This window comes from Paenibacillus sp. H1-7, assembly GCF_022354825.1.
GTDB lineage: Bacteria > Bacillota > Bacilli > Paenibacillales > NBRC-103111 > Paenibacillus_S.
In genome coordinates, this window is sequence record NZ_CP031168.1 from 4,955,566 (window position 1) to 5,013,236 (window position 57,671).

The 57,671-nt window shown below is 49.9% G+C and carries 40 protein-coding genes and 1 pseudogene (2 of these 41 only partly in view); 7 read left to right on the top strand and 34 right to left on the bottom strand.

What is annotated here, in order from left to right; translation table 11 throughout:
* Positions 1-130, top strand: the 3' portion of a protein-coding gene (locus DVH26_RS21910) for a pyridoxine/pyridoxamine 5'-phosphate oxidase (RefSeq protein WP_239625362.1). It extends 524 nt beyond the left edge of the window; 130 of the gene's 654 nt are visible here — the last part of the coding sequence; its start codon lies beyond the left edge, outside the window; the stop codon is at positions 128-130.
* A gap of 55 nt (positions 131-185) precedes the next feature.
* Here DVH26_RS21910 and DVH26_RS21915 read toward each other — a convergent pair whose 3' ends face one another.
* A complete protein-coding gene (locus DVH26_RS21915) occupies positions 186-8,525 on the bottom strand; it encodes an Ig-like domain-containing protein (protein ID WP_239625364.1) in 8,340 nt (2,779 codons plus the stop codon).
* A 648-nt stretch (positions 8,526-9,173) separates the two neighbouring features.
* A complete protein-coding gene (locus DVH26_RS21920; protein ID WP_239625366.1) occupies positions 9,174-9,458 on the bottom strand; it encodes a hypothetical protein in 285 nt (94 codons plus the stop codon).
* 628 nt (positions 9,459-10,086) lie between these two features.
* Here DVH26_RS21920 and DVH26_RS21925 point away from each other — a divergent pair.
* Positions 10,087-10,584, top strand: a complete 498-nt coding sequence (locus DVH26_RS21925; protein ID WP_239625368.1) for a hypothetical protein — start codon at positions 10,087-10,089, stop codon at positions 10,582-10,584.
* On the opposite strand, the gene DVH26_RS21930 is transcribed toward DVH26_RS21925, so the two are convergent.
* Positions 10,563-11,183 (bottom strand): SGNH/GDSL hydrolase family protein, encoded by a 621-nt coding sequence (locus DVH26_RS21930; protein WP_239625370.1) that lies wholly within the window; start codon positions 11,181-11,183, stop codon positions 10,563-10,565. The two genes, DVH26_RS21925 and DVH26_RS21930, sit on opposite strands and share 22 nt — an antisense overlap.
* Before the next feature lie 153 nt (positions 11,184-11,336).
* Between DVH26_RS21930 and DVH26_RS21935 the strand changes: the two genes are divergently transcribed.
* The gene (locus tag DVH26_RS21935; protein WP_239625372.1) at positions 11,337-12,155 is read left to right on the top strand and encodes an arylamine N-acetyltransferase family protein; all 819 of its coding nucleotides are present in this window, start codon (positions 11,337-11,339) and stop codon (positions 12,153-12,155) included.
* Positions 12,156-12,592: 437 nt separating this feature from the next.
* Here DVH26_RS21935 and DVH26_RS21940 read toward each other — a convergent pair whose 3' ends face one another.
* From DVH26_RS21940 to DVH26_RS22050, 24 genes and pseudogenes are all read right to left on the bottom strand, one after another.
* Positions 12,593-13,582 (bottom strand): aldose epimerase family protein, encoded by a 990-nt coding sequence (locus tag DVH26_RS21940; RefSeq protein WP_239625374.1) that lies wholly within the window; start codon positions 13,580-13,582, stop codon positions 12,593-12,595.
* A gap of 33 nt (positions 13,583-13,615) precedes the next feature.
* Positions 13,616-14,275: a D-sedoheptulose-7-phosphate isomerase gene (locus DVH26_RS21945; protein ID WP_239625377.1), complete on the bottom strand. Its 660-nt coding sequence runs from the start codon at positions 14,273-14,275 to the stop codon at positions 13,616-13,618.
* 23 nt (positions 14,276-14,298) lie between these two features.
* Positions 14,299-16,296 (bottom strand): GSU2086 family protein, encoded by a 1,998-nt coding sequence (locus DVH26_RS21950; protein WP_239625379.1) that lies wholly within the window; start codon positions 16,294-16,296, stop codon positions 14,299-14,301.
* A 75-nt stretch (positions 16,297-16,371) separates the two neighbouring features.
* Entirely contained in the window at positions 16,372-17,154 is a 783-nt protein-coding gene (locus tag DVH26_RS21955) for an HAD family hydrolase (RefSeq protein WP_239625381.1), read from the bottom strand.
* Positions 17,155-17,180: 26 nt separating this feature from the next.
* Positions 17,181-18,083: a dihydrodipicolinate synthase family protein gene (locus tag DVH26_RS21960; protein WP_239625384.1), complete on the bottom strand. Its 903-nt coding sequence runs from the start codon at positions 18,081-18,083 to the stop codon at positions 17,181-17,183.
* 5 nt (positions 18,084-18,088) lie between these two features.
* Positions 18,089-19,210 carry a bifunctional heptose 7-phosphate kinase/heptose 1-phosphate adenyltransferase gene (locus tag DVH26_RS21965; RefSeq protein ID WP_239625386.1) on the bottom strand — a complete coding sequence of 374 codons (1,122 nt, stop codon included), beginning with the start codon at positions 19,208-19,210 and terminating at the stop codon, positions 18,089-18,091.
* An 82-nt stretch (positions 19,211-19,292) separates the two neighbouring features.
* Positions 19,293-22,541 (bottom strand): alpha-mannosidase, encoded by a 3,249-nt coding sequence (locus tag DVH26_RS21970; protein ID WP_239625388.1) that lies wholly within the window; start codon positions 22,539-22,541, stop codon positions 19,293-19,295.
* A 76-nt stretch (positions 22,542-22,617) separates the two neighbouring features.
* Positions 22,618-25,131 carry an alpha-mannosidase gene (locus DVH26_RS21975; protein WP_239625390.1) on the bottom strand — a complete coding sequence of 838 codons (2,514 nt, stop codon included), beginning with the start codon at positions 25,129-25,131 and terminating at the stop codon, positions 22,618-22,620.
* A gap of 38 nt (positions 25,132-25,169) precedes the next feature.
* Positions 25,170-27,476 carry a helix-turn-helix domain-containing protein gene (locus tag DVH26_RS21980; RefSeq protein WP_239625392.1) on the bottom strand — a complete coding sequence of 769 codons (2,307 nt, stop codon included), beginning with the start codon at positions 27,474-27,476 and terminating at the stop codon, positions 25,170-25,172.
* 58 nt (positions 27,477-27,534) lie between these two features.
* Positions 27,535-28,581, bottom strand: coding sequence for an oligogalacturonate lyase family protein (locus DVH26_RS21985; protein ID WP_239625395.1), 1,047 nt, complete (start codon positions 28,579-28,581; stop codon positions 27,535-27,537).
* A gap of 30 nt (positions 28,582-28,611) precedes the next feature.
* Entirely contained in the window at positions 28,612-29,598 is a 987-nt protein-coding gene (locus DVH26_RS21990; RefSeq protein WP_239625397.1) for a Gfo/Idh/MocA family protein, read from the bottom strand.
* The gene (locus DVH26_RS21995; RefSeq protein ID WP_239625400.1) at positions 29,595-30,635 is read right to left on the bottom strand and encodes a Gfo/Idh/MocA family protein; all 1,041 of its coding nucleotides are present in this window, start codon (positions 30,633-30,635) and stop codon (positions 29,595-29,597) included. Before DVH26_RS21995 ends, DVH26_RS21990 begins: the two co-directional genes overlap by 4 nt.
* Positions 30,636-30,680: 45 nt before the next feature.
* Positions 30,681-31,757: an oligogalacturonate lyase family protein gene (locus tag DVH26_RS22000; protein WP_239625402.1), complete on the bottom strand. Its 1,077-nt coding sequence runs from the start codon at positions 31,755-31,757 to the stop codon at positions 30,681-30,683.
* A gap of 22 nt (positions 31,758-31,779) precedes the next feature.
* Positions 31,780-33,336, bottom strand: a complete 1,557-nt coding sequence (locus DVH26_RS22005) for an extracellular solute-binding protein (RefSeq protein WP_239625405.1) — start codon at positions 33,334-33,336, stop codon at positions 31,780-31,782.
* 32 nt (positions 33,337-33,368) lie between these two features.
* Positions 33,369-34,244 (bottom strand): carbohydrate ABC transporter permease, encoded by an 876-nt coding sequence (locus DVH26_RS22010; protein ID WP_239625407.1) that lies wholly within the window; start codon positions 34,242-34,244, stop codon positions 33,369-33,371.
* Between the two features lie 26 nt (positions 34,245-34,270).
* A complete protein-coding gene (locus DVH26_RS22015) occupies positions 34,271-35,128 on the bottom strand; it encodes an ABC transporter permease (protein ID WP_379455876.1) in 858 nt (285 codons plus the stop codon).
* A 285-nt stretch (positions 35,129-35,413) separates the two neighbouring features.
* Positions 35,414-36,391, bottom strand: coding sequence for an ROK family protein (locus tag DVH26_RS22020; protein ID WP_239625409.1), 978 nt, complete (start codon positions 36,389-36,391; stop codon positions 35,414-35,416).
* Between the two features lie 47 nt (positions 36,392-36,438).
* Entirely contained in the window at positions 36,439-38,829 is a 2,391-nt protein-coding gene (locus tag DVH26_RS22025) for an alpha-glucuronidase family glycosyl hydrolase (RefSeq protein ID WP_239625412.1), read from the bottom strand.
* Between the two features lie 102 nt (positions 38,830-38,931).
* A complete protein-coding gene (locus DVH26_RS22030; RefSeq protein WP_239625415.1) occupies positions 38,932-40,197 on the bottom strand; it encodes an ROK family protein in 1,266 nt (421 codons plus the stop codon).
* Between the two features lie 249 nt (positions 40,198-40,446).
* Positions 40,447-41,013 carry a dihydrofolate reductase family protein gene (locus tag DVH26_RS22035; RefSeq protein ID WP_239625418.1) on the bottom strand — a complete coding sequence of 189 codons (567 nt, stop codon included), beginning with the start codon at positions 41,011-41,013 and terminating at the stop codon, positions 40,447-40,449.
* 49 nt (positions 41,014-41,062) lie between these two features.
* Positions 41,063-41,404: a DUF1801 domain-containing protein gene (locus DVH26_RS22040; protein ID WP_239625421.1), complete on the bottom strand. Its 342-nt coding sequence runs from the start codon at positions 41,402-41,404 to the stop codon at positions 41,063-41,065.
* Between the two features lie 708 nt (positions 41,405-42,112).
* Positions 42,113-43,348 (bottom strand): annotated as a pseudogene (locus DVH26_RS22045) (GMC oxidoreductase).
* Positions 43,349-43,506: 158 nt separating this feature from the next.
* Positions 43,507-43,746 carry a gluconate 2-dehydrogenase subunit 3 family protein gene (locus DVH26_RS37370; protein WP_481857615.1) on the bottom strand — a complete coding sequence of 80 codons (240 nt, stop codon included), beginning with the start codon at positions 43,744-43,746 and terminating at the stop codon, positions 43,507-43,509.
* Complete coding sequence (locus DVH26_RS22050; RefSeq protein WP_239625423.1) at positions 43,655-43,975, bottom strand: hypothetical protein; 321 nt, start codon at positions 43,973-43,975, stop codon at positions 43,655-43,657. Before DVH26_RS22050 ends, DVH26_RS37370 begins: the two co-directional genes overlap by 92 nt.
* A gap of 135 nt (positions 43,976-44,110) precedes the next feature.
* Here DVH26_RS22050 and DVH26_RS22055 point away from each other — a divergent pair, with 135 nt between their 5' ends.
* The 4 genes from DVH26_RS22055 (at position 44,111) to DVH26_RS22070 (ending at position 48,905) form a co-directional block, all read left to right on the top strand.
* Positions 44,111-45,754, top strand: a complete 1,644-nt coding sequence (locus DVH26_RS22055; RefSeq protein WP_239625426.1) for a thiamine pyrophosphate-binding protein — start codon at positions 44,111-44,113, stop codon at positions 45,752-45,754.
* 63 nt (positions 45,755-45,817) lie between these two features.
* Entirely contained in the window at positions 45,818-46,675 is an 858-nt protein-coding gene (locus tag DVH26_RS22060) for an SDR family oxidoreductase (protein ID WP_239635454.1), read from the top strand.
* Between the two features lie 45 nt (positions 46,676-46,720).
* Complete coding sequence (locus tag DVH26_RS22065; protein ID WP_239625428.1) at positions 46,721-47,410, top strand: L,D-transpeptidase family protein; 690 nt, start codon at positions 46,721-46,723, stop codon at positions 47,408-47,410.
* 76 nt (positions 47,411-47,486) lie between these two features.
* On the top strand, positions 47,487-48,905 hold the full coding sequence (locus tag DVH26_RS22070) for a PQQ-dependent sugar dehydrogenase (RefSeq protein ID WP_239625430.1): 1,419 nt from the start codon (positions 47,487-47,489) through the stop codon (positions 48,903-48,905).
* A gap of 75 nt (positions 48,906-48,980) precedes the next feature.
* On the opposite strand, the gene DVH26_RS22075 is transcribed toward DVH26_RS22070, so the two are convergent.
* From DVH26_RS22075 to DVH26_RS22105, 7 genes are all read right to left on the bottom strand, one after another.
* Positions 48,981-49,979: a nucleotidyltransferase domain-containing protein gene (locus DVH26_RS22075; RefSeq protein ID WP_239625433.1), complete on the bottom strand. Its 999-nt coding sequence runs from the start codon at positions 49,977-49,979 to the stop codon at positions 48,981-48,983.
* 62 nt (positions 49,980-50,041) lie between these two features.
* The gene (locus DVH26_RS22080) at positions 50,042-51,379 is read right to left on the bottom strand and encodes an ABC transporter substrate-binding protein (RefSeq protein WP_239625436.1); all 1,338 of its coding nucleotides are present in this window, start codon (positions 51,377-51,379) and stop codon (positions 50,042-50,044) included.
* Between the two features lie 283 nt (positions 51,380-51,662).
* Complete coding sequence (locus tag DVH26_RS22085) at positions 51,663-52,841, bottom strand: benzoate/H(+) symporter BenE family transporter (protein WP_239625439.1); 1,179 nt, start codon at positions 52,839-52,841, stop codon at positions 51,663-51,665.
* Between the two features lie 122 nt (positions 52,842-52,963).
* Positions 52,964-53,221, bottom strand: a complete 258-nt coding sequence (locus DVH26_RS22090; RefSeq protein ID WP_239625441.1) for a hypothetical protein — start codon at positions 53,219-53,221, stop codon at positions 52,964-52,966.
* A gap of 343 nt (positions 53,222-53,564) precedes the next feature.
* The gene (locus DVH26_RS22095) at positions 53,565-53,918 is read right to left on the bottom strand and encodes a hypothetical protein (protein WP_239625444.1); all 354 of its coding nucleotides are present in this window, start codon (positions 53,916-53,918) and stop codon (positions 53,565-53,567) included.
* An 85-nt stretch (positions 53,919-54,003) separates the two neighbouring features.
* Positions 54,004-55,320, bottom strand: coding sequence for an ABC transporter substrate-binding protein (locus tag DVH26_RS22100; protein ID WP_239625447.1), 1,317 nt, complete (start codon positions 55,318-55,320; stop codon positions 54,004-54,006).
* Positions 55,321-55,847: 527 nt separating this feature from the next.
* Positions 55,848-57,671, bottom strand: the 3' portion of a protein-coding gene (locus DVH26_RS22105; protein WP_239625449.1) for an ATP-binding protein. 1,245 nt of this gene lie beyond the right edge of the window; only the last 1,824 of its 3,069 coding nucleotides appear in the window; its start codon lies off the right edge, out of view; the stop codon is at positions 55,848-55,850.

Below are 57,671 nucleotides of genomic sequence, written 5' to 3' on the forward strand. Positions count from 1 at the left end.
TTCCTGGACCTTATATCGAGTTGACGCTAGTGTTGTCGAGTTTTGGCAGGGTAACAAAGATCGCAAGCATGTTAGGCTAAGATATCAGCGGAATGGAAATAGATGGAACAAGGAATTGCTGTGGACATAAAAAGAAAAAAGCTGTCCCGCAGGTTAAAACCGCGGAACAGCCTCTTCAACATTTTTTAATTAATAAATTTCAGATACTGGAGCATACGCTTCAGCGTAGTTGCCGCTTGTGCGCGAGTAGCTTTGTCTTGTGGGGCAAACTCTTTGTCGGTCATTCCTTGAATCAAGCCGGCACTAAGAGCTTGTGCTGCCGCATCCTTCGACCATTCGCCGATGCTTGCGCGGTCTGCGAAGGAGTCTAGTACGGCTCTATCCAGCTTGACTTCTTTGCCGCCTACTTTCAGTGCTCTCACCAGCATCGTAACCATTTGCTCGCGAGTAATGTTGTCGTTAGGTCTGAAGGTACCGTCTTCATAACCTGTAATCAAGCCCGCTTTGTAAGCTGTGCCTACATCTGCTGCAAACCAGTCGCTCGATTGTACATCACGGAATCCATTCGTTTTGACTTCAGTCAACCCAAGCGAGCGAACCAGCAGGGCTGCGAATTCAGCGCGTGTAATGTCGGCGTCCGGAGCAAACAGCTGATCAGTTGTGCCGTTTACAATGAGTTTATTTGCCAGCAGCTCTACATCCGCTTTGGCCCAATGCTCTTTCATATCGGTAAATGATTTATCCGATTGAAGGACGGTGTAGATGCTGTTATGCGGCGAACGAATCGTAATGTCAGAGGAACCGTTATTCGTCGTGAGAACGGCAGGTACGAAATGCATACGGTTGTTCGAATCGAACCAGACTGCCGTTACTTTATTCGGATCTGCCGCAGCTCCTAAGCTAAAGGTACGATTGACGTAAACACCGCCGAAATCAGATAGTTCTTTCCCGTTTACGGTGATTGTAAACTCGATTGGATTAGCAATCACTTGTTTTGCGTTCATGCTTTTCACCACGGCACTGATTTCGTCTCCCGTTTTACCGGAAACCTTAGCAATGGTGACGGTGACCGTAGCATCCTTAGGAATATTGGTGAATAGACGCACAGGAAGCTCGTAAGTCACACCGTTTGCTTGAATTTGAATCACCGCATTGCTTTGCTTGCCTATTGCATTCAGAATGGCATTGCCCGGCAGCTCCACGTTCACTGCAGCTTCGCTATTCTTTATATCAATTGTAACAAGCGAATTAGACAAGGCTTTCTCTAGTTTATCCGCATCTACGGACACTTTCGTAACGGATTTGCCGTCTGCCGTTGTTTCTTTGGTAACTTTGGCGTCTTTGGCAAGATCGATAACACCTGCATTGCTGCCAGAATCCGTAGGAGTCGTAGTCGTGCCGGTGCCTGTAGATGATCCGCCGCCACCGCCGCTGCCAGGACGTGGCCGCGAGCTTTCTATAGCCGTCGTAAATGTAACCGTCGGACCATAGACACTGCGGTTTCCATCCGAATCTACTGCCTGGATTGCATAAGTATATCTAGTGTATGGCGTCAAGCCCGTCAAATCATAGCTTTGAACATTACCGAACGAAGCGATTTCCGTATAGGTAGCCCCTGTCACGCTGTATACCTTGTAGCCGCTTATTCCTCTGCTTGCTTCCGCTGCAGTCCATTTCAAAGTGGCCGTTCTTGGCATTACATTGGAAACAGTAAGACTAGAGCTAGCTGGCCATATCACATGGGTTACAGTAACGTTCGCCAACGCTTTATACGTGCTGCTCGTCACTGTACCCTCCACGGTAAAGCTGCCTGCCGTCGCATATTTCGACGGATCGATGCTATCCCACGCTACACCTAGCTGACGAGTTGTGCTGTCACTGTACACCGCCGTAACCATCGTTGGCAGTACGGGAGCCGTTCCCGCTTGGGTCGTCACGTTGACCGGCGTGATGCTTACGATCACCGCATTCGGTACATCTACCGCCGTTACAGTAACGTTCGCCAACGCTTTATACGTGCTGCTCGTCACTGTACCCTCCACGGTGAAGCTGCCTGCCGTCGCATATTTTGACGGATCGATGCTATCCCACGCTACACCTAGCTGACGAGTTGTGTTGTTGCTGTACACCGCCGTAACTACCGTTGGAAGCACGGGAGCTGTTCCCGCTTGGGTCGTCACGTTGACCGGAGTGATGCTTACGATCACCGCATTCGGTACATCTACCGCCGTTACAGTAACGTTCGCCAACGCTTTATACGTGCTGCTCGTCACTGTACCCTCCACGGTAAAGCTGCCTGCCGTCGCATATTTCGACGGATCGATGCTATCCCACGCTACACCTAACTGACGGGTTGTGTTGTTGCTGTACACCGCCGTAACTACCGTTGGAAGCACGGGAGCTGTTCCCGCTTGGGTCGTCACGTTGACCGGAGTGATGCTTACGATCGAGCTCGGAGCATCAACCGGAACTAGCTGAATAAAGGAGAACGTAGCGGTTTGACCACTGCTTGCCGCATTTTTACCCGTAACCGTGAACTTGAACTCATGGCTGTCGTCAGCTTTAATTGTAACCGTTCCAAGCTCCTGAATCGGATAGCTTTGCGTTGGCGCATACTCGTCTACCGGATTACCCAGGTTCTCCCCGTCGACGGACAACTGCAGTGTTGCACGGTTATTGTTTGTTTTATAACCAAACAAAACCTTGTATGTGCCTGCAGGGATATCCTTCAATGTAAAGGCCACGTAATCGTTAATTGCCGTGGTACCGTTTAACTGTACATAGCCTTTAACGCTGGAAGGCCAGTCTGCCCCGGTTCCTGCACCATTGGCACTGCTTAATGCAACGGACGATGTATTCTTATAAGCGCCCGAATTGAATAGATCTTGAAACGAATATGTTACCGGCTCACCTGAAGGTGAAACGAAAAATACCGTATACGTTGTTTTAAGATTCACATCGCTATTGCTCACTACTACAATAGTAACCGGATCTGTCTTAGCATTTTCCGGATACGTTATGGTAACCGTATTGCCTTCAGCTGCATCCGCAGTAATTGTTGGTAAGATTGCAGCAGACGGATCCAGGTAATATTTGTAGCTCGTCTCATCCGGAGAGAACCCAGGGATATCCTTACCATCTACCTTCAAGCTTGTCAATTTCGGTTTGTTATCCGGCTTGACTTCCGGATCTACCAGCAGAGCCGGTGCCGAGATCATAAACTTGCGGGAGTAGGTGTCAGTTCCCTTGGATCTTACAGCGATTTTGGACACATCTGTAATACTATCTGACAAAGTATAGCTTGTTGCGCCCGCAGGCAGGTCAGCAAGTATCGTTGTATCATCATAGACTGTAAAGCCTTCACTTGCAGGGTTCGCATCCCACTTCAGCACTTTGGCTGAGCCCGCATTATCCAGTATAAGATGCTGTGGAGGCGTTGGAGCATTAAACACTTGTACCTGTGTCAAGCGCGGAGGCCCTGTCAGATCCGTTCCTGCATTGCCGCCGGATGCGTTCTCCACTGTCACTTTGATATATCTGGAATGATACGTCTTGCCTAGGTCAATTCGATATGAGCTATCATCCGTATCCGTCCCGCCATTATTGCCAGTAGCGAACGTGTACCCTTGTGCCGTCTTGCGATCTACTTGCTTGAAGGTCATGGCATCAAATTCAGCAGCAGTTGTGCGGTTCGAGGTATCATCAGATACGTAAACCGTCGCGCCCTTTAACCGGGTCGATTTGGCGAACAATCGGAGCTGGCTGAAATCCATGGCTTGGCCAAGATCGATAACGAAGCTGCCTTTTCTGTCTCCATCCGTACCGAGCCATGAATAATTCCCAATTTGATCCAGGCTGGTTACATTGGTCACATTCCATTTGGTCGGATCCTGCAGGACACCGTTAGTGAGTTTATTGGCGTTGCCGAACTCGTTAGCCGCAGCAGATTGCGTCTGCAACGGGTTGCCGGTTACAGGGCCCACATTGTAAGCTTTTTTGTTCAACGCAAGGTTGACGGAAGAAATTCCTGACGCAACTTTGCTAATCGTAATATCCGCAACTTGTAGCTGAACGTCGAAGGCAGAGTTGTTGCCGCCATTGGAGCTGCGGTAAATCCCCCACTTCGGACGCAAATACTGGTCAAACGTTGCCGGATACTCCGTCTCGAAGCTGCCGCCTCTTTGAGGCCTTCTCCACAAATCCTTCACGCCATCGGTTGCGCCTGAATTCGTAAACACTTGGTACACATCCGGGCTGTCAAAAGTATACACTTTGCCGGTTACCGTATCTGTAATCTTAATCTTAAGCCATCCGCTGTCCGAAATCAGAGCGTCAAGCTCCACCTTGATCCAGTGGCTGCCGATTTCTTTTAACGGAATTCTCATCAGGTTTTTATCCCCGTCGTACCGGTTATGATTCACTATTAAATCTCTGCTGCTAGTTCCGGTTACCGACATTGCAAGGATATAAGCGCCGTTCTCATCGCTTGAGTTGCCGTTCGGCAATGTGTTGGTCGCTTGCGCATTCGTGGCCTTCAGCTGGAAAATATGGCGGAAGCCCGACTGGTTCCATTGATTGCCGTCCGGAATGTTCCACAGCCAGCTGTAGGAAACAAGGTCACCCTCATAAGCTGTAAAATCATGAGTTGAATCTTCGCTTGGACGGATTTCAACCCTCTGTCTGTCGTTGATAGCTGCACCGTCAACAACATAGCCTACACTCGGATCAAATACGCCTTTGTGAGCATACTCGCCGTCACGGACCTTATCTGCAAACTCGTTGTTTACGCCGCGACCGTATTCAAAAATGCGGAACACATTTTTCTTCAGCGCTTCGTCCCACACACTCTTGATATGATCGTCTGCCGCAGTAGCTCTAGGCTGGTCACCATAGAATGCATGGTAAGCGTCCCTGATTCTCTTGGTCACGCCTTCTACCGGTTCGTCGGTTCCCATTGCGCCTCCCAATACGTTGTAAGGAGACACGCCTTCGATCGCATTCATCTTGATTGTTTTGGCATTATCACCGTAACCGCGCGCCGTTACATCCAACGCAAATACGGATGGGGTGCCGTTGTTAAAACGAAGCTTAAATTCATTGGTGCCAAGAGGAAGCTTGGCAAGATAGGCAGCTGTGAATGTCACTGTATTCCCAGAAAGCGTATAGTCTGTATCCTTAACGAGCGCAGCACCGCCCTTGTTGATACTATCCAGCGTCTGTCCATTTGCAAAATTTATTGTTGTAGAGACTGGCGCAGTCTGATCCCATGTACTGTAGGTCCCCTTCTCGGGCACTAGAGACGTTACATTAGCAACAGCGTCTTTGCCGTAAATAGCCAAGGCGGAAAGCCCCATCATGGAATCGGAATCCGTAGTCTTGCTGCGGGAGCCGGCCAAGATCGTATTCACCATAACGTACCTGGCTGTAAACGGATAGAGGAACGTCTTCGTATCATAGCCCCAGCGCTGTCCGTTATACGTTACATAAGACCACAAGCCTTCCGTCTCCGTACCGCCGGCAAGAGTCCAGCCATTGGCCTTCCAATCGTAATTGTTCGCAGTATCCGAAGCCGTCGGCGCACTCGCCCAAGATGCAGGATCATTGGAATAGTACACCTCGAATCGGGTCGCATTGCTTTGGAGGTTCGGAATCGTGTTAGGAATCTCAAGATACAATTTATCAACCGTTTTGGGAGCACCCAGGTCAAGCGTCAAAGCCAAAGAGGATGGCGAATAATCGCTCTTATAGACGTTGGAGCTTGAATTACGCCAGAAGCCGCTGCCGCCCGATTTCAAAGCATCGGCACCGGGATGATCCGGAGTCTCCGAGCTTACTTTGAGATTCACCCCCGCTTGCGGCGTAAACCGTGCATTGTCCAAGAGGTTGACCGAGCTTGTTGCTGCCGGCTCCGCTACCGTCACGATGCAGGTTTGGGTTATGTCTCCAAAGCTTGCTGTTATCACGGCTGTACCTGTACCGACAGCGGTAACCAGACCGTTCGAATCAACCGTAGCCACATCTGATTTGTTAGAAGTCCATGTTATCGTCTGGTTCGGCGTATCCGCAGGCGATATGACAGCTTGAAGCGTCTCCGTTTTGCCCGGTTCAAGGCTAAAGCTGCTCTTGTTAAGAGTTAACGTAACAGAAGGCGTTTCTACGGATGGTTCGCCGAAAGCTCTGAACTTATTGCTTTTTATACCGCCGGCACCTGCTTTTAATTCAACGTCGGATACAAGCAGTAAATATCGAGCTGCAACCGGTACATCCAACGTCTTGTCAATCTTTCCGTTACTGTTCGGAGAAGGCTTATCCGTTTGCCCAACACCAGGGACTGGAGACCATGAAGCTCCATGTTCCGTTTCTAGCGGTTTTTTCGTCGCACCGGAAGATGCAGAGAGGGAAGTGCCTTCCTTGAGCTCTCCATATGCGTTAGCATCATTGGTATAGTACACTTGATAATTTTTCAATAAGTTGCTGTTACTGCCCCATTCAATTTGAATTTTGTCAACGTCTACTTTCTGCTTCAGATCTATGGCTGCCCAGAATTGGAACAAATCTGCAACGGTAGATCCCAGCGAGCTATGAGCCTGCCAAGGCTCGGTAGTATTATCGTTAATAAAGTTGTCTTTGCTGCCGCCGCTTTGAGCGACAACCTTGATGTCTGCGCCATGCGCCCAGTTTTTATAGCCGTTCGTAAGATTCACTTCAGCATAAGGCTGTATGTTCTTGGAATTCGTAATGCCTGTGCCGTTAAAAGTACCATAAATCTTACTTGTCCCCGTACCGTTAGGGTCATAGCCATCGGATTTCCACGTTACGTCTACCTTCTCAATCTTTCCTGTGCTCAAAGTAACGTCGAGCTGTGAAGGAAGTCCCAAATTCGGAAATGTTGTTCCAATGGTAGTGGTTATAGCTGCAGGCCTTGCCCACGCTACGATATCCTTAACTTGTTCCTTAGGATCCCAACCATCAGGGAACACATAGCTGCTAGTGTCCCTTTTCACCAAGTGCACATCGGCCAGATACATAGTTGCGGCTTGGAATTCATCTGCGTAAGCGGTATCTCCCGAACCATTGTACATTCCGCGGTAGAGCCCCCATTTAGAACGGTTCTGCTGACCCGCTACCATAGGCTGATCGCCTCTTTCCACTCTGCCGGTATCCGGATTCCTCTCTTCCGGGCGCCGCAAAGTTTCTGCTGTCATGCCGCCTGCAAACAGCACCTCATTGGATTCCAGATCAACAAGCTTGCCGTACACGTAGCCTTTATCTGCCGATAAAATAGTTACTTCAAAATCAAGCCAGCGGTCGGCAACCTTCTCGAAGGGGATCGTGAACAATGGCTTAATTCTGTCAGCTTGCGTGCCGTCCGGATTATTTCTGAATTCCAGCTGTCCTTTACCTCCGCTAGAAACAAGCGTAAGGGTTGTTATCGGCTGTCCGGCTTCGTCTCCGTTAATCGCTTTCAATTGAAAGATGTGCCAAAACCTGCGCGGAATAATAAAATCTCCCGCTTTATAATTGGTCACATCGTTCTGGAACTTTAAGGTTTCCGATGGAAGCATAAGTCTCCAATGGTGGGTCATTATGTCTCCGCCTACACTATTGGCATCGATATTGGAGGCTGCCGTGTTGCTTTTGATCTCGAGTCTCTGACGGTCACTGTCCACTGCCCCGCGGTCTCCGTCATCCCGACTCTTCCCATCTGGAGTAACAAAAGGTAAAAACTCGTGAAACCGTAAAATATCGGAGTTCAGCTTCTCGGTTCCCGGAATATTTTCAATCCCATATTTCGTAAGCGCATTCACATTATCTTTGTCAATCGTCTGCAAATACATGTTGTCACCCAGCCAAGAGTCCGGGACAGTGGAAGCAGCAGGATAATCACCCGTACGATCATAGAAGGAATCCTGCCAATTCTTACCACTATAAGAAGAAGCGGCGCCAGGACCTTCGATTGAGCCAGTAGTGCTGCCATTTCCGATCTTAGAAGCACCTAACACATCCCAAGAAGCTTCCCCTCCTTGAATATTGAGTGGCAAATACTTGTCGTTGGGTCCCATTGGGCCTGCGATGTCTGGAATGCTGCCGGCTACCGAGACCTTAATGGTGTATTCTTTGCTGTTGCTGCTGTTATTTTTATCGGTAACTACCAAATAATAAGTCGTTGGTCCGCTTGCTGAAAACTTATCCAGCTTGGCATCACCTATGTTAGTTCCGCTGGTTGCGAACGTAATAGATGTTGTACGATCACTTGTGTAAAGCGCTGCAGTTGCATCAGGATTCGTTGTAACATTCAGCATTTGGTATAAGGAACCATATGGCAATGAGATATCGATGGTTCCATCGCTCAGATTGACGGCAGCATTCACAGGCTTGTTCACTTTTACATCCAACAGGCCTAAGACATCATCCGCAGCATGCACCTTCGATGGTGGGATAAAAGATACATTGAATAGAGAGAATACTAGGGCAAATATCAGTATTAAGGTTAATACACGGTTCAGAGCGTGCTGCCTAAGCATCTTTAAAAGCCTCCTTTATAAGTCTGTAAAAAGATTGAATGAACCCCGTAAAAAATACAAATCCATAGTAAGGATTCACGATCGGATACGGCAGTTAAGGAAAAGGAGAATAAGAGTCGAGATTGTCATTTCTTTACAGAGACTTCAAGATAGCAGCAATTCGAGAGGTCTAGTGCATGTACAGCACATAGTTTAAGCGGAGAACAAACCTATCAATCCGAGTTACACCTGGATGCCTGGTAAAAGCAAATGAAGTATTCGTGGCGATACCGCCAGCGGGTTAACTCTACTAATCTCCCTGTCTGCTTCAAGCCCAAAAAAAGTGACAGGGTCGGGCTCTAGCATCATTGCGGTCTTGTCTTCCATTCTATCTCATATCCTCAACCCCCCCTGAATAACAAAATGATCTTGCTCCATCTTTTTTATTCTACTATTACAGTTTCTAAAGAAGATATGGATAAATCCCATTTGTATATGGAATATTGAAGGCAGTTTTGTAGCGCTTTCATTTATCTGTGGATGAAAGCCCTATGCAGGCAGGACTCTAGAAAGGGTAACAATACCCCGCTTCTCGCACATTTCGCCTCATAGGAATTAAGGTTTACTTCAGTCCGGTAAGAACAAAGCTAGGCTGCCGTCTCAGACAAGTCAGGTCGTAAAGCGGGACAAGGACTCCTCCAATTGCTTAGACACTTCCTCCAGCTGGCCAGAGAGAAGCACCAGCCTGTCGCTCACTTCCAGTTGTCCGACAACAGTGGAGGAAACCTCCATTGACGCGGCCAATGTTTCTTCCGATACCGTGCTAACTAGTCTTACTGTTTCTGACAGCTGCGCCTGCGATTGGTCCAGCTTCCCGATCGAATCGGTGACTGACTCGAGACGTTCGGCGAACAGCGTTATACCGACCAGGCGCCAATCGTTCTTTGCAAGCAAAGGCGCTTATTTTTTTTATTAAATTTAATGGACATCCGCTGTAGAGCAAAACGGCAAAAAGCCGCCCTATCGGACGGCAATGAACACGGCTCAATACATATTTTCCATAAATTTGTATCACACTAAACCCGACCATGAAAAAGGACGAGGGATATAATGTCAGTGTTTGTTTATAGTCTGATCGCTTGGATAGTCATATCGGTATTCGCCATCCTTCCTAAGAAATTGCCACTAACGGAAAACTTGTGTGTATACTTCTGCTGCGCCATCTTGATGACGTCCACTTTCACCACTCTCACTATGAACTTACAACTTTTGGTTAACAGTAACAGACTTGATTTTTATTTCTGCCGAGAAATCGGAAGATATATCATCTATCCGGTCTTGCTGCTTGTGTTTACGAACATTTTTTTTACAGTTAAATTGGCAGTCATGCGGTGGGGAGCCGCAATCTTAACCTTCGCAGCCTTATGCTCCGTCCATTTTTTGTTTAGATTTATTGGAGATCTTACTTTTATTCGATGGAATTCTTTGTTTAGCATGGTTATGTTCCTATTTTTCATGTGCGCTGCCTGGCTGTTCGAGAAAGCTTTCGCCTTTCGTTATCTAAAGGAGGAGGGGTAAGGGAATGATCATATATTACGACAATAAATGGAACACAAATGAATGGTTCGTGATCGGGTTGTTACTTATCGGGTTAACGCTTCTTGTAGCGCTGCCCAAACGATTTCCATTAAACTGGTCCACTGTATACACCCTATACGGGGTGTTTACCGGATTGTGCCTGGACCATACGCTAAGTGTAAATCCAGTGGATTTCTATGATGTGAATGATAACTCTAGCTATGAATTCATGGACTTTTTGACCTATGTCATGTACGGGCCATTTACCTATTTATTTGCCTACCTTCATGATACCTTGAAAGTAAAACCACCCATTGATCCCCTATTTGTGTTTGGTTGGAGCCTTTTGTCCGTGGTTGTGGAGTGGGTTGCCGTACAAGCGGGTGTTTTCCATTACAAGAATGGCTACACGATATTTTATTCGTTTCCGATCTATCTGAGCAGCTTGTATCTTCTTTTCCTTGCTAAAATGAACGGGTTTCAACGTAAGCTTTGCAAATAGCTTTCCAAGTATCCTGCAATATAAGCCGCCTGCAACCGTCGAACCTCCTCCGTAAAATGAACATGATCACAATATCCGCTTTCTCCGAAGGAACGTGTGAACGTGTACAAATCCAAAATTGGAATTCCGTGACTGGTCATGACTTCATCTGCAGCAGCGTTGTACGCTAATACATCCCGGTGAAAACGGAGAAACGACGTACTCCTGCTGTTATGTATGGCTTCCACAGCATCCGTCGTCCGGATCCAGAGGAACGATCGGGCGATATCCCGGACTGTAGTGACGATCTTTTCAAGATTATCCCGGTATTCGCTTAATGGTACTTGCTTCTCCCCCGTTACAGGATCCGTCTTTATATCGTGCAATCCGCAATTGATCAGAAGCAGGTCGTAGGTCATACCCTTACTTCGTTCCGTATTCAAATATTCCAGAACCATCCTGCTATCCCCGCCGTTAGCTCCTACAGGTTGATCCAAATCGGCCAATGCCTGCTCTTCTCCCCGCTTGCGGTCATAATGAAGCTTGCTTTCGACCATCTTTTTTAAATGGGGTCCATATTGGATCGAAATACTATCACCGACGATAAAAATACTTCTCATATTGGCTTCCTCCCTACATTATGAATAACTAAATAGAAAGCAGATTAGACAAGGAAATGCATGCATAACCTGCAGATTCCTGTTAGTATAATAATATATGATTGGAAATAAAGGGAATATAGCATAAAGTAACCAGTAAAGGAGCAATGAGCTATGGGTGAAGCGATTTCTTCATACGTAATGGCTTATCTCAACCGAATTAACTACACAGGAACGATAGACTTAAGCCAAGAAACACTTGCTAGATTACAAGAGCAGCATATTAAGTCCGTTCCTTATGAGAACTTGGATATATGGTGCGGTGTGCCTTTATCATTAGAAATAACGGATTTGTATAATAAAATTGTCATTAACCGCCGCGGAGGGTATTGTTTCGAACTCAATGCACTGTTTGGATGGCTGCTGCGGCAGCTTGGCTTTAAAGTAACGGATCTATTTGCCCGATTTTGGCGGGATGAAACCGTACTTCCCCCCAAACGCAGACACCACGTCTTACTTGTGGATATTTCCGGGAAACGCTTCTTATGCGATGTCGGGGTTGGTGGAGTAGTTCCGCTCAGGCCAATTCAAGTGATAGAACAGGTCGCGCAGCAGCAAAACGATGAGGCTTACCAGCTTAAGCGCGATGAAAACTATGGATGGATGCTAAACGAGCAGAAGGATGATTCGTGGCGTCTGATCTATTCGTTCACTGAAGAACCGCAGCTTTTAATTGATTATTACGCAGCCTCGTATTGGTGTGAATCTGCTCCCCATTCTCCATTCAAAGAATCTGCTATAGCAGCTATTCGAACCGAGGATGGCCGTCATACGCTAAAGGGAATTGAGTTTCGCACATTCACTTCCGAAGGTGTCTCCACGTACATACCGCAAACAGAGGATGAGTTTAACCATGCGTTAAAAACCTATTTTGGTATAAGTCTCAGCAGTTTACCTGCTTCGATCAAATTTGATGCTACGAAACCTTTCTAATTAGCCATTTGAGCCCCACCACCCGGTGGGGGTATCTTTTTTCGATTAATTCGATAGCTGCTTGCAGTAATCTATTCTTAATGTCCATCCCCTTAAAGGACCTTGAGAATATCATTTGTTATTTGTTCTGTTATCACCTCACGATTTTCTTCACTCATGTGATTTAGACTTATCCCGGACAGTTCTTTTATCTTGTCGATTTTCGCTTCCAACCTCTTCATCCTCCTTATACTTTTTCAGTGGCTGCTACCAACACTACACAATAATTCTCCGGAAAAGGATAAACACCTTTGAAAGATTGGGTTGGGTTGCAAATTACTTGGATCGAAGAAAATATTACTATTACATAGAGCATCTGGCGCGGACCCAAGCTATTGAAAGAGACCTTGAAAATACGAAAAAACCGCACAAGGCGGTTTATAAGTCTACTCAATTATTCAACTATCATGCGTGCATACTGTAAACTCTAACCAAGAAGATACACTTCCGAGCGGTGGCACAGCTAGAGCAAGCCCCCGCTGAACGGCTTCATCCAAGGTAAGCTTCGGCGGCACGTTGAACATCTCCAGCCCGATATTGTAGTCGCATCCGAAGAAGGGTGCTTCCGTGTCCGCCATGAAATTTTGCCAATACCAAAGGTAGGGCCAAACGGTACCGTCCCATCGAACCTCCAATGCGACGGAACGGATCGGGTTCGTTATTCGATATTTGTTGTCTTGCGTTAACAAATATAATAGCTCACGTTCCGTACCGGGAGCAGGCAGGCGTGACAAATCGACGATATCGCCGTTTTGCTCCATCAGAGGCCAACTCCAGGTCTCCCCGCTTTTCGGATTACAGATTAGGGTACCCGGGTCGAGGCTGATGAAGCATTTTCTATCAAGAAAAGGCGCCCCGTATGCCAGATGATGCCCCCAATTGGCTTCCAGCGTCACAGATGGTGATAAATTGGTTATGGTCTCCTCGATTCGAACGGTTTCGCTTCCGGAAGTTAGGGTTATTCGTTTGGAAGTTAGAAATGGAAGCGAGCGGATCCGGTTCGTAAGCAACACCTGAATTTCCTCCGGTTCATCCTTCACTATGTCATAGTCCCATGGCGTCATAGCCGATTCACCACGAAACACTGTGGCACCGCGGTAGGAAGAGTTGTAGCTGACTTCCGGAAACATCTCCTGCCAGCCTCCCAGATAACTCATTTCATAGTCCGTATATAAAGGATGACTAGGGAAAAAGCCTTTTTGTGAAAGCCAGATGAAGTCGGTATCCGATGGTTTATGAAGCCAACGGATCGGCTCGCCTCCTTTGTCCAGCAGCAAATGAATGAGCAGCTTCTCATTCTCAAGTAGCAGCGAACGGCAATCTTTAAAATCTACGTCGTCTATAATCCGGCAGCCCGAATTACGCAGCGGGCGGTACAAGTGTCTCATTGCAGGCTCTCTCCCCTCACCCTCACACTCAAGTTATACTCCGAAAAATTGTTCTTCCAATGCAATACAAATGGCATGATATATGGGAAGATGCCTCTCCTGAATGTCCTGAGTTGATTGATACGGCACGCAGATGGTGACATCGCTCAACTCCGCAAGCTTGCCGCCGGTCTGGCCCGTCAAGCCGATTGTGCTGACACCTAGAGCACGGGCAACTTGAACAGCCCGGAGGACGTTAGCGGAGTGGCCGGATGTGCTTATACCGAGAAGCACATCCCCTGGTTTAGCATAACCATAGACTTGCTGGGCAAAAGCCATATCCGGCGCTACATCATTGGCATAGGCGGAGAGAAATGCCGATTGACTGACTAGCGAGATAGCCGGTAAAGCCCCCTGCAAATGGTCGGCCAAGTAACTCCCCTCTGCGGGAAAAGCGGTAAGGAAGCCCTCCCGCTGCTCTCCGGATAGAGGTCTTTTGGACATAAAGCCCTTCATCAATTCCCCAACTATATGCTCGCTGTCCGAGGCGCTCCCTCCATTGCCGCATACAAGCAGCTTGCCTCCCTGCCGAAAGCTGTCAGCTATCAATTCGACCGCTTTTTCGATCTGCTGCCGGCAGCCTGCAACATCCGGGTACTTGACAATAAGCTGGTGCAGCACGGTACGGGTCGCTTCCGGGTTGTACATGCTCATGCGGGTGATCATTCCTTTCGTCACTAGTTTCTTTTACCATGAATCAGAGCCTGCCATAATGCAGGAATCGTTTGCTGATGCAGCCCTTCAAAATGATAGCCCACCCCACCGAGGCTTGTGGGCCGATGAATGATATTTTTGCGGGGACGATAATAATAGTCCCAATCCTCATAGCCCACTTTGCTATTGTAATCACCAAGTTTTACAATATCGAAATTAGCTGTCGTTATTCGGCTTACGTCGTAGCCTAAGTTGCGAGCAATGGACAACGCTTTGAGGAACACCTCCGGTCCGGTCACCGTAGAACCGAAGTTGGCGAATACGCCTCCGTCCAATCGGGATACCGTGCGGGCATATATTTGGAAGTCTCTTCCGCTCGCCCCGCCTTGCACGGCAAAATCGGTTTCCGGGTGCTGCTGAACTGCGTCGGTTCCGATCGTAACATGAACGGTGCAAGGAATCCCCTTATCCGAGCAAGCTTGCAGCAGGCTCCATTCACGATATGGATACAGCTGTTCATGCCGGGTCATATGATGCATAAGACTTTCCCCGTAGCCGAGCCCCAGCGCATACCCTTCACTAAGAGCACCGTGCAGCAATGCTCCCGGTTCTTGCCACATGCCGAAGCTCCCGCGAGTCAGCGCCTGATTATCCTCTTCTTCGGTATGGCCGAAGGCGGCCAATTCGATATCCTGAAAAGCGCCGGCTCCACTCAATGCCAAATGCGTGATGTATCCGTCACGAATCAGCTCTACAAGCACCGGAGATACTCCGCTGCCAATGACGTTACCGCCAAGCGAGACCAGGACCTCCTTGTTCTGAGTTTTTGCAGTGCGAACGGCCTCCACAAACGCTTTAAAGCCAGGCGTATCTGCCGCCTCCCAGTGGTTCTCTTGGTCAATTTCACCGCCACCAATCTTCCTTGGCGCTTGCAGCGAATCCGCATGCAGCCTGCTTTTTCGTTCGGAAATGGGGTATAGAACGCGACTCTGTTTTGACAGTCGCTCTGTGCGCTTATACTCCGGAAACACGGCCCCAGTTTCCCGCTTGCGCTCCAGCACGCGCTTGTACAGCTGCGGGATTGTAGCTTGATGAAGACCGTGGAACAAATATCCCGTTCCGCCGATTTGCTCCAGACGATCCATGAAATTACGTCTTGGCCTATAATAAAACTCCGCTTCCTGCTCCGAAGGGCTCGCAGCATCACTGACAGGGACGATATCAAAGTTGGCCGCGGTAATAGGTGCCATGTGAAGGCCTTGATTGCGGCAAAGACTGAGAGCTTTTAGAAAAATCTCCGGTCCGGAAATGGCCGAGCCGAAATTCAGGAACACACCGCCCTCGGCCATCTCGGCTACCGATTGGCACATTGTTTCAAAATCTTGCCCGCTCGCCGCCCCAAGCGATTGAAAATCGGCAGAGGGATGCTGATGAATGATGTCGGTGCCGATGGAGATATGGCACGTATAGGGCACACCGGAGCGCTGGCACTGCACGAACACGCAGTCGTCATAATGCGGGAACCGCTCCGGGTACCGGTCCAGATACCGATACAGACTTTCGCCGTATCCCAGGTTAAGCGCCGCTCCCTGCCGGATCGCCTCGTTCATGTAATTGCCGGTTTCTTCCCACATGCCGAACGATCCGTCTTCGATGGCGCGCGCGACATCCTCCGAGGTCTCGCCCAGAAAGGCCAGCTCGAAGTCGTGGATGCTCGTAGCCCCGTTTCCCGACACATGTGTCAGGATGCCGCTGCGTACCATTTCGATGACATATCGGGACATGCCGTTTTTGATCACATGCGCGCCCATGGACCATATTACAGGCTTGCCTGCGGCTCTGGTCCGCACAATCAGATCGACCAACCTGTCAAAACGATCAACATCTCTATCTTTAAGAGGCCAATCTTCCACGACGTCAGCCATAGGTATGGCCATGTTGCGGATCGTAACCAGATTCGTGCGGCTGTACACGGAGTTTGTCTTGATTCCTTGGAAGGCTAATCTCTCGTGCCGTTTCATTGCACCAATTCCTCCTTCGTCTTGTTGAAAAGCGGGACTAAAGCCAGACAGAAACCTATTAGAAAGTTTGCATGCTTACAATCCCAGCCGCTTCAGCCATTCTTCCGTATTAACAAAATCACCGGCAATCCAATCCGCTCCTGCCGCCATAAGCCTCTGTTTCTTGACCGGGTGGATGCCGGTCCGAGCTTCCTCGTCGCTCGCCAGTCCGAGAGCCAAGCTCCCTGCTTCTTTGGCAAGCCGTATCTCCACCTTGCCATCCCCGATGACGGCGAGCTCATGCCCGGCCAGCCCCTTGTCGTGCATAAGCTCCCGCAGCACCTTTTCCTTGGAGCAATCGGCTTTGCCGACCGGCGCGCCTGCAATCGCACGGAAATATTTTGCAACTCCCAATACCTCCGCTTCACGCACTACGTCCGGATGATCGGTTCCGCTGGCAACATAGAGCTCCAAACCGCGGCTGTGGAGCGTCCGTATGAAGTCCGCCGCCCCTTTTATCAAATAATCGTCCGCTGCGGATTGGCCCGAAGCTAACTGGTCAACTCGCTTCATGACCTGTTCCAGCAGCCTTGAATTATAAACCGCTTTGTACGCCCACTCGTCTTTGACCGTCTCATTCCATCCGGCGGAACGAACCTTATCCGCCAGCCACTGCATTTGGTAAATCGTCTGAATCCCGGTCGACTGATCGATATATGCCGCGATGTCGCGGTCCAGCCGTTCTTCCTCCTCTGCACTAAGAGAGCGGCTGCCGGCAATCTCCTCTTTCATGAACGGCGCCATGATACATTCCCAGCCGGCGCGAAGAGTCGAGATCGTTCCGTCAAAATCAAACAACACGGCTCGGAACTTCCCCATAGCATCATCACCCATTTTCTTAATTATTAAGTTAAATAAACGGATTCGTACCAAATATCTATCGCTTTCGCCGCTTGAGCGCTCAGAACGGCACCACTGCGAGTTTTGGAGCTCATTGTTATACCATGCCGGCATACAAGATGTTTGGCCGTTGCCGTGAACCCCATGCAGAGCACGCCGTCCAAAAACATAAGCTGTTGATGAGCCTTTACGGCGGCTTTCCCGGCTGTATCGCCCTGCAGCACCGCATTATTCCATAAATCCAGAACAATGTCTGACGCAGCGGTGGAAGTGATGGCCATAATCCCGCCTGCTCCCTGACGGATTGAATCAAGCATGAACGCGGTGTTCGCCTGGTACACGATGCCGCCTTGAGCGATTTTGGCCTCTATTCCTTCCAGCGTGCAAGTGGTGTCCTTGATGCCTGCAACACGGTGCTGTCTGACCAATTGCCCATAAATAGCTGGATCAATGAAGTGAGGCTTAAACAGGGGAAACTCGTATAAAAGCACCGGAATCGGTGACACCTCTGCCATCCTGGCCAAGTATTCGCCAAGCTGGCTCGGAACCGTTCCCAATCCCGGCGGCGCCACGAGTACAAGGCCTGTTGCCCCGGTTTCCGACATACGAAGCAGCTCCTGCTCATGCTCTTCTATATTAGTGCCTACATTGGCCGTAGCGATGACAGGCGTGCCTGCAGCTCTTCTCACCGCTCGGCGCGTCAATTCCAAGCGTTCATCCGCCGTCAAAAACGCCATTTCGCTGCTGCCGCATGAGGCAAACAATCCGTGCGGGCGCTTGGAAAGCTGCCAATCGACGTACCTGTCGTACACGTTCCAATCAATCGCTCCTGTCTGCGTAAAAGGAGTGAGCAGCAGCGCGAACACGGCGCCAAAAGCACTCGATAGCTCCAAATTAGACTCGTTCATTCAGATTACACCCTCTTCCTGTCATAACGGTCTTTTATTTCTTCAGGAGAAGCGGATCCGGTCTCGCCAATTTTGCTAACCGCAACCGCTGCTCCCAAATGAGCGAACGCAGCCGCTTCCGGACCGATGGCGCCTGCACCGAGCGCCGACATCAGCGAAGCCGAGAAGCAGTCCCCGGCGCCGACGAAATCAATAGGCGGCGGTACTTTTTCTGTCGGCACATACATGCAGCTGCCGGTATCCAGCCATAGGGCACCTTGCTCACCCATAGTTAGGCAGCAAGGTGCTTGAATGCTCTGCGCCAGCGCTTTCCCAGCTTCAAGAACATCCGAATCGATAACATATTCCGCCTTGTTCCCAACGGAGCGCTGATGCCTCAGCCGTTCGGGAACTCGCTCCTCCCTCGATCGGGAATGCCACTGCAGCGCCTCCACCTCGTTTGGCTTCACGAGAATTCCGTCATACAGTCCGATATGGTCGCGGCTATCCGCAACGACAAGCTTTCCTTGCTTGGCCCAATACTGCAGCCTGGCACGAATCATTGGACCGATGACGCCAAATCTAAGCTGATCGGTCACGCCGATCACATCAATCCGTGCAGCCATACGATCCAGGTTCTCAAGCAGCCTCTCTACAGCAATATCACCGAGAGGGGCGTAGTTGGTGTAATCGATACGCGGATCTTCCTGCTGCGAATTTTGCAGCCCATGGCGGATCGTCTTGCAATACGCCGGAGTCGTCCAGCTGCGCTCCTCCCATACAAGAGAGGTGTCGATACCGTTGGACTGAAGGGAGCCGGTTAACAGCTGGCCTCGCCAGTCACGGCCGATCACCGAGCAAAAAAGCACTTCGGAGCATCCCAAAGCTTTAAGATTCACGGCAACATTGCCTGCAGCTCCTGGTGAGAAGCGCTCTCTTACGACGGGCAAATTAAAATGCGGCGTTTCGCGCGACAGCTCGCTTAACGTCATGTCCGCATGTAAATACATATCCAGGCAGCCGTCGCCGATGACGCCTACTCTCAGCTTCGATATTCGTTGCAGAAGATCAGCCACCCGCTCTCGGCTAAGCCCTTCATATACCGGAACGGAGTATTGTCCGTTCCGGTTCTCATCGTTGTGTACCATACCTGTTCCCGTTCCTTTCCTGCTCTCAGCTTGTAATGCTCTCCCCGCCTAAGCTCATACCGTTAAGCTCATACCGCTTAGCTCACACTAATCGGATGCGGAACGTCTTAAGCTCATACGGCGAGAAGAATGCATGGAATTGATGCGGCTCATGCAGGATGTCTTCACCTTCCCGCTCAAGCAGGTTCACCTCTTCAACCTGTTCGATGGCAAAATGTGTTGTAAACTGAACCTCCCCGCGCTTCCCTGCAAATTCGTAGCAGCGTACGATCCAGTCGTTCGAATCTTCCGCCCGCTTCACGGTATCGATGACGACATGTTCGCCGCTGGCGCTGAGAAAGCTCAGCTCAGCCGGAAGCGGCTTTGCTGCAGCCTCAGTCCCCGGTTCGGGCAGCGAGACGACGGTTACGGGAATATTCAGCCGATGCGCCTGCTGTACCGTACCTGCCGCGAACCAATCCCCTTCATGCGGCAAAATCGCATAAGTAAACGTATGCTCGCCCAAATCGCAGGTCGGATCCGGCATATTGGACGATTTAATCAGCGTCAGCCTCATGACATGATCCCGTACGTCATGTCCGTATTTGCAATCGTTCAACAAGCTGATGCCGCAGCCGCGTTCGGACAAGTCGATCCAGCGGTGCGCGCACGTCTCGAACCGAGCGAAGTCCCAGCTCGTGTTCCAGTGCGTCGGGCGCTGCACGTTACCGAACTGGATTTCATGCGTTGCCGACGCTGCCCGAACGCGGACCGGGAACGCGACCTTAAGAAGCTGCTCGCGTTCTCTCCAATCGACCCAGGTGGAGAAGTCGATCCTTGGATTATTAACGTATACGATCATGTCCTGCTTCAGCACGGTCTCACCGTAATGCCATACGAATCGGAGCACGGCCCTCTGTGCGTTGTGCTCAATGAGCTCTACGGATCTTAGGTCTGTCACGGCATAGGTCTTCTCGTAATAAAAAATATCGATCTCCCAGTTATCATGGGCCGTCGGTTTGTCTTCGTGCACATCGAAGCGGTTCGCGACCTCGCCTTCGGCAATCAGGTTCCGCATCATGCGTTTATCAAACAGCTTGGTCAGCTGGCCAGCCGCATTCCATTCAATTTCATAGAAAGGCGTCTCCATCCGCTTTCCCGAGATGTCCATGGTGATTTGACTCGCTGTACTTTCCAGAATGCCGGTGCCAACATCAGCCGCTCCTGCAAATTCTCCAACGACTGGCCCTCCCTGTGCGGCGTCCTCCATATGAATCGAGGTATATCCCAGTGCAGGAATGCTCTTGACGTAAAGCTGCAGCGTATCTCCATCCGGGCGGTGCACCCGCTCGGCAGAAAGCAGTCTTCCGGACGTGTCGCGCCACCGCTTGCCGGTGAAGCTATCGTCCCACGGCAGCTCGATCCGCTCGTCACGGCTCCACGGCAGCGTGTTGACAACCAGCCAGCCGGGCTGTCCTCCCGACTGCACGCTAGCAGACAAGCCGAGCAAGCTGTCTTGGAGCGAGCGTTCGGCTAGCTGCTCCGCCTCTGCGTATTCGATGCGGCAATCCTCGTACACTTCGGGAATCGAGGAGCCGGGCAATATATCGTGGAACTGATTGCGCAAGACTATTTTCCAGCTTTCATCCAGCTGTTGTTTCGGGTAAGAGGCAAAATCGCTCACCGAGCCCCAAAAGGTCGAGACAACTTCCGCATCGCGCAGCTTGTTTTCCATATGCCGATTCATTTTTTTGACATAAGCCTGGGAAGTATAGGTCCCTCTGTGCAGCTCCAAATACAGCTCGCCGTCCCAACGGTGGACATAACGGTCCGTGTTTTTCACCTTCTGCTCTAAAGCCTGGAAGAAGGTATCCGCGCGTCCCATCGTCACCTTAGGAAGACCCGGCATTTGCTCCAGTCTACGGCGCATTTCCAGCATCGTTCTCGTCGGGCCTCCGCCGCCATCTCCCCATCCGAAGGAAAGCAGCAGCTCGTCGTTCACTTCTTTGTCACGATAATTGTTCCAAATCCCGTTTACCGTCTCCGGCAGCACTTGGCCGTTATAAGTATACGATTTGGGAAAGGCATCCTCTTTCATCCCGGGGTCCGGCGTTGTAATGTAATGTGTCAGGATTTCACTTCCGTCGATGCCTCTCCAGTAGAATGTATCGTGCGGAAAACGGTTGTATACGTTCCAGCTGATTTTGGTCGTCATAAAATAGCGCAATCCGCTTTTCTTCAAAATTTGCGGTAAAGCCCAGCTGTAGCCGAACACGTCCGGCAGCCATAAATATTCGCATTGCACGCCGAACGTTCGCTCATAGTAGCGCATGCCGTACAGCAGCTGGCGCACCAGCGATTCCCCCGAAGGGATGTTGCAATCCGACTCCAGCCACATCGCCCCGGAGGCTTCCCACCGGCCTTCCTTCACTCTTTCTTTAATTCGGGCGAAGAGCTCGGGGTAATCGTGCTCGATATAATCGTAGAGCTGCGGTTGGGTTTGAATAAACGTGTATTCGGGATACTGCTCCATTAAGCGCAGTACGGTAGAGAAAGAACGGGCCGCCTTCTCCCTCGTATGCCTTAGCCGCCACAGCCAAGCAACATCGATATGCGTATGGCCGATGCAGCGCACGGTCACTTCATTGAGCTTCGGTATGCTCGCCAGCTCTTCCTTGAGCTTGCTGTTGGCCTCACCTACGCTGGTATAGAACGAATCGCTTGCCGGATACCGGTATTGGATGAGCAAGAAAGATCGATCCAGCGCTTTGAGAATGGCCTGGCGCTCCCAGCGGTTTTCATGAAGCACTTTGACCGTTTGCAATGCCGCCGTCGCCGTGTAATACAGGTCGTCCGCTTCGGTTTCCAGCAATGCCAGCTCGGACTTTTGCAATTGATGCCATTGCTCCACCCGTCCCTGACCGCCGCTTAAGCCGCTCCATACTTTAAACAGCAGCTCGACTTTCTGACCAATCAGCTCTTCGGGGAAAAAGACCTCCTGATGATAGGTTCCCACGCCCTGAAACGGGGACCCGTTCAAATAAAGCAGAGACTCAAAGCCGGAATTGTGCCCGGAGCCGGTTTTGCCGAAATCGAACAGACCGACCACCGTCTTCCCCTGCCACTCGGCAGGAAGCGTAACTTCTGCCTTAAGCCATGCGGTAACGTCCCATCCTCCCCATCGCTCACCGATCGATACCTCGCGCCATTCGGCATCTTCCGGCGGTAAGGCTCCAATATCTGCCTGATCGTCCAACCAAAATTGGAACTTGGGGATGATCCTCGAGTGGCTATAGCGGTACTTCTCGAATTCGCGCAGTCTTCGACTGAGTTTTTCGTAGGTTAACAGCATTCGAACGCCTCCAATTAAGTCAATGTCTCCTGATTTATCTTATTCATTAAGCTAATATAAAAATGAATGGCCTCGATCATAATTCCAATAAATTAGTCTCTACAATCTCTTGTTCCGGATCCAGTGGGAGGAAGAACGTCTTGATCTCGCATTTGCCGAACGATGCCGTCCATTTGCGTCCCAGCAAGGGAAGCTCTATCGTAGTTGCAGCCTCTTGCCCGCTCGTTTCATAGCAGCGCAGAATAAATCCTTCACCGGCTTCGGCTTTTTTGAACGCAGATACTATAACCCGCTTCGAAGTCACGCGAATTCCTTCATAATGCTGCGGCAAAGCTCCTTCGTGATACGTTTCGATTACGGAAGACAACGGGACGTTCAGCTCAAAGGCTTTCCTGAATATTCCGGCAGCCTGCCAAGAGCCTTTGTGAGGAACCAGCGAATAAGCAAATTCCTGTACCCCTTGATCCATATACTCGCATAGCTCGTCGCGCTGACCGTAATGGTCGGCATAAATCGCGCCGCGCGCAACCGTCATCCGCATGTCGTTGTCTTTGACATCGAAGCTGTATTTGCCGTTGTTCAGCAGCGCCAATCCGTAGGATTGTTCCTGGTCCGGCGTGGTTCCCGTGACATCCAGCCATTGCTGGCCCGCCTCCTCTTCGCCATTGACCGGCCTTTCGATGGTGCCGAACGGGATTTCGTAGGCAGCCACCGGGTTATGGACTCTTACGGGAAACGACAGCTTGAGCATTTTGTGCCGCTCCTGCCAATCCAGCTTGACTCTAACCAGAACATCCGGGCGGTCTTGGCGCAGCAAGAAATCCTGCCGCAGCACCGATTTGCCGTACCGGCTCGTCACCCTCAACCAGGCCCGGATCGGCCCAGCTTCGATGACCTTGACCTCTGCATCGGCAAACCGGCCTATTTCGTTGCGAAAAGCGAATGTTCCGTGCGCCCAGGTGTCGCACTCATGCTCGTCGATTACTATAGGGACGGCTGCCGGTCCAGCCAGCACATCGATACCGTGCCGCTTGTCGAACAGCCGCTTCACGTATCCGGTATGCGGCTCGAGCTCCAGACGGATGAACCCGTTCTCGAGAGTAGTCGGTGTAGCGGATAATTCTGCGTAATCCTGATCGGCGTCGTTCTGCACCTTCGGCTGCTCCCTGTAGATCCAATACACCCGATAGCCCATCGCCGGCACCTGAGCGAGGAATAACGTATCATATTTATCTCCTCCATTCGTCCGAGAAGCACGTACCTGCTGGATCTGCTGCGGGACATGCGCTTCGTCCGTGACCCCTTTCACTTGCTGGGGAATTTGAACCGGAGCCGTCACCTCCCAGGAGTGCGGGTTAAAGACGACAAACGGAACGCCCAAATTATTCTGCTCCCACAGCGTTCGGTCTTTATCCCTTGTCAGCGAGACAATACCGGGGCGCATAGTGTCGATGGACCACGATATTTTTTGCATGGCCGCATTCATGGTTTCGGCGGTGATATGGAGCGCGTGACCGTAGCTTTCTCTGGCGTCCTGATACGCCTCCTTGATGCTGCATCCGCCCAGGATGTCGTGGAACTGGTTGAACATGACGCATTCCCAAGCTTCTTGCAGCCGCTTAGCATCATATGGCAGCTGGAGCAACTGATGTGCCGCAGCAGCCCATTTTTCCGCCGTAATCAGCCGGTGCTCCGCTTCTCTGTTGCTTGCTTTCGTCTCGGAATGTGCCGAGTAGCAGCCGCTGGCATGATGCTGGAGGTCCTCTTGGACAAGCGGGAGCCGCTGAAGCTCCGCCGCTGCATTATCGCTACCAGTGAGACGTTCGAAATATGCATTCGGCGAGCTGTGCGCAATCGCCTTTGCCCCCAGCTTCTCCCGGGCGGAGCGGATTTCATGCAAGTTCGCGATGGTTGGCCCGCCTCCGTGATTGCCTACGCCGTAAAAGCACATTTGCTCGATCTGTTGCACTTGCATGAGCTCGCATAGCGCTTCGATTTTCTCCGTTACGCCATCTTGCAGGCGGGTTGTATAGCCGTTAGGAATGCGGTAAGTCAGGACTCTGCTGCCGTCCTGGCTTTCCCACCAGAACAGGTTCGACTTCATCGACTTCTCATGCTCCTCCGGCCGCATGAATACATAGTAATGCATGCCGCTTAGCTTCAGGATTTGCGGCAGCATGCCGTGATGGCCGAACGAATCGACATTGTAGCCTACCTTGGCCATGACCCCGAACTTCTGAAGGAAGTACCGCTGGCTGTACAGAGAATGGCGCGCGAACGATTCTCCCGAAGGCAGGTTGCAGTCGGGCTGAATCCACCAGCCCCCAACGATGACCCATCGCCCTTCCGCTACCCTTTGGCGCATTTCGGCGAACATCTCCGGCGCATTTTCTTCGATCCACCGATAGTAAGCGGCTCCGGCGCAAGTGAATATGAATTCCGGAAATTCCTTCATCCGGTCCAGCGCCGAACGGAACGTCGCCTTAATCTCGGCAAAGCCCTCCTGCCATCTCCACAGCCACACAGGATCGAGATGGGCGTTTCCGATCATGTGCAGCTGCCGGCCGGACGCAGCCACTTGGTTATCCATGCTGTGTGATCCCTCCTAATCCATTTGCTTTCGATAGCTTAAGGGCTCCCGCCTGACGCCTTTTGAACGGTTGCTTCCCTCTCGCTTTTCGTTTGACTTAAATCCCGGTATTGTTTGGGAGTTATCCCTTCCATTTTCCGGAAATAGCGGATGAAATTTTGCGGCATATTATACATAAGCTTCTCCGATATATCGGTAACGGTCATGCTGGTTTCGACCAGCAGCTTCTTGGCCATATGCAGTCTGTGCCTGGATAAATAATCACTAAAGACGAATCCGGTTTCCTTGCGGAACACGCGGCTGATATATTCAGGGTGGTAATTCAGCCTGGCCGCGCAGGATTCCAATGTCAGCGGTGAATCGTATTCTTGATGAATGAGCGCCAGCATTTGATCGGAAATTTTCGTCTGAAGCAGCTCTCGACGAGCTTCGATATAGTCCATAAGCGGCTGAAGCATCGTCGTTTGCAACCAGACGGTAATTTCTTTGTTCGATTTGAGAGATAGAATCTCATTCACTACGGCTTTGTCTTGAGGAACGATATCGTTCAAATGGGCCCCCTGCTCCTGAACGAAGCGCATCAAATCCGCCACCAGCCTGATCAAGAGCAGCTGAAACTCCTGCTGGCTGATCGCTTTACGGGTAATGAAGGCCATAAACTCCTCCAGCAGCTGACGGCACCGGTCTTCCTCCATCAGCTTGATATGATCGAAGAGCTCATGAACGATTTGCTGCGGATAAGTAACGGGAGAGTCGACGGCTTCAAACTGAATATCCTCAAGGAACACAATGGACTGCTGATCCAGCCGCATCCCGCAGGACAGCGCTTCTTTCGCCTCCCGGAACGCTTTGGGCGCATCCAGCCATTCCGTAAACAGAGGGCTGATGCCAACACTGATTTTCAGATGTAAATACACCGCCACAGCGCTCTGGAGCTCTTTAGCCCATCCGTAAACATCCTGCTTCCATTCTTCCGATTGCTCCAAATGACTCCCCAGCAGAGTCACTTGGAAGTCGCTTATAACAACCGGATTCAACCGGAGCTTGTGAGGAATGATCTCACCTGCCATGTTATTGACGGCAAAGATGAGCAGATCGCGGTCCCGGTCCGTGTAATTGGTGCCGTCCAGAGTATCGATGCGGACGCACAGAACCTGGAGCCGCTTCCAGTCCGCCAGCTCGCCGCCTGCGATGCGATCCGTTATTTCCTGGGAGCGGACTGCATCCTGCAGCAATTTATGCACCCAGAAGTCCTGAACCTGCTGTCTCATGCGGCTTTCCTTTCCCATGAGCATGTGCATGTTTTTTTCGATCCAATAAAATTCGTCGCTTTCGACGGTGCTGCCTCGCATATCGGACGAATCGGTTACGAGATCATACAGCTTGCGAACGGGGCTGTAGAGTCTGCGCGTTCCGACAAAGGAAGCGGCAAGAACCAATAACAGCACAGCCAAGCAGATGGAAAGCGTGACCCAGCCGATCGCTTTGGATTCTTTGGTAATCTCGCTCAGGTTCGTTTTGGAAACGTAGATCCATCCATTGTAATTCGACTTGCGGTAAGTAATGCCGTAGTTGTCTTGGTTGGATTGAAACTGACCGGCCTCCGTACTTACTTGCTTTAACGTCTCCATATACGGCTCGCCCGACAGATCTTTGCCAACCCAATCCTGATTACTAGCCGCGATAATCTGATATTGTTCATTTAGCACGAACATTTCACTGGACTCGCTGTCTGAGGGAATCATTTTATTTAATTCCTGACTGGGCAGAACCGCAACGAGAATCCCAAGCGGATTTAATGAATTGATCGGGACCGTTTTGACGGTAGCCATACTCCACAAGGGAGCGGCTGCATTCTCTACATGGGGCGGACGAAAAACGGTCCAGAAAAACAGCCTCCCGCTGTTGGCATAATCAGCGAAAGTAGAGTTCAGTCCGCTCTCCTTCAAGGACTCTTTCCCTGCGCTGCTGAGAATCCAATTTTTGTTGAAATTCACCAAATAAACATCCGACAATCCGTATTCATAAAGCTGGAGCCGGTATAGCGATTGCATTAATTTGTCGTACGACTGATAGTCTTCGCGGCCGAGCTCTTGCTCCATAGAGTCGAGGACCAACGGCGAGTTGGTAATTTGGCCTTGAGCGTTATCGACCATTTTGAGCTTTTGCTCGAATCGAAGCTGCGTTTGCTCAACGCTCTCCCTGTCGCTGCGGTACGCCTTTTCCAGTAAGAGCTGGGATGATTTTGCGTAGGAAAAATAACCCAATGCCATGACGGGAATCAAGCCTATCAAAATACAGAACAAAAATAATCGTTTAAAGTAAGTAAAACGGCCGTTCTTCATGGTTCACCTCCAGCTCATGGAACAAGATCCCGCACTAAGACTTCAAGTCTGCTGCCAATTAACGCGCAAGCTCCTCCAGCATTTCGTCCGGAATAGCCGCCAGATAAATATGCGGAATTCCGGTTACATCCGAGTTGTAAACGACCATTTTGCCATCCGGGCTAAAAGAAGGGTGCGGATGGGTCCATTGGGGATGACACGACGAGCTGTTGGGATAGCATAAGACTTTATGCTTCTTCGTTGCGACATTCAGCAGATGGATGCCGTGATCGGGCCAGTTCGTATCGGATACCATCCATTGTCCGTCCATGCTGCTGGAGGCGTGCCAATAATGCTCGCCATGAACATACATCTCGGGAGCGGCGTCCCCCTCGGACATCACGGCGATGCCCTGCAGCTCTTTCTCCAGATTGGACATGATCCGTTTGGTTCCGCCTATCCACATCCAATGCCCGTTACCATAGGGCAGCTCCAGCGGGCGAAGGCTGCTGCCATCACGGTCGATAAGCCAGATGTTCCGGTTGTGCTGATCCGGGCCGCACTGAAAGGCGATGACCTTCCCTTCCGTCGGCTCCACCTGGGTATGCGTGATGTCGGGATGCTCGAACAGTACCTCGGCTTCCTTGCCGTCCGTACTAAACCTTGCAATGCCACGCCTGCCGTTTTTTAACGTGGCTTCCACGTAATATTGCTTATCGTCATAGGTCATGCTTGCGGACTCGGCGAACCAGGTTAGCGGCTCTAAATAGCTGATCGTTTCTTCCTCGTACGAGTGCATGGAGACCCTGCGAAAATATCCTTCGTCCACATAGTACAGCCAGTTTCCGTCATACGACACCATAGCCCCCCTTACGTACGGGCGGTCCGTCAGCTGCACCAGTCCCATTCCATCAATATTCACTTTGAATACGTCGACTCTGGAATCGCGCTTGGCATACTGGTACGAATGGAACACCAGCGTCTTGGAATCGGGCGTAAATGCGTTGATGTGAAAATACAGCTTGCTATTAACCGTCGGAAACGCGGTTAGCTTCGTAATGCGAACCCCTGTTTTGCTATCGGTGAAAAACTGCCGTTCAGAAGGATAAGACTGACCCCTTGCCATACACTCACTCCTCTAATTAGTTCATTAGTTTTACAGCTGGCTGCCATTGCTTGCAGCCTGTGCAGATGCCTTGGCACGCAGCACCATTCTTGTGCAATGCAGCTCCTCTTCCAGCGTCAAGGGCATCTCTGCCCGGCCGAGAAGGCTCATCATGTAAAGATCGAAATAGCTGTATGCGGGCTCTTGGAGCTCCAGAGGACCCTTATCGACATTTCCGATGACTAGCCTGGTTCGGGCGCCTCCGTCCGTACTTTCTATCATTCCTTCGGTACCGAAGATGCGCAGATGATCATTGCCCCAGCAGCCTGTGCCTCGAGGGTTCAGATAATTGACGATACTGCTTGCAACGCCTCCGTTTTCCAGCTCCATCAGTAAGCTTGCCGCCATGGGCAGCCTCCCCTCTGCACAGGGATTTCCCAAACGCGTCTCGACCGCTGCAATAGCTTTGATCCTCACTCCGGCGGCATGCTCGATCAATCTAACGGCGTGGATGCCGTTCTGGCCTATAAGACCGCCGTCTATCGCCTCATCCTGCGGGCGTCCGTCATGATACGGATACGACTTTTGGACGAATATTTGCACAACGTCGCCGATACCGCCCGACCGAACGAATTGCCGTATGGCCATGTACGGCTGCTGGAACGCGGTTCCGGCCATTTCCCGGAATCGGCATCCCGTCGCCATGGATGTCTCTATTAAACGGTCGACATCGCTTTCCTGCATGGCGCAAGGCTTTTCAGCGTATACATGCTTTCCTCGCCTCATGCACAACATCGCTTCCTCAGCTTGCTTTGCCCTTATTGGCGAGCATAGGGATATGACCTGCACTCGTTCGTCTGCTAGCATTGCTTCTAAAGTGTCGTACACACGGATGCTGGAATCGGCTTGCTGCTCAGGAGTAAGCTGCTTAAGGTCCATGCCTGCAATTGCGACGAGCCGGGCATCGGGATGGTCGCTCAGCTCTCCATGAATTTGATGACCGCCGTTATTTCCGTATAAACCGATGCCGAGCTTCATTCGTCCTCCCCGATCTGCACGATCCTGCCTGTTTTCTCGGATAGGTTCATAGCCCGGATGATCCTGATCCCTTCGACGATATCGCGGATATAGCTGTCCTCATTAGGCCGTCTATCGCGTACGGCCCGATCCAGTACATCCCATTGATACGCTCCGGAATCGCCGGTCACTGCCGCTTCCTCCGTCACTCTCTCGCCGGTTGCCCGGTCCTTGGTGACGAGGAGGAGCCGGCTCGGCTCTCCGTCCTGCTTGGGCAGCACATGACCATAGATCGTGCCGTGCTGGAAGTTCAAGATCATCGGAGACTTATACCTTTGACTGTCATCTACGCAAAAGCTGCCGAAAATGTTGGCAATAGCGCCATTTCTAAAACGCAGGCTCAGCTGTGCGTTGTCCGCCGTCGGCCGCTCCGTGATCAAGCGCGAGCTCATTACGGCAGCCTGTTGAGCTGGACCGAACAGGCGGACCATATCGTTGATGATGTAAATGCCGAGCCGGAATATCGGCGCAGCGGGGCATTGCTCCGGATCGTCGTACCAGCCGCCGTCGGGCCGCTCATGGTAGTTGACCCATATATCCGAGCGGCAGCCTACGGGGATTCCGAGGCCGTACTTCTCCCTCCACGTTTGAATATGACGAAGGGAATCGTGCCATACCGGACCTGGAGAGTTCAGATGAACGACCCGTTTCAAGCGGTTCGCCTTTGTGAGGATATTCAGCGCTTTTTGCGGATCCAGCTCAAACGGCTTTGTCGTCATAACATCTCTCCCGGAGCTTATGATCCGGTCAATCAGCTCCGCTCTTCCCGCCGGCGGCGTAAATAACCCGATCACTTGAACCTCCGGATCGGCAAGGAGGCTCTCCAGCGAGCCATAAGGCTTCGCTCCATACTTGCTGGCGCATGCCTCTGCTTTGGCAGAATCGATATCGCACACGGCATGAATCCGAAAGCGGCGTCCCCCGTCCCCGTTCAGCAACTCCTCGATTACCGTACTGCCGAATCGAAGTCCAACTATGCCAATGTTGAGCTTATCCATTTGAAGTTTCACCTGCCGAAAAAGGATTTCATTCTCATATGCAGATTACCTTTGCAGCTCTTCTCTGAGCTGATCCGGAATGCGGACGATATACATTTGGGCTGTTCCCGTCCGGTCGGAATTGTAGACCACATACTTGCCGTCAGGACTGAAGGACGGATGCGGATGCGACCATTGCGGATGAGAATTGGAGCTCTCGGGATAGCATAACGGCTTGTATTTCCTGGTCCCCACATGAATGAGCTGTATGCCGTGATCGGGCCAGCTGGTGTCGGATACGATCCATTGGCCGTCACGGCTGCTGGCTGCATGCCAGAAATGCTCTCCCGTTGCGAGGATCTCAGGCTGCTCGTCATTCTCTCCCATCATTGCGATTCCGTTATACCGCTTCTCCAGATTGGTTATGATTTTCCGAGTATTTCCCAGCCACATCCAATGACCATTGCCATATGGAAGATCCAGAGGCCTTGCATTCGTCCCGTCGCTGTTCACCAGCCAGATGTTCCTGTGCAGCTCATCAGGACGGTGCTGAAAGGCGACTACATTGGCTTCCGATGGCTCGCACTGCGTATGCGTTATATCATCGGATTCGTAAATAACGCCGGCTTCTTTACCATCCGTCGAATACCGCAAGATGGCTCTTCGTCCGTTACGCAGAGTGGCGTCCGTAAAATAGACGGAGCCGTTGCCGCTCATGCTCGCATTAATTGTTGTGCCTGCCGTGTTGCTGCTGAGCCCAGTGGAAGGCAGGATGCCATCGATATAGCCTATCGTGTCCTCCTGATAGTCCGTCATGGATACCCGGCGCAGCTCACCGTGGCACATATAATACAGCCATCGGCCGTCGGGCGATACGACGGGACTGCCCGCTTCGGCAGCATCCGTCAGCTGCGTCAATCCATGTCCATCGACATGGACTTTGAAGACATCGACCTTCGAATCCCGGCTAGCATGGGCAAACGACTGAAATACAAGCGTGTTCGAATCCGGCGTGAAAGCATTGACATGAAAATACAGCTTGATATGAATGCCGGGGAAGGAAGTCAGCTGCACCCCCTCCGCCCCTGTCCTTTCATCCTTGAAGAAGCGTCTTTCCGATGGATATGCGATCCCTCTCTTCAACTCCAACACTCCTGCCGATGGGTTATTTGCTCTTGGACTTGGCGAAAATGTCAGCGAATTCAGTCAGCACTTTATCGCCTCCGGCTTTCTTCCAGTCCTCCTGCACCTTTTTCCAGCCATCTTCGTCGATTTTGCCCATAATGAATTTGACCGCACCGTCGGAAACGATTTTCTTCAACTCGTTGCTTTTTTGGCTCCAGGTTGGAGATTCGAAATACAGGCTCAGCGCCGGATTGGTAACGACTATTTTAACGTTGTCCTTGATCAGCTGCTTTCCTTTCGTAGTCAGCGGATCTTCGCCAGTCAACACCAGCTCCTTCGAGCCGTCATCAATGCGAAGCTCTCCCAAACCAAGCGTATCGTTGTTGAATGCGTCGTCGGAGACGATTTTTTCCGCTTGACCGTTCGTCAGTTTGTATTGCTTGCCTTCGATTCCCCAAGTCAGCAAATTGACGGCATCCGGTTCCTGCAGCCTGTCGAAGTAGGCCAATATCTCCTTGAGCTCCGCTTCCGTCTTCACGGACGATTTCGGGAAAAGGTACACGCCCGTATAGCCCGGCTGAGACCAGATGCGTTGCCCCTTCGGCCCCGTGATCGTATCGAGGATGCCCACTTTAGCCTGGGGATTGATCTTCCTGAGCTCCAGCTGCATTTTGCCAACGTCGTCAAACAGCCCCAGATTGATTCCAGCCTTGCCCTGGTTGTACAGCGAGTTCATCTGCTGCTCTTCCGTCACAACGAAATCCTGATTCATCAGCTTCTCGTCATACAATCTCTTAATATATTTCAGAGCCTCGAAGTATTCGCTGGTCATAAAGGAAGGCGTAAACTGCCCGTTCTCTTCCTTCCAATCGTTCGGAGCCCCGAACCATGAGGCGATATGAGGGATTAAATAGCCTTGCCCGTCTTTAAAAGCGAGTACGCCATACGTATCGTCCTTGCCGTTTTTATCGGGATCATTCTTGGTAAACGCTTTCATCACCTCGTACATTTCCTCGGGAGTTTTAGGCTCCTTCAGGTTGAGGTTATCCAGCCAATCTTTGCGGAACGTGACGCCGAAACGCGCAAGAGGTCTCGACCGGTATAAACTGTACGTTTTTCCTTGTATTTTCGTGCTTTCAAATTGGACCTTGCTTAGAGCGCTCAAGTTTTTATAATCTTTCAGATAAGGCCCGATTTCCCAGAAGAGCCCCGATTTAATAGCATTCACCAGGGGCGGCGAGGAGGAGTTCAATGCCAGCAGCACCTTAGGGAGATCGTTGGAAGCGATCGATACACTGACTTTATCGTCATAGGCCGAGCGCGGTACCCAAGTCATATCAATCTGGGTATTCGTCATCTCTTGCAGCTTTTTCCATATGTCGCTTTGGTTATTGGGCGGCTGTGGTGTGTAATAAGTAGCCATAATGCTCAGCTTTAAAGGTGCTTTCGGTCCTTCCGTCGATTGGGACGCGGACGGAGCTTTGGCAGCTGCGGGGGTTTCTCCTTCCCGACTTCCCTGCCCTCCTCCGCTGCACCCTACAACAACCATGGACAGCGAAACCAGTGCGCTTGCTAAGGCAGCAGCTTGTTTTTTCATGGCGGCTCTTCCTTTCGACTCGCATATTTTTATTATCCTTTAATCGACCCTAATAGTACACCCTGGGCAAAATGTTTTTGCAAAAAAGGATAGACCATAATAATAGGAAGCGTGGCGACTACGATCACCGCCATCTTGACCGTTTGCGGCGGGATCACATAAGCGGATTCCGAGGCGTAGCTGGCATCCCCGATGCCTCCCGACGACATGATGACGATTTGCCGCAGCAAGATTTGAATCGGCCACTTATGCGAATCATTGATATAGAGCAAGGCGTTGAAGAAGGTGTTCCAATGACTTACCGCATAGAACAGGGAAAAGGTAGCGATAGCCGGAAGTGACAAAGGAATCACGATTTTCCATAGCAATGTCGGGTCGTTGCACCCGTCGATTTTGGCGGATTCTTCATATTCAATGGGCAGCTGCTTGAAGAAATTGATCAGGATGATCATATAAAAGGAATGTATCGCACCGGGCAGCCACAAGGACCAGTAGGTATTCAACAGACCTAGCGACTTGACCACCAGAAAGGTGGGGATGATTCCGCCGCCGAACAGAAGGGTGAATACGACGAGCAGCATGATCGTCCGTTTGCCTTTTACATTGCGCGACAACGGATAGGCCATTGACAGCGTCATCGCCATGTTGATCAGAGTGCCGGCGACCGTAATGTAAATGGTAATCAGCAAGCTGCGAAGCAGCGTATTTTCGGAAAAAATGTACCGGTACGCTTCAAGGGAAAGCTCCTTGGGAAACAGAATGAACTTGCTTTGCAGTACCTCCGTCGGCGAAGCCAGCGAGCCGGCCAAAATATGGAGAAACGGAAACAGCGTTAGCAAGGCGAGCAGCGCGAGAAGAGCATAGTTGCCGATATCGAAGACGGTGCCTGTGATAGAGCGTTTGCGCAATCGGATACACCTCCTTTTTACAATGTCTAATATACGCCTTCTTCCCCTAATTTACGGGCAATGTAGTTCGCAGCGACGACCAAGATCAGGCCGACGACCGATTTAAACAAGCCTACCGTGGTCGAATAGCTGAATTGCCCCTGCGTGATCCCGTTGATGTAGACGTACGTGTCGAACACCTCGCCCACTTCGCGGTTCAAGGCATTGATCATAAGCAGCATTTGCTCAAAACCGGTGTCCAGGAAGTTCCCAAGACGAAGGATGAGCAAAATGACGATAGTGCTTTTAATCGCAGGCATCGTAATATACCAGAGCTGATGCCACCGGTTAGCTCCGTCGATTTTGGAGGCTTCGTACAAGGACGGGTCCACTCCCGCAAGCGCCGCCAAAAAGATGATCGTGCCGTATCCCGTTTCCTTCCATATGACCTGAAGCGTAACCATCGGCCGAAACCAGCCCGGCTCCGTTAGAAAATTGATCTTTTCCGCACCGAGACTGCTGACTGCTTCATTGATAATCCCGCCCTCCGTCGTGAACATAACATAAGTAATCCCCACGACAACCACGATGGAGAAGAAGTGCGGGATATAGATGAGCGTTTGCACCGTTCGCTTAAACCATTGAATCCGCAGTTCATTCAACAGCAGGGCAACAATGATCGGAAGCGGAAAAAACAGCACGATGTTATAAACCGCCAATATAGCGGTATTACGGAACAGCTGCCAGAAGATCGGATCCGAGAAAAATCGCTCGAAATGCTCGAAACCGACCCAACGGCTGCCCCAGAATCCCAATGCAGGCTGATAGTCCTTGAACGCGATCAGCATATCCCACATGGGCAAATATTTGAAGAGCAAGTAGAACAACAATCCGGGCAGCATCATCAAATACAGCCAAATGTCTTTGCCGATCGTTCGTTGAAAAGATAGACGAGTGCTTCTAGCTTGCAGTACCTTTACATTGCTTTCGATAAGTTTCACCTCCCCTCTTCCCGGTTACGTGCTCATCATAGTCCGCAGCTTATTGTTCAGTCTATAATCTTTAACCGACTAGATCGGTATTCCCGGTTTATCAGGCCTTGCGAAGGTCGATAATCATTAGATGAGCTCATGCTCTTTAGCTGATATTTCGCTTTATGAGCGCTTCGCACGGCTGCTTGAGCAGCTTTTTTAGGAAGGAAGCAATCTGCTGGCAACCGAGAGACTCGCGTAATCTCCGATTTGTTCACTCAGCTGCGCAGGGACAATCCGGCATACGGACATCGAGTATGGCAAAGCTTCCCGCTGCAGCTCTTGCATGACCAATGGCTCTAGCAATGGCTGCTGTCGGCCGTATATGCTGCCTATCACAATCAATTCTGGATTCAGCAGATCCACTAGGACGGCAAGCCCTCTGCCGAGCTGCTTCCCGACAATACCCCAAACCTTGAGAGCCAATGGATCTCCCTGCGCCGCAGCTTCGCCCACTTTCTTAGCGGTTATAGCGTCTAGCATACCTGCCTTAGGACAAAACAGCGGACTCTCCCCTTTGCGCAGCTCCTCGAGGGCCATCGACCGTGCCAGCTTGGCGATGCCGCCCCCGCTGCAGTATCCCTCGAACGAGCCGGCTTTGCCATAGCCATCCGGCCCGCTTGCTTCCAGCCTCATATGGCCGATCTCTCCGGCCATATCATTGGTTCCGCTATACAGGGCTCCATTCAGAATGAGACCTGCGCCCATGCCGGTCCCAAAGGTAAGGAAGACCATATTATGCGAGCCTCTCCCGGCTCCCCACTTCCACTCTGCCAGTGCGCATGCATTAGCGTCGTTCTGCAATCCAACGGCAATGCCGTAATGCTCCCGCAGCGGTCGGACCATATCGACGCCATTCCACCCGGGCAAATTAGGCGGCGATAGGATGAGACCCTGCCTGCTGTCGAGCGGTCCTCCACAGCTGATGCCAATAGCGAGCAAACGCGGGGAGCCTTGCTCCAGCAGCAGTTCATCCAGTGTTGCTATCAGTCTGCGGATGACTGAGTAAGGCGTTGTGTTGCCGTTATCGGTCGGGAAGCTGCGTCTTGCGGAAATGCGTATTCCCGAGCCTTCTATTTCTCCCAGACAAACCGCACATTTAGTTCCGCCAATATCAATTCCGGCAAGCCAGCTCACGGGTGACATACCTCCTTGTGCATTATCTTAATCATTAAGAATAGTAATCATGTAATAGGGGTTAACCATAACTCCGCTACATTTAAACGCTTGGTCCCTTTCGTGCGCAGGAAGGCTAGTTTTAGAACTCCATCACGAACTATTTCTCCCGGGATGAACGCTTCATACAAAGTCACAGTTCCCCCAGGCACCTCTACTCTTTCCGCGGCCAAGTGATCGTCGTTAGCCGTAATCCTCACGTGAGATGTCTTATGAGCTCCGGTTCCTACCTCCCCGAGAAAGGCGACCTTCATCTTGTAATCGGTTGAAGGATTGAGATTCTCATAGCACAGGAGGAGCGGGGTGTCCAGCATTACATTCACGTGTTGAATCCAGGCGAGCGGGATGCCGCCGAGCGCCTTCTCCTTCGCTTCGGGAAGGCTGCCTGAAGCCAAATAGACGGCGTGCGCGATTCTTGGCGACGACAAGGAGCCTGGGTCTCTCTCCCAACCGGGTCCCCAATCGACTCGACGGCTGCTGCGGCTCGACCCGAAATTGTCGTAAAAGCCTCCCGGCCCCGGATTTGCCCGGTTCAGCAATTCGCCGATCATCTCGAGCCGCCTCGTCTCGTCGGCCTCTTCACGAATCATGGCGAATCGAACCCGCAGCAAGCAGGCATCGTTCAACGGGGCTTGAATCGTATCCATAAACGCGCCACGATCCCGGGCAATGGCAAAATGCCGGGATACCGTCAATTGGTATCCTATCGATGCAAATAAGGCATCGGCCAGCTCGTCACAGCGTCTGCGGTAATCTTGTGCCACAGGCTCGGTTACGGCGCGGTCAAGAATCTGCTCGGCGAGACGGATGGCCGCCAGTGCACCCATGCTCTTCGCATCTCGAAGCACTTCCTTGGCCCGATACTCTAGCTCGGTTTCATAAAACAGCCGACGCTTCGTATATGCATCGAAATAAGCGCGCAGCAAGCCCATCTGGAACCGATAATGGTTCCGCACTTGCAAGGACGCTTCCTTCTCCATCTGCTGCCACTGGAGCAGAGTCGTCTCCACACCATCGTTGGCTGCCAAAGGGCCGCTCCAATTATTCTCCAGTGCCAGCAATCCGTGGGCGACTCCTTCCTCCTGATCACAACCGATGAACCATCTCGCATATTCTCTTAATGTTTCGATGACCGGTGTTTCCGGGTTCCAGTCCTGAACGGTCCATACGAATTTGTTCACGTCGTCGTTGATGCCTTCCGAGTAAGAAATATTGCCTGCCGCGTAAGGTGCCAGCAAATTATGGATGTGCTTTTGTGCGGACGGCCGCGGATTGGCGCATTCCCTGCCTAAGGTCAGGGCGAACGAAACATCCCAGTCGGCGACCGGATATTGGCAGTGAAAGCTATGAGTGATGTCTTCATATCGGCGTATCGGATAGCGGGATGGAACGATACTGCGCAGTATAGGAAGCGTTTCGTCAACATGAGGGCCGAACACGATGCCTCCGAGCCAATCCGGTTCTGTTTTCAGCTGTTCATAAAAGGCGTTCTTCCATCTTACCGGGTCGTCATTCATGCTTTGGGGAGATAGCCACAGCTTGGCGTCAGGGTGATAACGCTGGAGAAGCTCCGCTACTTTCTCACACCATGTAAAGAGAAGCTCCGGCTCCATCGTTCCGGGATCACTACCAGGAATGAACACATGCTGAAGATGCGGAAGCATTCTGAATACAGCTTCGCGCTCCGCCAATTCCGCTTTGACCGTCATCGGATCGGTGTAGTCCCGGCCGATATTCGGATACCATATCCATGTATCGAGTCCATAGGAATGGATGATTTCTGACAGGCGGATCATCATCTCCATCGGCTCTGCCTTCATCACCGGACTGGTGGCCGCGTCATCCGTTCTTGGCGGCAATAGTTCGATACTATTCGCTCCGAATATGGCCAGATCCCGGATGTATTGATCGAACTGCTCCACGCTCCATGCGTCGTATGCGTTGTTCTTGGGTCTATAGCCGAGCTGGTGCCCGCGAAGGGGGAAGCGGGGAGACTCCGTCAAGGTAAGCTCGCTATCCAATCCAATCCTCTTCTCTCCCCATCTCAAGACACGAAGCAGCTTTCCTACTCCGTAAAGAACCCCGCGAGGATCAGCTCCAATGATAAAGACCGTTCCGCTTCGCTTGCTCATCACGCTTCGGAGAGCATATCCCTCGGGTTCCATAGCCGGAATCGGCCCTGGAAACGAAATCCCTCCTATCTGCTTAACGGATTCAGCGGTCCCTATAACAATCACAGCTTCTTCCTCCGCCGGGTAGGCGTACGAACGCGGCAAAACCATTCCTGTCCGCTTGGCCAGTTCCTCAATCAAGACATCGACTGCTTTGGATTCCGCACCTTTTGCTTCGCTCGAATAAACTACGGTTGAGTGAGTCAAATCGAGGTAGGACATGCTCATGCCGGACAACCTCCGTTTTCGTTGTTTACTTTTAACTTAATGATTAAGTTTATTGACCGCGATCGAGTTCTGCCATTGGCAAAACTCTATGTTTCACGCTACTCATACCTCTTGATTGCTGCCGTCCTGTCTTGCTGGACTCAGATCGGAAAGCAGCTTAAGCGGTTCGCTCAGCAAAGCTCCGAACAGCAGAGCGGTTGCTCCATAGGCGCTTTGGGATGCACCGAAGGTAGACGTTCTCAGCATCAGCCTCTCTCTGGCAAACGCGTACAGACGGGTCTGCAAATTGGACTGTACTGCCGGCAAGTATTCCTTCAGATACGGTAGCAATTTGCCACCAAGCACAACCAATTGCGGATCATATAAGTTATATATATTGATCAACGCCGTCTCCAAGTACTGAAGCGTCTCATCCATACAATGTACAGCTTCCTGATCTCCCTTGCGCACGGCGGTTACAAAATCATCCATCGTACCCACGCCCGCCCACCGGCTTAATATGCCCGGCATGGAGCCAACCGTTTCCCAGCAGCCCTTGTTGCCGCAATCGCAAGGTTTGCCATTGTGCGCAATGGTCATATGCCCGACCTGACCGCAGAGCCCGTTCGTCCCGCGTATGATGTCGCCGCCGGACACAACGCCTCCGCCAATGCCAATTCCCATGGTTATAAAAACAAGCTCTTCTATGTTACGGCCGATGCCGTACCAGCTTTCAGCCAGAGCCGATGTACGCGCATCATCTTCAATAACGACTAACCATTGCAGCTCTTCCTCCAATAGTTGACGCAGCTCAAAGCCGTTAAAGCCGGGAAAATTCGGCGGGTTCAACAATCTTCCCCTGCCGTAGTCGATCGGTCCTGGCACCCCGACACCCAAGCCGAGAATTCGGCAGCCCGATTGCTCCGCTTCGTTCTTGATGGTCTGAAGGATCGGTATTATTTCGCGCTCAACGATATCAGGTCCGCTCGATTGCAGGATTTCACGCTCCACTGTCTTAAGAATGGTTCCGCACAAATCACTGACCACGATTTCGAAGGAGGTTCGACCGATGTCAAGACCGACGATTCGGTAGTATCCGGGGTCGAAGCCTAACAGGATTCTTTTGCGCCCGACATGCCCGGAGACGGACTCCTTTTCGCGAATGACTTTAAGCTCTATTAATTCATGAGTCAGATTGGTGATCGTGCCCGACGTTAGCCCGGTTTGCTCAACAAGCTCGATCCTCGATACTTGCTCCATCCGCCATATTTGCTTCAGAATGGCCGCCATATTGTACTGTTTCACTTGCTGCAGGTATGCGATCTTGTTGTTAGCTTGAATAGGTGTAACCTCCATTAACTTAATGATTAAGATATAATTATCATACATCAAAAGCTTCTTTGCGCACAATAGGAAATCGGTAATTGTTCCCATTTCCCCTTACTTCTCTTGGAAGGCCCTCGGTACCAAGAAACAACGGGAAAATTTCCCAATTGAATCGATTGCGTATTGTTGTAAGCCTTTTTTCACACTATTATCCAGTCCATTAGAAACTAACACGGCTGCCTTCAAATATCGGCAGCCGCAATTTGTTATATATTAAGCTTTCATACCCGTATTAGATCTTCGTCCATCATCCTACACTTTTTTCTGATAGTATAAACCTATCACGCCATTGCTATATGTTTTACTGCTTATTACTTGGAGTTTGTGCTGTTTATCGGAAGGTTCAAATAATCTTTCGCCTTGAGAAACGATTACAGGATGAACGAACACCCAAAGGTCGTCATAAAGCTCATGCTCGATAAATAGCTGCCAGGTCTTCAAGCCGCTCTCGACGGAGATTGATGTTGATTTATTCTTCAATGCCTGTATTTCCTGCACGAAGGAATTGCTATCCTGAATCAAGATTTGCTCTGAATTTCTCCAGAGAAGCTCTTGAGGCGACCGGGAGACGAGGGATTTCGGAATGTCGTTTATTTTCTTTGCGATCGTGCGCTCAAGAACGGACTCGGAGGATCGCTCGGCATTTTGCCAATACTCCGCTAACTCCGCATACGTATTTCCTCCAACGACGATCCGATCTATCTTATTGTAATAGTCAAGATACTCTTCCAAAATTTCATCGCTGAATTCCATCCATTGATCTGTATTGGTGACAATGCTATCCAACGACATTTGCATCGTTAATACTGCTTTTCCCAATCTATAGTCCTCCTTATACTGCACTCCAATCCTGGGCCGCCGAATTGTGTCAAAGCGTTTGAGATGCTTGAGCCAGCAGTTCAGAGAGCTGGTTATAGTCGGGAGTAACCCCTTCTTTGATTTTGAGCCACCTGCGTTCCGGCGGACCTTCGAAGCCCTTCGGGACTTCCACATCCGTCGTGTTCATAATCATGAAAGCGATCGCATCCTTTGACGGGGAAATAACCGCTGCATAATGGCCGTTTTTCAGGAAATGGGGCTTCTTGTATTGAATCCGTTCCTCTACCCCTGGAATCGTTTGATGAACCATCTCTCGAAGTCGGTTAGAGAGCTCCACCTGCCACGGTGCTCCCAATTTTTCGATAAAAGCTGTAACTTCCTCGTTCCTCATTATCCTCTTCCACCCTTCCTAAAGTTTCGTTCATATTAATACTGTCGACTTATTACTAAAATAGTAGCACAAACAGAGGGCTGCAATTTCTTTTTTTTTGCTATTTTCAGAGAGAATCCCTGTCCTGTGACAGACATACAGGTGCTAACGAAAATTCCTAAAATTCACATTGTATATGAATTGTGCTCTGCTGTATGGTGGAACCAAGGGGGGGGGGTGCAATGCTTACTGAACGTTTTTTAGTCATACGCAATTGGAAAAAGCTCCGGCTTCGGGTTTGGGAGAAAAGACTGCTCTATCAATTATCATTGATCTCCAGTGAGTTCCCATCTTCTTTCCAATGTACGCTCTGTATTTCCTGGGGGCCTTTTTATGGCGGATCGGTTGTATTAAACCGGAGAGGCACCAAAGCCAAAATCTATATTCAAATTCCGTATGACCGATATATTACTGCAGACGAACAACAAGTATTATCCCATTATGCAATAAGCAAAAATGCGCTTCCTTATTTTATTTTCTTCCATGAATGCTATCATCTTATTGATGTATTATCCCAATTGCAGCTGAATAAAATAAAAAGCCTTGATGCATACCAGACCGAATTGAAGAATGCGGTAAAAGCATCGACATGTACCGGCTCCTGCAGGTTGAACGGAGTGCGGATGAATTTGCCTATACACAATACAAGCAATTATGCAAAAAGGCCGGTTAGACCGACCTTGCCAATTCCAGCTTTTTCATCTTTTCCTTAATAAAATCCGCTGTTCGCAATGCTAGCGACATGACCGTGTTTGTAGGTTCCCGGCACCTGAGGTAACAAAGATGCTCGCGTCGCAAAGAAATAGGTTTGGAATATCGTGCGTTTGTCCATAGGAATTGACAACCGAGGATTCCGGATCGTCACCCATCCGGCAGCCCCCCCATCATATGAGCGGTATCGGGAATGACAAATTCGACTTTACCGCCTGCCGCTTTAAGGATTGCGCTCATTTTGCCTACCGCATGATCGATGAGCCTGCGATCGTTGTCACCATAACTGAACAGCGTCCCTTAATCGATCTCCCCATATCGGTCTGCCCTGAGCTTTCGAAATTCCGTTAGCAAACTCGACCGGTCTGGACCATGCGAATGAAGGGTATAGCCTCGGACGAAATTGTTGTTCGGATCGGTACGGTAAAAATCCTGGGTGGTTGCTAAAACAGGAGTTCCTTTATACTGTCTGATTTCCTCGTCAAATTTGGCATAAACATCCTGGCTGCTGTGAACTATAATGGATTTCGCTTTCGGAATATGAACGATAAGTGTGCTGAATTTGGCGTCCGGCATACATCCTTGATTGCAAAAGCCCCGATTGATACATGGAGGGCGCCCTTCGAAAGGTGCCGAGAGAATGGCAAGAGGCGCTACGGACGAGCGAATGCCAAGCTTTTCGCATCCGTTAATAAACATGTACGCGTTCGGGCTGAGCGGCTCCCTTTCCGGATACGGGTAAGGACCGTTGTAATTACCCCAGGGAAAATGCTTGGGACCGGACACAGCTATGTCCTTTTCAATTTTCGCATAATAGGGCTCCAAATCTTGATAGCTGATAGGCCAGTCATCGGCCACGCCGTCAATCGTTCTCGCTTTGAAATCCGTATCGTGAAAACGCAAAAATACGCCAGTAAAATGAACCGTTCCTCCCCCGATACCCCGGCCGGAATTGTTGTGCCCCATGGTTAGCGGATCGCTGCCATCTACAATTCGGGTGTCCTGCCACCCCAGGTTTTTCATCGACAACTCGTCACTGGCAAAATCTTGTTGCGGATCGCGAAACAGTCCCGCATCCAGAATAACAACGCTCAAGCCTGCTTCGCTTAATTCTTTAGCGAGCACGCCTCCTGCGGCACCCGCTCCAACGATGACGACATCGACTTCTTCGTCCTCATATTTTCGTTTGATCATCGTTTTGGCTGCGCCTCCCATGGGTCCAATTGTCCTAACTCAGTGCGTATATATCCTCGCGGATAGGCCGGACCTGCATAACCGATCTCGGACCACACTCTTGGATGGGAGCAGTAAGATTCGACCGTTAGATTCAAAAGCTTTTTAAATAGGGCCTCTTACGGGATTTCGTTCCAAATCTCATTAGGTTTGGCGGTGGATTCGCTAATATGCTGCAAGTATTGTTTTTGCTGATCTATATCCAGATTCAAAAATGAAGTGTCATACTGTGACTGAGCCCCTTGTTCAATCGCTTGAAGCCCAGCTTTAAGAAGCACCTGACCCTTGGGAACGCCTGCCGACTCGAACTCCTCCCCCCCGGAAATGGAAGTAAAAGCCGATACATCCCGATACGACACCAAGCCACATTAGCGCCATAAACAAAGTGTGCAGCCAGCTTACGTTATATAAGGTCAGGATCACTCCCGTCAGGAAGAAAATCGGCGAGGAAATGACGGGCACCCACATTGCTTTATGGTGAAAATTTTGCCGGTAATGAAACATAGTTACCTGGATACTCATCATTAGAAATGCCAGGCTGACGAATAAAATGAGCACTCGTTCAATCGACCACATAGACCAATTCATCCTGCATCCTCTTTTCCACATGCATGTTAGATGATTCCATTATTCCCCCGGATTGAGGAACTATTCCCATAACAAGATGAGCATACTATGGGTAGATATCAGATCCATGTGAGGGGTACCAGGATGTCCAAAACCATGTCAGATAAGAGTTCGATTGCGGCTGCACCGCCGCTTCGCTACATCACCGTAGCCGATGCTATCCTTGAACAGCTGCGCCTCTGGGGAGGACAACGGATTTATGGAGTCGTAGGGGATGCCATTTTTGGACTCATGGACGCTATTGCAAAGCAAGAGGCAATTTCGTTCATTGCCGTTAAACATGAATCCGTTGCTGCCTTAATGGCTTCGGCCGAAGCCAAACTGACGGGCCGCCTCGGCGTTTGCGCCGCACAGATGGGACCGGGGTTAGCCAATCTGATGAACGGATTGGGTGATGCTTTTCTTGATAAAGCGCCTGTACTCGCAATTACTGGACAAGCCCCGTTGAACAAGATCGGCACAAGCTGCAAGCAGTTCATCAATCAGCAACAAATGGTGCAAGCCGTATCGTCTTATAGCGAGCTTATTGTCCATCCGGACACGATATATGAATCGCTTGTGCAGGCTATGCAAACATCGGTTTCCTCCAAAACCGTATCGCACTTATCCATCCCGATGGATGTGTTTGCTCTAACTACAACACTGAAGCCGATTATGATGCAGCCGGCAGCCGTTTCAACTGTTGATCCATCTATGATTCGGCACTCCTTGAAGCTCATGAAATCTGCCCGGCGGCCTATTCTGTTGGTTGGCGGCAAAGCCCGAGCTCACACGGCAGCCATTCAAACCGTTGCCGAACAATGGGGATGCGGCATCGTATTAAGCTATGGTGCATCCGGAACAGTCCCTGATTCGCACCCCCACATGCTGCATGGAATCGGAGAAGGCGGAAACCCGAATGTCGCCGGTCTGTTCAAGCAGGCAGACGTTGTTTTGGCGATAGAAACTACTTGGTGGCCTGAAGGACTCGTCCCCCATCAAGCACAGGTTGTTCATATCGCAAGTGACCCGGTGAGTCTCGGAGTTTCCATGCGTATGGCAGCAGGACTGACCGGAGATATCACGGAAATTCTTTTCAACCTGATGGAAGAGCTAGAGCCTTTTGTTCCTGATCCGGATTGGATACGTCAAATTAAGGAATGCAAACAAACATGGTATGTACAAAATGACACCGAGAGAAATCAAGCGACCTCCCCGCTTCATCCCGCAAGTATTATTAAAGCCGTGGAGCAGCATATTGCCGAGGATGCAGTAATTGCCCTGGATGAAGGAGATTCAACGCTCTGGTTTCTGAGAAATTTCCGGGCCATAAGCCAGCGAGTGCTGCTGTCCGAACGCTGGCGTACAATGGGAGCGGGATTGCCGGCTGCAATCGCGGCAAAGCTAAGCTCTCCGGACAAGCAAGTTATTTGCATCTCGGGTGATGGAGGCATAGGCATGGTCATGGCTGATCTGCTAACAGCGGTTAAGTACCGACTGCCGGTTGTCGTTATTGTTTTCAACAACGGAACCTTACAAATGGAACGGGACAAAATGCTTATGAAAGGGCTGCAGCCCGAAGGGACTGAGCTGACCAATCCGGATTTCGCTAAAGTCGCAGAAGCTTGCGGCTGGAATGCCTGCCAGATTGAAACTGTTGCACAACTTGAAACAGCATTACAGCAATCTTTATCCGGGAGTAAACCGGTTTTGTTGGACGTACGAACAGCTAATATCCCGCATCCCGATTTCAAATCATAACCAAAGGAGATCGATCCGATGTCGCCAACAACAAGCCAACAACCTAATCAAACCGAACCGCAAATGCAGCCTGCTCCCCCCTACCCGCCTCAACACCAAAACCGGCAGCCAGGCATTGAATCAGACATGAGTCCGAGACCCGTATTTGACAACCCCGATTACAAGGGCAGCGGCAAGCTTAAGGACAAAGTAGCGATTATTACCGGTGGAGACAGCGGCCAAGGGCGTGCCATTGCTCTAGCCTTCGCCAAAGAAGGTGCGGATGTGGTCGTTGTTTATTTGAACGAGCATACGGATGCGGCCGAGACCCAACAGCTTGTAGAACAAAAAGGCCGCCGCTGCATAACCATCGCTGGAGATATAGGTAGCGAAACGTTTTGCCAGCAGGTGGTAAAGCAAACGATCGAGCATTTCGGCAAGCTTCATATTTTGGTCAACAACGCAGCGGAGCAGCATGTCCGGAACGGTCTCGAAACGATCACCTCCGAACAAATGGAAACAACATTCCGCACGAACTTCTTTTCCATCTTTTACTTAACGAAGGCTGCTTTACCACATTTGAAACAAGGCGCTTCTATCGTTAACGCCGCATCGCTAACGGCTTATGAAGGAAACGAACAGTTAATGGATTACTCGGCAACCAAGGGAGCGATCGTAGCTTTCACACGCTCCTTGTCCAAATCGCTCCACAGTAAAGGCATACGCGTTAACGGAGTTGTTCCGGGTACGATCTGGACCCCCCTCATTCCTGCTTCCTTTCCAGCGGAGCAAGTGGCCAATTGGGGTGCAACGACCCCGATGAAGCGTGCAGGGCAGCCGTATGAAGTCGCACCCGCATATGTATATTTGGCTTCGGACGATTCTTCTTACGTATCCGGGCAGTTTATTCATGTCACCGGCGGGGTCATTATGAACGGGTAGCTAAGCTATATCCAGAGTTGAAATATTTCTACGGAGACAATAAAAATGAGAAACCTAGTAAACCTTCTCCTACGTCCCATCATTGCGGCTTTAGTCATTTTGACCATAGCTGACTATCCTGTTCATGCCGATCCGCCCTTGCCGATTGTCGCTGAACAAGGAATGTACATTATAGAAGTTTACCCGCAGCACCATCAAATGATCGTACGGGTTCAAGGGCAAATATACAAAACGTATCCCATAGCCGTCGGCAATCCGTCCACTCCTACCCCAGTGGGAGAATATCAAATTGTCTATAAAGGGAAAGATTGGGCTCCTTCCTTTGGCCCGCGCTGGCTTGGTTTAAACGTCCCGTGGGGAAATTATGGAATTCACGGAACCAATAGGCCTGACTCTATTGGACAGCATTTGAGTCATGGATGCATCCGAATGCGCAATAGGGATGTCAAAGAATTATATGAGTTGATACCTATTGGCACCATTGTCAAAATTAACGGGCATGTGTTGGGAGATTCGAATCATGAGCCGAGAGATTTAGCGGAGGACGACGTCGGAGGTGACGTGCAGCTCATTCAGTCCCGTCTAAAAAGTGCCGGTTATTTCAAGGGAATATGTAACGGCAAGTTCCGTTCGGACACAACTGCTGCAATAAAGCAATTCCAACGGGATCGCGGACTGGCTCCTAACGGTATCGTCACTGTAAAGGTGTACGAACAACTGGGATTGCTGGAATGAAGAAACCGTACATTGGTACTAACCTATCAGCTCTAATCATATTCTTATAGAAAAATGAGAAGGAGCGGACCGTTAATTGATAAATGTTAAGGTTAGTTTACGACCTATTGCAAGTAGGTTAAACCTGCCCACTGTTTTGAAAACAGCTATACTCCCTGGGGACTCTATGGAAAGATTATTTATTGCAACCCAGGTTGGCGAGATCTTTTACATAGGGAACGGCGTTATAAGGACATTCTTAGATATTCGCCCACAAATAATCAAGCTGGGTGCCTCCAGCGGTGGATATGATGAACGGGGCTTGCTAGGGCTGGCATTTCATCCGAATTTTTATTTTAACGGTCTGTTTTATCTTCATTATTCAGTGGCGGGAACCCAAGGTCCAGGCGCTCTTCCCGGTGCATTTGAATCCTTTAAGCCTAACCCGTGTGATTCTAATACTCTAAATATGAAGTGGGTAAATAGAGAAAATCATTATGATCATATTGATACCGTTGAAGAATGGATTTTACAATCGAATGGTCAACCTCATAAAAAGCGGACATTGCTGTATATACGAAGACCGTTTTTAAATCATAATGGTGTCAATAGCTTAAATTTTTCACCAGAAACAGGGAATCTTGTTTTAACAACCGGAGATGGCGGATCGGGCTATGATCCATTTAATTTAAGCCAAGATGATATGGAAATCGCGGGTAAAATTATTGAAATGGATGTCGGAAAGAATACATTTATCGATAATCCTCCCGTTGTTACACGGTTTAATGAGCTGCCGCTTCCTATCCAGGAAACGCTTACGGTCATTGCAAAAGGAGTCCGCAATATTCCTGGCATTTCATTTCAAAGGTTCTATAACCACTACATTAAATATATAGGAAATGTCGGACAGGATCTCGTTGAGACGATTTTCTCATTCATTCATTATAAACGTATGCCGGTTACTCGGCTTGTTCAAGCTTTTATCATGAATACCGGGCTGGACCAAGAAGGATTTATTAACTTTGGCTGGAGAGGATGGGAAGGCGCCTTTCCTACTTCGATTATAAAAGGCTGCTCTTCGAATTCGGAGTTGAATGAGAAAACAATTGCTTATTACGATGAAGCGATAAAAACTTCGGTTCAGCGTCTTCAGCCTTTACTTAGTTATTATCATAAAGAACCGCGACCCGGTAAGTTTGGAGCCACTTCACTTACAGGAGTCCAGCCCTATATGGGAAAGGATATCCCCCAATTAGCAGGAAACGTTGTGTTTACCGATCTGGCACGGGCTTCTCAACTTCCGGTAAGAGGGGTTTTAGCTTATACCAAGGTAAGGACGGATTGTAATCTTAATGATTTTGGATTTATCGAACCAGACTATGATTTTGGAGATCAATCAGCTTATTACGTTAGCTTAGGGACAAATCTGAATCAATCCAGTCTTTACTTAGGGGTTAATGGATCAATGAAAGTAACTGATTCCAACCAAGGTACTGTTTTTGAAATTATTCCATAATCCTATGTGAGAAAGCCTCCATCCGGTTATCCCGTATGGAGGTCTTTTGCTGTAAATTTCCCTATTGAATTCAATTCAATTGATAGCCTTGCTATCAAGACGGCCTCTGGCAGCAGCGTAGAGATCAATCCATTGCGAAACTATGTCCGGCGTCAGATCATCAAAATCCAGGAAGCGATGCAGCTCCGGGTAGGATTCGACAAACGAGGGCTGATCGTACAAAGAGTCCACATCATAGCTGTTCGCCTGCATGCGATGTATACAATACTTGTATACGTATATGATGCTTTGATCGTGTCCCCATTCCAGGCTCCCGTCCACCGCATATTTCAGAAAGGTCGACGATTGACTCCCCCAGCTCGACTCAGCTATTGGAAATATGGATGGCTGTGCATCCAATAATCGTTCCTTAAGAACGCTGTCGGGCAGATTCAGGCAAAACGCCAGGATGAATAGATCGTACAGAAGATCGTGCCCGATTATGGCGGAATTTTGTTTCAGGAAATAGATCGTTCGGTTTTGACTGCGCGGCAATATCCGATTACGCCAATAATAACCCAAAAGCAAGAAGTTAAGGCCGATTCTCAGATGGGCTGCTGCTGTTTTTGCGCAGCCTGTTTCTACAAGCCGTCTGGCTTTATCAAGCTGCAGATCGGCTTGCTTCAGCATCTCCTCTTCCTTCATCGACACGATACTATCATCAAATAAAAAGGAATCGTACAGATGCATGAATGGTGCTAATACTTGCTCCGGGTCGTGCAAGATTTTACATTGGTAAATCTGAATTGGAAATGCCAGCAACGAACGGTCAGGACCCTGCCACTCGTTAACGAACGCCTCCAGCTTGCCCCTTGTTAACTGAATGATCTCTACGCCCATCCCGTCTATGTAATTGAAGTGCTGAAGCTCTTCAATGCGCTGCTCAACGACAAGACACAGCTCCAAATCGGAATGCTCCCATATTTGTCCCCTGCCTACGCTGCCGCAAAGCGCAATCGCGACGACTCTCGGATGGCTTCGGAATGAATCGGCGATCCGATTCGCTTTCTCGTACAGCTCAGTTTCCCAGCTCATTTCATCTCTCCGCTTCTTACTGGTATCCAGGTTATAATGGAATTCATGTAAAGGTTAGCAGATTACTTCTTCGCTTCATTGATTCGTTTCTCTGCCGCTTCCGTTGCTTCTCTGAGGGCAGTGTTCACGTCTTTATCGCCCTTCTCTACATTCGTAAACGCTTTGTTATATTCGCTCGACACAATGGAATCGTATTTATGCATCACGCCCTTTGGTGCCGGCTTGGAATTGAATACGGGACTCATGTTTTTCCCCTGGAAGACAGGCATGGCTTCTCCGAAATGCTTATTAATATCACTATTGTTGGAAGAGGTCAGAAAGCCGTTTTTAACTAATTCCAGCTGAGGCTGCTCTGACAAGAGATACAGAATGACCTGGAATGCGGCTTCTTTATTCTTACTGCTGCTGGTTACATGCAGATTGTGCGAATCGACGCCCATAGCGACTCCCGGAGCTTCCTTAAGGCTTGGGATCTGAACCATATCCCAGTTGAATTTCTCCCCCTTCGCCTCCAGCTCGGCAATCCACGAAGGAACATCCGCGTACATCGGCCACATGGCAAGATTTTTGTCCTTCAGGAACGCGTCCTTAGCTGCTTTTCTTTCTTGATTGCCCGGTATTTTGTACAAGCTCAGCAGCAATTCGTAGGAGCGCTTAAAGCCCTCTGCCTGGAGCAGCGCCGGCTTCTCTGTCTTGGCATCCACAAAGCCAAGTGACAGCTGGCCGGTAAAGCTGCTTAACGAGTGGTCAAGTCCACGGTACTGGACACCGTTATACATGCGGGTCAGCCGTTTCGACTGCTCGATCACTTCTTCCCAGGTCATGCCGTCCTTCGGATACGGTTCTCCGAACTTATCGAATATATCTTTATTGTAGTACAGCGCCGACCAGTTTACCCAGAACGGCAGTCCTACGATTTGCCCGTTGTCTCCGATTTGCTTGATCGTATCCATAGCGGGCTGATTCAGCTTGCTCAGATCGACGTTATACTTTTTAATCAGATCGCTCATATCGTAAAGCAGCCCCAGCTCCTTGTATTCATTTAATCTGGGCGGGCTGTTATACAGGATATCGGGGAAGGTCTCGGCAACGACCAGCTCGCTTGGATTCGTCCCTTTCCCTTTGCGGATAAGCTCAAGCTTAACATTAGGAAACTTTTGGGTTACCGGATCAATGATAAATTTCTTGTACCATTCATCGGGAAGGCTGATATCTACATACATCGAGAGATTCGCAGTGATATTGGTGTCATAGGTGGTAGTCTTCGTCGTCTCCTTCGGCTGGTCGACAGCCTGTCCGGGAGTTTCTTTCCCTCCTGAACAGCCTGCTGCAACCGTAAGGAGCAAGGCGGAGGTGACCGCCAGATGCATCCTCTTTTTCCAATCCTTCGTGATCTTCATACTCTATTCCTCCTTCTATTTTCTTGCATTTTTCCACCCCTGTGATGTTCAAGGATTGACCTGCATGGTCTGATAACTTACATACTACTAGCAGGAAATACATTCGTCTTTGTGGAAAGCGCTTACCATTTGTCATTTTTTCCAATCGCTTTTACTCATCTCCATGTCGACACACTCTATTGCTCTAGGTTCCGGCAGGCAGTTATTTAAGAAATACCTTATTACGAAAAAAATAAACGGCACCTGTGAGGTCACCGTTTGTTGGGCTTTGCTGTATTCTTGTTTATTTCATACCAAGTTTCCTTGTCTCGTTATCGGACTCTTCACCCTCACCTAAAATCTTAGCAGTTAGTACCCCGAAGACAAGAGACCAAACCGGGGCGGCAACGCCTAGAAAGGTAACATTCGAAATGGCGATAGCAAACGCGAATACCGTGGAATACCGGTAGTTGCTTTCTGAAAAAGCGGACTGCAAGCTGTTCATCAGCACACCTATTAACGTAAAACCAGCTATAATAGTAATAAATTCCATTGGAAGTATCTCGATTATTAATACAGTCCCCCATGCAAACAGCCCAAATAACAGTACGAGCGCTCCAGATAGGACTGCTGCCCAATAACGTTGGTGCCGGGGTCCGGCATCCTCTTGACTGCATACGGCACTCATCATCCCTCCGACTGTGGCGGCGTGTCCTCCGAACAAACCGACAATGACAGTTGCAAGCCCGGAGATGATCAAAATCTTATTCACCGGCAGTTCATACCCGTTTTTGCGGAGAGCGACCAAAGCCACAGCAATATCGTTGCTCAGGATCAGTATCGCTACCGGTATGGTTATGGATACAAAAGCATTGACAGTAAACGCAGGGATGATCGTTGATGGCCATACAACTACCATCTCCTGTAACGGAGGAAAGGATGAGCTGATAAGCAGTCCGATAATGCCGAATCCAAGCACGCCAATGATTGGAGGGATTTTTTTCGAAACCTTCGGCATAATCAAAAATCCGGCAACAGCAAATAATCCTATAACGGGTGCATGTTTGATGGCAGGAACCATTTTGACAATGTAATTCAGTACAAGACCGGCCAGCATGGCATCAAGCATCGGTCTCGGGATAAAGCGCAGCCATTTGACGAAGAGGCCGGTAGCTCCCACGATAGCGATTAAGATTCCGGCCAATATGTAGCTCCCAGCCAGCTCAGATAACGAAAAGCCGGCGGCCGCAGTGCTCAGAAAGGCTGCAGCGGTAATCGAGTGGGCTCCTGCTATCGGGATTTTGAAAATAAGCGGGAGTATCAAATTTAACAGCCCGCCGAGAAAGTAAATCGCGAATATCCACGAAATCAATTGCGGCCGACTAAAGCCGGCGGCGTTCGCGGCATCGATCACAAGGATTACCGCCCCCGTGCAAGCCATAAGCGCTGATAAAATGCCGTTTGATATGTTTTGCGTATTCAAGTTGTGTTACCTCCAGTAAATCATGCTACTGGAATTTATCATACCTCAGTTATATCGGAGGCGGCAAAGCTTATTATTAAATCTCTATTTGTACTCCATGAGCTAGATCCGGCCGATCAGCTTCACCTGGCTGAATAGTCCATACGGCTGAAGGACATAGCCCGGCGTGTATCCGCTGCCCTCTTGACGGAAGGAGCTCCAGCTCGTCGTAGCCCCTCCGCCTCGTGGAACGGGACGAACATATTGCGCGGGCTTCCCATCACTTCGATGTCGAGCCGATTCGCCCCCGGCTGCAAATTCGAGGTCAGATCGACACCGTCCGCTGCTTTCCACGGCACATGACCGGCAGTTTCACCATTCACTCGGATTTCAACGGTCACTGCCGACCACTCGCCTAGCTGCAGCAGAACCCGCCTTCCTTAGGCTGATAATTGCAGTAAAGGCTGAGATCGTGAATGGGCGGCTGCGGTGCTACACAAGCTTCAAACAGGCAGATTCGAAGCTGTACGTCATCTTGTCCATGGAAGACGTGACCGAAACAGAGACAGCAGAAGCCCTAGTGGTAGAGAGGCGACCCGTGACGGCTGCAGAATGGGCTCAGACACTAGGATCAGGATGGCCATATGTGCCGGCGGCGAACGGCGACAAGCTGTACGGTGCGTTCGGCCCGTCCTTCCGCTTCAGCGGCACTCAGCCGAATGTGCTGACGCTCGACCGCTGCTCTTACAAGCTTGGCGCCGATGCAGCTGCAGCCGGGCCGGCTGGTCGAGCGAGATGGACCTGCGCAGCCGTATGTCTCGGAAATGACATAAGGGCGGCCGTATTGGTTCGCGACGCTCGTACACTGCTCGTACACTGCTTCACCGTGAGCTGCTCATCTGTCTGCTCCGACAGCATATCGATGCCCGGAACATGCTGATGCCGGTAATGCGGCATAATCGAGGCGGCAACCCGGGTAGCGACGCCAAGGGCACTCTCCCATAAATAGTGGCCCGTAAAGGCTAGTCCGTTGGCCTCGCACCATTCCCCCAACTGCCGGGAATAGCGTCGCAAAACTTGTCGGACACCGTCCGTCACGTCCCACCCTCTTACCGAATAAAAAAAAGCACCAACTCTAATTAGGAGTCAGTGCATTGGGTTTAAATTTGCTTACATTAAGGAATCACTTAATCGTCTGTTCACGGATAAATTTGTTTAGATTTTCTTGAGCATTCCGTAAAGCGGTATTAACGTCAACGCCTTTTAACAGCATATCGTTCGCCGCTCCGTTAATAATGCTTCTCCCCTTCTGATCGAATTTGGTATGTTCATGCATCCCTGGCTGAATGATAAAGAACGCATTGATATTTTTTCCTTTCAAGAACGGCAAATCAGCCCCGTAATCCTTCTTGATTTGCTCCGTTTTTTTCAAAACCGTCATTCTTCCGGTCTTCTGGAATGAGTTCTGGACTTCCTCGCTAGCTATGTAGGATAAAACTTGAAAAGCCTGATCCTTATATTTACTTGTATTGGTTATAATCAGGTTGTGGGTCTCGGCCTGCCAGGCAACTCCTTTTCCTTTGTCAAAGGTAGGGATCGTAACCATATCCCAGTTCATTTCTTGTCCGCTCTTATACAATTTATCCAGCTCGCCGATGACATCCGCACCCCAGTAGCCCGCCATAGCGACATTTTTTTCTTTAAAAAACATACTGTATGTATTTGCTACTTTCCCGTCATTGATATATCCGGGAGCGGAATGGACTGCTTTGTATTGGTTCAATACGCGCTGCCAGCCATCTGTCTGCAAATCGGCTTCCTTTGTTTCCTTATTTACGTAAGGCAACGAAAGCCCCATAGCCATACGGTCGGCTCCTCCAGTATAAAGGCCGAGATATTGAGCGCTTCCGTCACTTCGGGTCATTTTATTGGCCAAGCCGATCGTTTCATCCCAAGTCATGCCGTCCTGCGGGTAAGGGACTCCAAATTTGTCGAAAACATCTTTGTTATAAAATAAAGCAGGAATATTCATCCTAAAAGGAAGCGCTGTCATTTCTCCTTTTTCACTAAACTTTTTGACGGCATCAATAGTAACCGGATCATACTTGGATAGATCTACACCGAACTTTTTGATGTACGGGTTAAGATCTTCATTAATTTTTAACTCCTGCAAGGCTGGGATACCAGGTAAACCGGCCATTAAAATATCCGGGACATCGTTGGCTGTAATCATATCCTCCAGTTTGCCCGTGACCATCTGTACGGTAATATGAGGATATTTCTTTTGTACATGCTCTACGAAATAGGACTGAAATTCTTCCTGAGTAAAGCCTCCGTAAGCTACCATGAACTTAAGCGTTACAGGCTCCGTACTGATCTCCGCCAGATTCGCGCTTTTCCCGGCGGATTGCGTTTCCACGCGCTGCTGCCCTGTGCAGCCATTCAATAGCATCGGCACCAGCAGCAGTGCTGTGGCAGTACTTACGATTCCCTTTTTCACTTGGATCCCTCCAGAACGAATGTGATAAACTTCCGCTTCATTCATGATGCAGACCGGTAAGCTTTCATTAATGGAGTCTTGAAGACAAGTCTAATGTAAACGCTATCATAAATAGCGGTAGCACGGCGCCATGAGGACGTTTGACATCCAACAGCGCCTGTCTTGGGAACAACCTTGCTTCGCCAAGCGATAACGGATTTCGAAACGGTTCTCCTCCTTTCGTTTACCTAAATATTAATTAAATAACAATTAATTCCTTTCGCTGATGTCTATTATGTCCTAAACTTTCCGTCTCGTCAACTACATGTTATTTAATTAACTTAATAGTTAATTTAAACTCCGATTATCCCGATCCCCCAAACGTAAGTACGCGTTCGTCCATTATTAACAAAAAAAGATAGAGCCTTTTCAGAAGCAATCTGAAGACTCTATCCTTTTAAATATTAGATGAAGACGCTGCGCCAGCCTGAATAAAAAAGTCTCCCTCTGCGGTTTATACAGAAGGAGACTTTCCTCTAGGCAAAGCATCACATCTCTAGGGTCGGTACACTGACCGTTACTTTCGTACCCAAGCCAACCGTACTCTCGATGCTTAACTCTGTGCCGTACATAAATTTCAGCCTTTTACGGATGTTTAGCAGCCCTACGCCTGAACGGGAAACTGTTTCGCCATCCGGCTCTCGTGTCAACAGCTGCATCAACCTATGCTGTTCTATCCCAACACCGTTATCTTCGACTTCGATTTCATATTGACCTCCTGCTTCGGAGGCTTTTACACGCACGACACCGCCTTCCAGTCGGCTTCCGATACCATGCCGAATCGCATTTTCAACAAGCGGCTGAATAAGCAAAGGCGGGAGCATAACATCTCTTACGGATTCACTGATCTCGTATTCGATGCGGATGCGATCCTTAAATCTTGCCTTTTCGATTTCGACGTACGATTCAATCAAGGCGAGCTCGTTGCTGAACGGGACCCCCTTCTGAATGTTGCTGAAGGAGAAGCTTCCTCTCATATAATCGGCGAGGTCCGTTATTAGCTTTCTCGACTTCGTCGCATCCGTGTAGCTAAGCGCCATAATCGTATTTAATACGTTATACAAGAAATGCGGCTTAATTTGAGATTGAAGAAACGCGACCTCCAGATCAACCATCTTGCCCACCGACTCTTTCATGACAAGCAGGCTTTTGACGCGCGCTTTTAATTCCGCTGCATCGAATGGCTTCGGCAAATAATCGTTGGCCCCCGACTCGAACGCGACAATTTTATCCTCAGGCTGAATCGAGGCCGTCACCATAAGGACTGGAAGCTCCAAGAGACTGTACTTTTTGCGAAGCTCCCGCACCACATCGAATCCCGACAACCCAGGCAGCATCAGATCAAGGATGACCAGATCAATGGAATGCCCTCCATCGATTTGCTGCAAGGCTTCCTCCCCGTCCTTCACGGCGATGACTTTGTAGTCCAGCCGCTCTAACGGATCAATTAACACTTTCAAATTGGAGAATTGGTCGTCGACCAGCAAAATCGTAAATGTCCCTTCTCGCTCGGATACATAGGGTGTCATGAAAGAATAGCTTTGCTCGGTTGCATTGCGCAACTCACTGGGCGCATTGTCGCCAATGCGGGATTCTGCATCCTCCATCTCAGTGTATTCCGCTGCGGACGGCAGACTAAATGTGAATACCGATCCTTCTCCTTTGACGGACATTACCCGAATATCGCCCTGCTGCAGCTCCAGCAGCTGCTTTACTATCGGCAGGCCCAGTCCGAAGCTTTGATTGGAATCGATCTTCAGCGATTTGAACGGCTCGAATATGACAGGCAAATCCTGTGCATCAATACCGATTCCCGTATCTTTGACGGATATGACGATCATCCCGTTATGCTCGGCTGCTTGCACTTCAATCGTGCCATGTTCCGTATACTTCACTGCATTATCCAGCAAATTGCTGATAATTTGCCGGAAACGGCTAGGATCGGCCAATACGAATGGAAGCTCGTTCGGTACGTTGTTGATGAGCTGCACCTGTTTATCTCCGGTCATAAAAACGAAAATTTTCAAAGTAACTTCTACCGCCGATCGCACATGAATCGGAACAGGATTTACCGTCATTTCCCCTTGTTTTAATTTTGAAAAGTCCAATATATCGTATACAAGCATAGATAACCGTTTTGCAACCGTAGTAATAATTCCGAGGCTTTCCTTTTGCTGCGCCGTTAAAGGATACCGGTGGTCTTCCAGCACGGACTGGGCAATGTTCATCATGCCATGGAGCGGCGTTTTGAACTCGTGTGCCGTCTTCGTCAAAAATTCATCCTTCAGCTTATCGGCCTGAATGAGCTGGAT

What these genes read in the sequence shown, in the direction of transcription:
- DVH26_RS21965 (WP_239625386.1), bottom strand. Translation starts at nt 19,210, where the DNA reads ATGGTACACAACGATGAGAACCGGAACGGACAATACTCCGTTCCGGTA.
- DVH26_RS21935 (WP_239625372.1), top strand. Translation starts at nt 11,337, where the DNA reads ATGGGTGAAGCGATTTCTTCATACGTAATGGCTTATCTCAACCGAATT.
- DVH26_RS22050 (WP_239625423.1), bottom strand. Translation starts at nt 43,975, where the DNA reads ATGAATTGGTCTATGTGGTCGATTGAACGAGTGCTCATTTTATTCGTC.
- DVH26_RS22015 (WP_379455876.1), bottom strand. Translation starts at nt 35,128, where the DNA reads ATGATGCTGCCCGGATTGTTGTTCTACTTGCTCTTCAAATATTTGCCC.
- DVH26_RS21970 (WP_239625388.1), bottom strand. Translation starts at nt 22,541, where the DNA reads ATGCTGTTAACCTACGAAAAACTCAGTCGAAGACTGCGCGAATTCGAG.
- DVH26_RS21985 (WP_239625395.1), bottom strand. Translation starts at nt 28,581, where the DNA reads ATGGCAAGGGGTCAGTCTTATCCTTCTGAACGGCAGTTTTTCACCGAT.
- DVH26_RS22065 (WP_239625428.1), top strand. Translation starts at nt 46,721, where the DNA reads ATGAGAAACCTAGTAAACCTTCTCCTACGTCCCATCATTGCGGCTTTA.
- DVH26_RS22055 (WP_239625426.1), top strand. Translation starts at nt 44,111, where the DNA reads ATGTCAGATAAGAGTTCGATTGCGGCTGCACCGCCGCTTCGCTACATC.
- DVH26_RS21930 (WP_239625370.1), bottom strand. Translation starts at nt 11,183, where the DNA reads ATGAGAAGTATTTTTATCGTCGGTGATAGTATTTCGATCCAATATGGA.
- DVH26_RS22060 (WP_239635454.1), top strand. Translation starts at nt 45,818, where the DNA reads ATGCAGCCTGCTCCCCCCTACCCGCCTCAACACCAAAACCGGCAGCCA.
- DVH26_RS21990 (WP_239625397.1), bottom strand. Translation starts at nt 29,598, where the DNA reads ATGAAGCTCGGCATCGGTTTATACGGAAATAACGGCGGTCATCAAATT.
- DVH26_RS22025 (WP_239625412.1), bottom strand. Translation starts at nt 38,829, where the DNA reads ATGAGCATGTCCTACCTCGATTTGACTCACTCAACCGTAGTTTATTCG.
- DVH26_RS21915 (WP_239625364.1), bottom strand. Translation starts at nt 8,525, where the DNA reads ATGCTTAGGCAGCACGCTCTGAACCGTGTATTAACCTTAATACTGATA.
- DVH26_RS21955 (WP_239625381.1), bottom strand. Translation starts at nt 17,154, where the DNA reads ATGGGGAAGTTCCGAGCCGTGTTGTTTGATTTTGACGGAACGATCTCG.
- DVH26_RS21940 (WP_239625374.1), bottom strand. Translation starts at nt 13,582, where the DNA reads ATGAGACACTTGTACCGCCCGCTGCGTAATTCGGGCTGCCGGATTATA.
- DVH26_RS22080 (WP_239625436.1), bottom strand. Translation starts at nt 51,379, where the DNA reads ATGAAGATCACGAAGGATTGGAAAAAGAGGATGCATCTGGCGGTCACC.
- DVH26_RS22075 (WP_239625433.1), bottom strand. Translation starts at nt 49,979, where the DNA reads ATGAGCTGGGAAACTGAGCTGTACGAGAAAGCGAATCGGATCGCCGAT.
- DVH26_RS21925 (WP_239625368.1), top strand. Translation starts at nt 10,087, where the DNA reads ATGATCATATATTACGACAATAAATGGAACACAAATGAATGGTTCGTG.
- DVH26_RS21945 (WP_239625377.1), bottom strand. Translation starts at nt 14,275, where the DNA reads ATGAGCATGTACAACCCGGAAGCGACCCGTACCGTGCTGCACCAGCTT.
- DVH26_RS22005 (WP_239625405.1), bottom strand. Translation starts at nt 33,336, where the DNA reads ATGAAAAAACAAGCTGCTGCCTTAGCAAGCGCACTGGTTTCGCTGTCC.
- DVH26_RS21980 (WP_239625392.1), bottom strand. Translation starts at nt 27,476, where the DNA reads ATGAAGAACGGCCGTTTTACTTACTTTAAACGATTATTTTTGTTCTGT.
- DVH26_RS22030 (WP_239625415.1), bottom strand. Translation starts at nt 40,197, where the DNA reads ATGTATGATAATTATATCTTAATCATTAAGTTAATGGAGGTTACACCT.
- DVH26_RS21975 (WP_239625390.1), bottom strand. Translation starts at nt 25,131, where the DNA reads ATGGATAACCAAGTGGCTGCGTCCGGCCGGCAGCTGCACATGATCGGA.
- DVH26_RS22040 (WP_239625421.1), bottom strand. Translation starts at nt 41,404, where the DNA reads ATGAGGAACGAGGAAGTTACAGCTTTTATCGAAAAATTGGGAGCACCG.
- DVH26_RS21995 (WP_239625400.1), bottom strand. Translation starts at nt 30,635, where the DNA reads ATGGATAAGCTCAACATTGGCATAGTTGGACTTCGATTCGGCAGTACG.
- DVH26_RS21960 (WP_239625384.1), bottom strand. Translation starts at nt 18,083, where the DNA reads ATGAACGAGTCTAATTTGGAGCTATCGAGTGCTTTTGGCGCCGTGTTC.
- DVH26_RS21950 (WP_239625379.1), bottom strand. Translation starts at nt 16,296, where the DNA reads ATGAAACGGCACGAGAGATTAGCCTTCCAAGGAATCAAGACAAACTCC.